47 protein-coding genes and 1 pseudogene (1 of these 48 only partly in view) are annotated in these 55367 nt (G+C 72.4%); 15 read left to right on the forward strand and 33 right to left on the reverse strand.

Features of this window, described 5'->3' with window-relative positions:
* Both ABZ860_RS32820 and ABZ860_RS32825 read left to right on the forward strand, forming a co-directional pair.
* Positions 1 to 2103, forward strand: the 3' portion of a protein-coding gene (locus tag ABZ860_RS32820) for a glycoside hydrolase family 3 C-terminal domain-containing protein (RefSeq protein WP_357227637.1). It extends 117 nt beyond the left edge of the window; the window shows 2103 of its 2220 coding nt (coding positions 118–2220); the start codon falls outside the window, past its left edge; the stop codon is at positions 2101 to 2103.
* Positions 2104 to 2259: 156 nt separating this feature from the next.
* Complete coding sequence (locus ABZ860_RS32825; protein ID WP_357227640.1) at positions 2260 to 2814, forward strand: dihydrofolate reductase family protein; 555 nt, start codon at positions 2260 to 2262, stop codon at positions 2812 to 2814.
* A 46-nt stretch (positions 2815 to 2860) separates the two neighbouring features.
* On the opposite strand, the gene ABZ860_RS32830 is transcribed toward ABZ860_RS32825, so the two are convergent.
* Positions 2861 to 4213 carry a family 43 glycosylhydrolase gene (locus ABZ860_RS32830; RefSeq protein WP_357227643.1) on the reverse strand — a complete coding sequence of 451 codons (1353 nt, stop codon included), beginning with the start codon at positions 4211 to 4213 and terminating at the stop codon, positions 2861 to 2863.
* A gap of 401 nt (positions 4214 to 4614) precedes the next feature.
* On the opposite strand from ABZ860_RS32830, the gene ABZ860_RS32835 reads away from it, so the two are divergent.
* Entirely contained in the window at positions 4615 to 5511 is an 897-nt protein-coding gene (locus ABZ860_RS32835; RefSeq protein ID WP_357227754.1) for an aminoglycoside phosphotransferase family protein, read from the forward strand.
* 53 nt (positions 5512 to 5564) lie between these two features.
* Here the strand turns inward: ABZ860_RS32835 and ABZ860_RS32840 are convergent, their stop codons facing one another.
* The 17 genes from ABZ860_RS32840 to ABZ860_RS32920 all read right to left on the reverse strand — a co-directional run bounded on the left by ABZ860_RS32840 (position 5565) and on the right by ABZ860_RS32920 (position 26308).
* The gene (locus ABZ860_RS32840) at positions 5565 to 5915 is read right to left on the reverse strand and encodes a hypothetical protein (protein ID WP_357227645.1); all 351 of its coding nucleotides are present in this window, start codon (positions 5913 to 5915) and stop codon (positions 5565 to 5567) included.
* A 90-nt stretch (positions 5916 to 6005) separates the two neighbouring features.
* Positions 6006 to 7244 carry a GNAT family N-acetyltransferase gene (locus tag ABZ860_RS32845; RefSeq protein ID WP_357227647.1) on the reverse strand — a complete coding sequence of 413 codons (1239 nt, stop codon included), beginning with the start codon at positions 7242 to 7244 and terminating at the stop codon, positions 6006 to 6008.
* A 19-nt stretch (positions 7245 to 7263) separates the two neighbouring features.
* On the reverse strand, positions 7264 to 8253 hold the full coding sequence (locus tag ABZ860_RS32850; RefSeq protein WP_357227650.1) for an ABC transporter permease: 990 nt from the start codon (positions 8251 to 8253) through the stop codon (positions 7264 to 7266).
* A gap of 6 nt (positions 8254 to 8259) precedes the next feature.
* A complete protein-coding gene (locus tag ABZ860_RS32855; protein WP_357227653.1) occupies positions 8260 to 9183 on the reverse strand; it encodes an ABC transporter permease in 924 nt (307 codons plus the stop codon).
* A 16-nt stretch (positions 9184 to 9199) separates the two neighbouring features.
* A complete protein-coding gene (locus tag ABZ860_RS32860; protein ID WP_357227654.1) occupies positions 9200 to 10807 on the reverse strand; it encodes an ABC transporter ATP-binding protein in 1608 nt (535 codons plus the stop codon).
* A gap of 9 nt (positions 10808 to 10816) precedes the next feature.
* On the reverse strand, positions 10817 to 12637 hold the full coding sequence (locus tag ABZ860_RS32865) for an ABC transporter substrate-binding protein (RefSeq protein ID WP_357227657.1): 1821 nt from the start codon (positions 12635 to 12637) through the stop codon (positions 10817 to 10819).
* A gap of 25 nt (positions 12638 to 12662) precedes the next feature.
* The gene (locus ABZ860_RS32870; RefSeq protein ID WP_357227660.1) at positions 12663 to 13808 is read right to left on the reverse strand and encodes an LLM class flavin-dependent oxidoreductase; all 1146 of its coding nucleotides are present in this window, start codon (positions 13806 to 13808) and stop codon (positions 12663 to 12665) included.
* Positions 13805 to 15193: an LLM class flavin-dependent oxidoreductase gene (locus ABZ860_RS32875; RefSeq protein WP_357227663.1), complete on the reverse strand. Its 1389-nt coding sequence runs from the start codon at positions 15191 to 15193 to the stop codon at positions 13805 to 13807. Before ABZ860_RS32875 ends, ABZ860_RS32870 begins: the two co-directional genes overlap by 4 nt.
* Before the next feature lie 25 nt (positions 15194 to 15218).
* Positions 15219 to 16457, reverse strand: a complete 1239-nt coding sequence (locus tag ABZ860_RS32880) for an acyl-CoA dehydrogenase family protein (protein ID WP_357227665.1) — start codon at positions 16455 to 16457, stop codon at positions 15219 to 15221.
* 430 nt (positions 16458 to 16887) lie between these two features.
* Positions 16888 to 17394, reverse strand: coding sequence for a flavin reductase family protein (locus ABZ860_RS32885; protein WP_357227667.1), 507 nt, complete (start codon positions 17392 to 17394; stop codon positions 16888 to 16890).
* The gene (locus ABZ860_RS32890) at positions 17391 to 19145 is read right to left on the reverse strand and encodes an ABC transporter ATP-binding protein (RefSeq protein ID WP_357227670.1); all 1755 of its coding nucleotides are present in this window, start codon (positions 19143 to 19145) and stop codon (positions 17391 to 17393) included. The genes ABZ860_RS32885 and ABZ860_RS32890 overlap by 4 nt, the downstream gene beginning before the upstream one ends.
* Entirely contained in the window at positions 19142 to 20044 is a 903-nt protein-coding gene (locus tag ABZ860_RS32895) for an ABC transporter permease (RefSeq protein ID WP_357227672.1), read from the reverse strand. The genes ABZ860_RS32890 and ABZ860_RS32895 overlap by 4 nt, the downstream gene beginning before the upstream one ends.
* Positions 20045 to 20051: 7 nt before the next feature.
* Positions 20052 to 21002: an ABC transporter permease gene (locus tag ABZ860_RS32900; RefSeq protein WP_357227675.1), complete on the reverse strand. Its 951-nt coding sequence runs from the start codon at positions 21000 to 21002 to the stop codon at positions 20052 to 20054.
* Positions 21003 to 21016: 14 nt separating this feature from the next.
* On the reverse strand, positions 21017 to 22633 hold the full coding sequence (locus ABZ860_RS32905; RefSeq protein ID WP_357227678.1) for an ABC transporter substrate-binding protein: 1617 nt from the start codon (positions 22631 to 22633) through the stop codon (positions 21017 to 21019).
* Positions 22634 to 22654: 21 nt separating this feature from the next.
* Positions 22655 to 23737, reverse strand: a complete 1083-nt coding sequence (locus ABZ860_RS32910; RefSeq protein WP_357227680.1) for an LLM class flavin-dependent oxidoreductase — start codon at positions 23735 to 23737, stop codon at positions 22655 to 22657.
* A 48-nt stretch (positions 23738 to 23785) separates the two neighbouring features.
* On the reverse strand, positions 23786 to 25063 hold the full coding sequence (locus tag ABZ860_RS32915) for an NtaA/DmoA family FMN-dependent monooxygenase (protein ID WP_357227683.1): 1278 nt from the start codon (positions 25061 to 25063) through the stop codon (positions 23786 to 23788).
* A gap of 15 nt (positions 25064 to 25078) precedes the next feature.
* A complete protein-coding gene (locus tag ABZ860_RS32920) occupies positions 25079 to 26308 on the reverse strand; it encodes an acyl-CoA dehydrogenase family protein (RefSeq protein WP_357227686.1) in 1230 nt (409 codons plus the stop codon).
* A 555-nt stretch (positions 26309 to 26863) separates the two neighbouring features.
* On the opposite strand from ABZ860_RS32920, the gene ABZ860_RS32925 reads away from it, so the two are divergent.
* The 9 genes from ABZ860_RS32925 (at position 26864) to ABZ860_RS32965 (ending at position 36597) form a co-directional block, all read left to right on the forward strand.
* Positions 26864 to 27451, forward strand: a complete 588-nt coding sequence (locus ABZ860_RS32925; protein WP_357227688.1) for a hypothetical protein — start codon at positions 26864 to 26866, stop codon at positions 27449 to 27451.
* Between the two features lie 12 nt (positions 27452 to 27463).
* The gene (locus ABZ860_RS32930; protein WP_357227690.1) at positions 27464 to 29362 is read left to right on the forward strand and encodes a RiPP maturation radical SAM C-methyltransferase; all 1899 of its coding nucleotides are present in this window, start codon (positions 27464 to 27466) and stop codon (positions 29360 to 29362) included.
* Between the two features lie 4 nt (positions 29363 to 29366).
* The gene (locus ABZ860_RS32935; RefSeq protein WP_357227693.1) at positions 29367 to 30989 is read left to right on the forward strand and encodes a radical SAM protein; all 1623 of its coding nucleotides are present in this window, start codon (positions 29367 to 29369) and stop codon (positions 30987 to 30989) included.
* A complete protein-coding gene (locus ABZ860_RS32940; protein ID WP_357227696.1) occupies positions 30986 to 32587 on the forward strand; it encodes a YcaO-like family protein in 1602 nt (533 codons plus the stop codon). Before ABZ860_RS32935 ends, ABZ860_RS32940 begins: the two co-directional genes overlap by 4 nt.
* Before the next feature lie 17 nt (positions 32588 to 32604).
* The gene (locus ABZ860_RS32945) at positions 32605 to 33144 is read left to right on the forward strand and encodes an HD domain-containing protein (protein WP_357227699.1); all 540 of its coding nucleotides are present in this window, start codon (positions 32605 to 32607) and stop codon (positions 33142 to 33144) included.
* Entirely contained in the window at positions 33141 to 34415 is a 1275-nt protein-coding gene (locus tag ABZ860_RS32950) for a cupin domain-containing protein (protein WP_357227702.1), read from the forward strand. Before ABZ860_RS32945 ends, ABZ860_RS32950 begins: the two co-directional genes overlap by 4 nt.
* A gap of 52 nt (positions 34416 to 34467) precedes the next feature.
* Positions 34468 to 35496 carry a serine protease gene (locus tag ABZ860_RS32955; RefSeq protein WP_357227705.1) on the forward strand — a complete coding sequence of 343 codons (1029 nt, stop codon included), beginning with the start codon at positions 34468 to 34470 and terminating at the stop codon, positions 35494 to 35496.
* A gap of 52 nt (positions 35497 to 35548) precedes the next feature.
* The gene (locus ABZ860_RS32960) at positions 35549 to 35758 is read left to right on the forward strand and encodes a hypothetical protein (protein WP_357227707.1); all 210 of its coding nucleotides are present in this window, start codon (positions 35549 to 35551) and stop codon (positions 35756 to 35758) included.
* Positions 35759 to 35829: 71 nt separating this feature from the next.
* Positions 35830 to 36597 (forward strand): BTAD domain-containing putative transcriptional regulator, encoded by a 768-nt coding sequence (locus ABZ860_RS32965; RefSeq protein ID WP_357227710.1) that lies wholly within the window; start codon positions 35830 to 35832, stop codon positions 36595 to 36597.
* A gap of 187 nt (positions 36598 to 36784) precedes the next feature.
* Here ABZ860_RS32965 and ABZ860_RS32970 read toward each other — a convergent pair whose 3' ends face one another.
* From ABZ860_RS32970 to ABZ860_RS32985, 4 genes and pseudogenes are all read right to left on the reverse strand, one after another.
* On the reverse strand, positions 36785 to 37204 hold the full coding sequence (locus ABZ860_RS32970) for a hypothetical protein (protein ID WP_357227713.1): 420 nt from the start codon (positions 37202 to 37204) through the stop codon (positions 36785 to 36787).
* Positions 37201 to 38079: an ABC transporter permease gene (locus ABZ860_RS32975; protein WP_357227716.1), complete on the reverse strand. Its 879-nt coding sequence runs from the start codon at positions 38077 to 38079 to the stop codon at positions 37201 to 37203. The genes ABZ860_RS32970 and ABZ860_RS32975 overlap by 4 nt, the downstream gene beginning before the upstream one ends.
* 41 nt (positions 38080 to 38120) lie before the next feature.
* Positions 38121 to 38270, reverse strand: a pseudogene (locus tag ABZ860_RS32980) (transposase domain-containing protein); the annotation flags it as partial.
* A gap of 178 nt (positions 38271 to 38448) precedes the next feature.
* Complete coding sequence (locus ABZ860_RS32985) at positions 38449 to 38574, reverse strand: hypothetical protein (protein WP_357227719.1); 126 nt, start codon at positions 38572 to 38574, stop codon at positions 38449 to 38451.
* Between the two features lie 119 nt (positions 38575 to 38693).
* Between ABZ860_RS32985 and ABZ860_RS32990 the strand changes: the two genes are divergently transcribed.
* A complete protein-coding gene (locus tag ABZ860_RS32990; RefSeq protein ID WP_357227757.1) occupies positions 38694 to 39086 on the forward strand; it encodes a hypothetical protein in 393 nt (130 codons plus the stop codon).
* 187 nt (positions 39087 to 39273) lie between these two features.
* Here the strand turns inward: ABZ860_RS32990 and ABZ860_RS32995 are convergent, their stop codons facing one another.
* The 9 genes from ABZ860_RS32995 to ABZ860_RS33035 form a co-directional block, all read right to left on the reverse strand.
* A complete protein-coding gene (locus ABZ860_RS32995) occupies positions 39274 to 40200 on the reverse strand; it encodes an LLM class flavin-dependent oxidoreductase (protein ID WP_357227722.1) in 927 nt (308 codons plus the stop codon).
* Positions 40197 to 41069, reverse strand: a complete 873-nt coding sequence (locus tag ABZ860_RS33000) for a sulfurtransferase (protein WP_357227759.1) — start codon at positions 41067 to 41069, stop codon at positions 40197 to 40199. Before ABZ860_RS33000 ends, ABZ860_RS32995 begins: the two co-directional genes overlap by 4 nt.
* A gap of 3 nt (positions 41070 to 41072) precedes the next feature.
* The gene (locus tag ABZ860_RS33005; protein ID WP_357227725.1) at positions 41073 to 41459 is read right to left on the reverse strand and encodes a TIGR03618 family F420-dependent PPOX class oxidoreductase; all 387 of its coding nucleotides are present in this window, start codon (positions 41457 to 41459) and stop codon (positions 41073 to 41075) included.
* Positions 41452 to 42480 (reverse strand): LLM class flavin-dependent oxidoreductase, encoded by a 1029-nt coding sequence (locus ABZ860_RS33010; RefSeq protein WP_357227728.1) that lies wholly within the window; start codon positions 42478 to 42480, stop codon positions 41452 to 41454. The genes ABZ860_RS33005 and ABZ860_RS33010 overlap by 8 nt, the downstream gene beginning before the upstream one ends.
* Positions 42471 to 44117, reverse strand: coding sequence for an ABC transporter ATP-binding protein (locus tag ABZ860_RS33015; RefSeq protein ID WP_357227730.1), 1647 nt, complete (start codon positions 44115 to 44117; stop codon positions 42471 to 42473). Before ABZ860_RS33015 ends, ABZ860_RS33010 begins: the two co-directional genes overlap by 10 nt.
* A complete protein-coding gene (locus tag ABZ860_RS33020) occupies positions 44114 to 44935 on the reverse strand; it encodes an ABC transporter permease (protein ID WP_357227733.1) in 822 nt (273 codons plus the stop codon). The genes ABZ860_RS33015 and ABZ860_RS33020 overlap by 4 nt, the downstream gene beginning before the upstream one ends.
* Positions 44932 to 45885, reverse strand: a complete 954-nt coding sequence (locus ABZ860_RS33025; protein WP_357227737.1) for an ABC transporter permease — start codon at positions 45883 to 45885, stop codon at positions 44932 to 44934. The genes ABZ860_RS33020 and ABZ860_RS33025 overlap by 4 nt, the downstream gene beginning before the upstream one ends.
* A gap of 34 nt (positions 45886 to 45919) precedes the next feature.
* Positions 45920 to 47491 carry an ABC transporter substrate-binding protein gene (locus ABZ860_RS33030; protein ID WP_357227739.1) on the reverse strand — a complete coding sequence of 524 codons (1572 nt, stop codon included), beginning with the start codon at positions 47489 to 47491 and terminating at the stop codon, positions 45920 to 45922.
* A gap of 117 nt (positions 47492 to 47608) precedes the next feature.
* Positions 47609 to 49027, reverse strand: a complete 1419-nt coding sequence (locus ABZ860_RS33035; protein ID WP_357227742.1) for an MFS transporter — start codon at positions 49025 to 49027, stop codon at positions 47609 to 47611.
* A gap of 97 nt (positions 49028 to 49124) precedes the next feature.
* On the opposite strand from ABZ860_RS33035, the gene ABZ860_RS33040 reads away from it, so the two are divergent.
* Positions 49125 to 49568: a MarR family transcriptional regulator gene (locus tag ABZ860_RS33040; RefSeq protein ID WP_357227744.1), complete on the forward strand. Its 444-nt coding sequence runs from the start codon at positions 49125 to 49127 to the stop codon at positions 49566 to 49568.
* A 6-nt stretch (positions 49569 to 49574) separates the two neighbouring features.
* Here the strand turns inward: ABZ860_RS33040 and ABZ860_RS33045 are convergent, their stop codons facing one another.
* Together ABZ860_RS33045 and ABZ860_RS33050 are read right to left on the reverse strand one after the other, a co-directional pair.
* Positions 49575 to 50657, reverse strand: coding sequence for a hypothetical protein (locus ABZ860_RS33045; protein ID WP_357227745.1), 1083 nt, complete (start codon positions 50655 to 50657; stop codon positions 49575 to 49577).
* Positions 50654 to 54220, reverse strand: a complete 3567-nt coding sequence (locus ABZ860_RS33050; RefSeq protein ID WP_357227748.1) for a protein kinase — start codon at positions 54218 to 54220, stop codon at positions 50654 to 50656. Before ABZ860_RS33050 ends, ABZ860_RS33045 begins: the two co-directional genes overlap by 4 nt.
* Positions 54221 to 54679: 459 nt before the next feature.
* Between ABZ860_RS33050 and ABZ860_RS33055 the strand changes: the two genes are divergently transcribed.
* A complete protein-coding gene (locus ABZ860_RS33055; protein WP_357227751.1) occupies positions 54680 to 55291 on the forward strand; it encodes a hypothetical protein in 612 nt (203 codons plus the stop codon).
* Positions 55292 to 55367: the final 76 nt, after the last annotated feature.

Below are 55367 nucleotides of genomic sequence, written 5' to 3' on the forward strand. Positions count from 1 at the left end.
CGGGAAGAACGCCTGTGGCTGCTGGACGGAGACCTGCCGTTCTGGCCGGGCATGGCCGACATGATGACCAACGGGTACAACCTCACCCCCCTCCCGATGGGCCGCGTCGAGCGGCTGGGCATTCCCGGCCTGTTGTTCTCGGACGGCCCGCGCGGCGTGGTGATGGGTAAGTCGACCGCGTTCCCGGTCTCCATGGCTCGCGGCGCCACCTGGGACGTGGCGCTCGAGGAGCGTGTCGGCACCGCCATCGGGCGTGAGATGCGCGCCCAGGGCGCCAACTTCTTCGGCGGCGTGTGCGTCAACCTGCCCCGCCACCCCGCCTGGGGGCGGGCCCAGGAGACGTACGGCGAGGACCCGATCCTGCTCGGCGAGTTCGGCGCGGCGCTGACCCGCGGCGTGCAGCGCAACGCCATGGCCGTCGTCAAGCACTACGCGCTCAACAGCATGGAGAACGCCCGCTTCACGGTCGACGTCACCGCCGACGACGCCGCCCTGCACGAGGTCTACCTGGCGCACTTCCGCCGGATCGTCGAAGAGGGCGTGTCGGGCGTCATGACCGCCTACAACTCCGTCAACGGCGAGTGGGCCGGGCAGAACGAGCACCTGATGGAAGGCGTGCTCCGCGGCATGTGGGGCTTCGAAGGCGTCACCGTCTCCGACTTCATCTGGGGGCTGCGCGACGCCGCCGCCTCGCTGCGCGCCGGGCTGGACGTGGAGGAGCCGTTCCGCCAGCAGCGCGCCGAGCACCTGCCCGCCGACCTGGAGGCGGGCCGGGCGAGCTGGGACGACGTCGACCGGGCGGCCCGCCGCGTCCTCGCCACCCAGCTGCGCCACTACGCCGCGCTCACCGAGCCCGAGCCTCCGCTCGGCGTGGTGTTCAGCGCCGAGCACCGCGCGCTGGCGCGCGAGGTCGCCGCCCGCGGCATGGTGCTGCTCAAGAACGAGCCGGTCGGCGACGCGCCCCTGCTCCCCCTGCAGCGGGACGCCCTCACCTCCCTGGCGGTCGTCGGGCGCCTGGCGGACGTGGCCAACACCGGCGACAACGGGTCCTCCGACGTGCGCGCCCCGGAGGTGATCACCGCGCTGCGGGGCCTGACCGAGGCGCTCCCGCAGACCCGGATCACCCACGTGGCCGACGACGACCCTGCGGCGGCCGCCGCCGCGGCGGCACAGGCCGACGTCGCCGTCGTCGTCGCCGGCTACACCGCCGCCGACGAGGGCGAGTGGGTCGGCGGGGACGTGCTGTCCGACGCCGAGCTGCTGGCGTTGTTCCCGCCCCCCGGCGACGACCCCGCCGGGCAGGCGTTCGCGGCCTTCCTGGCCGAGCCCGGCGCGGTGGACTCCATCAGCGGGGGAAGCGCCGGCGGCGACCGCGCGAGTCTGCGGCTCCGGCCCGTCGACGCCGACATCATCCGGGCCGTGGCGGCGGCGAACCCCCGCACCGTCGTGGTGATCGTCACCGCCGGGGCCGTCATCACCGAGGAGTGGCGCGACGCCGTACCCGCCATGCTGGTCTCCTGGTACTCCGGCTGCGAGGGCGGCCGGGCCCTGGCCGACGTGCTGCTCGGCGACGTCGACGCCGCCGGACGCCTGCCGTACTCGACCCCGGCGGCCGAGGAGCACCTGCCGTACTTCGACCGCGACGCCACCGCCATCACCTACGACAAGTGGTTCGGCCAGCGGCTGCTGGACCGGGACGGCCACACCCCGGCCTTCCCGCTGGGGTTCGGGCTGTCCTACACCAGCTTCGCCCTCGCCGACCTCACCGTCGGCACTCCCGAGGGTGACTCCTTCACGGGTGCGGTGACCGTGACCAACACCGGCTCCCGCGCCGGCCGCCACGTCGTGCAGCTCTACGGACGGCCCACCGGCGTCGACGCGGCCGCCGACGACTTCCCCACCCGGGTCCTGCTCGGCTTCGCCACCGTCGACCTGCCGGCCGGAGCGTCGGCCCGGGTCACCGTGCCCGCCTCGATCCGGCCCCTGCAGAGGTGGACGCCGACCGGATTCGTCCCCACCTCCCCGACGGCCGTGATCGAAGCGGCGTCCTACGCGGGCGACCCCGACGCCGTCACCGCACCCGCCGAGCTCGCGCTCGTCTGACATCGACGACCGGAGCCGCCGCCCCGGCCGTCGACGGCGGACCGGGGCCGGCCGGCCCTCGCACCACCGGCCGCCGAACTGATTGCGGCCCGCAACCGGATGGCCTAGCGTTGGTTCACCGATTGCAATTCGCAATCAGTTGGCGGGAGGCGACGAATGAACGACACCGAGCCGCAGACCGCGACCGGGAAGGTGCTCTGGCACTTCACCATGTCGCTGGACGGTTTCGTGGCGGGGCCCGACCACGAGATGGACTGGATGACCGGGATCTCGGCCCGCCCGGGCCTGATCGAGGAGTACGTCCGGACCACGGGCGCCGTGCTGGGCGGCAGGGACGGCTGGGACGCGGCCGGTGGCCACCGCCCGTACGGCGGCCTCTGGGACGGTCCGGTTTTCGTCCTCACCCATCACCCCGAGGACGCGACGCCCGCCGACGGCGTCACGTTCCTGGACTGCGACGTGGCCGAGGCGGTGCGGATCGGGCTGGAGGCGGCCGGCGGCAGGAACCTCGAAGTCTTCTCGCCCACCATCGGGCGGCAGCTTCTCGATCGGGGGCTGATCGACGAGATCGACCTGCACATCGCGCCGGTCCTGCTCGGCGAGGGCATCCGGCTGTACGACAACCCCGGCGGTGAGCCGGTCCGCCTCCACCGGCTCGGCGGAGGCGACCCCGCGCCGGTCGTGAACGTGCGCTACCGGCCGGCCGCGTGACCGACCGGCGCCCTCCATCCGGTGGTGCGGGTCCGCGCCGGGCCGGTCAATCCTTGCCGTGCCCCGGGTTGCGGCGCGCGACGTACAGGCGGTCGCCCTCGGGGCCGGTCCACTCCAGCCGTACGACCCCGGGCACGGCGGCGTCGCCGATGCGCGACGGGTCGGCCCAGTAGCCGAAGTTGGGGTTGCGGAAGAAGGTCGCCCACAGCCGGCCGCTGCTGTCCACGAAGATGTTGTTGTGGCCGGCGCCGACGCCCAGGGTCCAGCGCTTGGAGTAGGGGCCCTCGAACGTGTCCGCGACGGCGATGATCGCGTCGTACTGGTACTGCACGCGGCCGGGGGCGGCCGTGTCGTAGGCGTACCGCGTGCTGCCGTCGGGGTTGGTCGACGCCCGGTCCCATGCGGCGTGGACGAGGTAGTACTTGCCGCCGTACTTGAACACGTACGCGCCTTCGAGATACGGCTCGGGCGTGTAGGGCGTCTGCTGGAACTTCGGCAGGTTCGTCGCCGGGATGATGTCCTCCATGTCATCCCGGAACTTCGCGTAGAGGTTGTTGTGCAGCACGAGCCACGCCTCGTCGCCCTCGCTGTAGAGGCCGCCGTCGATGTGGTGGTAGGCGCCGGGCTTGATGAAGGCGGGTCCGCCGATGAAGGAGTCGCCGAAGGGCTTGTCGTAGTTGCCCTGGACGAGCCGGTAGGGGCCCTCCACCCCGCCCTCGCTCACGAGCATGAACGAGCCGACCTTCTGGGAGTGGTCGCCCATGCACGCGACGATGTACCACTTGCCGCGGAAGTAGTGCACCTCGGGCGCCCAGGCGTTGCCGCGCTTGCCGAACTGGTCGTCGTACCAGTACTCCTGCCAGGGAGCGACGACCGTGCGGCCGGGCCGGTTCTCGCCGGCGAACTCGGGCGACCACACCTTGCCCTTCTCGGCGTCCGGCCGGATGGCTGTGGTGTCGGCCAGCCTCCACGGCCCGTGCAGGGACGGGGCCGTCCACACGAAGATGCCGTCGTTCCACGGAGCGGCCGCCTGGAGCCCGGGCACCCGGGTGGTGCCGGTGGCGACGTAGACCGGACGACCGCCGACGTCGAAGCAGTTGACGTAGGTGTCCCGCATCCAGACCCGGCCGAGCTCCTCGTCGCGGGGGCGCAGCTCCAGCGGGAGGATGAAGGAGTTGTCGTCACGCGGCCACAGATCCTCCCGCGTGTCCGCCAGGCCGTAGGGCGCGAGCTCGGGCCAGTTCGCCGGGTACCGCCCCTGCGGCGCGCCCCCGTTCGGCAACTCCTTCGGCTCCGCGTGCGCGGCGGCCGCGGGCAGCGCCGCCGCTCCCAGCAAGCCCGCCACACCGGCCAGCACGGACCGCCGGCCCACGTACAACCCGTTGTCGGAACCAGTCATCAGTAGCGTCCTCCTTTGTCCGGCAGGACGCGGGCGCCCTGCCGGGAGGACACGGTAGTGAGACCTATTTCGACAGTGAACAGACGACAGAAAGGTTCTCCACACGCCCGCATCGGCCGGGACATCGCCGGGGATTCTCCCGTCTTCCCACCGGGATTGCCCGTCGCCGGGGATTCCCCTCGTTTTCCCCGGACCCGGACGCAGCCCGACGCACAGCCAGATCGCACAAAAGAAAAGCCGGGAAAGCGAAAAGCCGACAGGATACAACCAGCGAATCGCCTTTCTCGGCGATTCGTTTTTCCTGACGGCGGCCTGCCGGACGGGGCGGCCGAAGCCGTCCCTCAGGGGCCGAAAACGGGTTGCGGAAGAGGACCGGAACGCGGAACGCTCCCGGCGTGAAGATGCACGCCGACCAGCTCACGGTGTCACAGGAGACAGTGCGCGCCCTGGTGGACGAGCAGTTCCCGCAGTGGCGGGACCTGCCCGTCACCGGCCTCGCCTCCCATGGGACGGTCAACGCCATCTTCCGCGTCGGCGACCGTCTCACGGCCCGGTTCCCCCTGCAGCCCGGGCCGGTCGACGCGATCCGGCGCCGGCTGGAGTCCGAAGCGGAGGCGGCCCGCGAACTGGCGGGCAGCACCCGCTTTCCCGCGCCCGAGCCGGTCGCGCTCGGCGAGCCCGGCGCGGGATATCCGCTTCCGTGGTCGGTGCAGACGTGGCTGCCCGGAGCCGTGGCGACCGACGAGGACCCGGGCGAGTCGGTCGCGTTCGCCCACGACCTCGCCGATCTCATCACCGACCTGCGCGCGGTCGCCACGCGTGGCCGCACGTTCTCCGGCACGGGCCGGGGAGGCGACCTGCGGGCCCACGACGCGTGGATGGAGACCTGCTTCGCACGCAGTGAAGGACTGCTGGACGTTCCCCGGCTGCGCCGGATGTGGGAGAGGCTCCGGGTCCTGCCGCGCGAAGCGGCCGACGCGATGACCCACGGTGATCTCATCCCCGGCAACGTGCTCGTGTCCGCGGGCCGCCTCGCCGGGATTCTCGACGGCGGCGGCTTCGGGCCGGCCGATCCCGCTCTCGATCTCGTGAGCGCCTGGCATCTGCTGGAGCCGGGGCCGCGCCAGGTGCTCCGCCTCGGCCTGGGGTGCGACGACCTCGAGTGGGAGCGAGGCAAGGCGTGGGCCTTCGCGCAGGCGATGGGGGCCGTCTGGTACTACGTCGAGACCAATCCGGTCATGAGCCGGATGGGCCGGCGCACCCTGGAACGCATCCTGGCGGACGGCGGCCCCGCCTGAGCCTGGGAGCCAGAGCCTGAGCCCCGCGGCCGGACCCCCGACCGGCACGGGGCTCAGCCGCGGGTGACGTCGACGCCGCCGAACACGCCGTAGTTGCGGACGCGGACGACCCGGCCGGAAGGGCCCGGCGTTCCCGGCTCCACGTGGCGGCCGCCGAACAGGCTGAAACCCTCGACCTCCACCGTGACGTCGGCGGGCACCCGCAGCCGCACGCCGCCCGCGATCGAGATCTTCGTCACCGAGGTCCCCGGCGCGATCTCGGCGTCACTGAGGTCGAGGTCGGCTCCGCCGACGGGGGTGAGGACGACCGTGTCCGCGGGCATCCGCCCGGGTCCCCTGCGCTTCAGTCCGCCGAGGAGGGAGATGTGCCAGTCCGTACGCTGCGATGATGAGGTGTTCGTCATGACCTTCACGGTACGGATCGGCCGATGGGGCGATAAGTGCCGCGCGTCGTGTCCTGACCCGTGACACCCGTCATATCCGCAGCTCGGCCCTCAGAAGAGCGTTCCGGAAAAGGGCGACGCGTCCGTGTGGAACAGCTCCTCGGCCGTCTCCAGGGCGCCGTCGCTGTGGACGGTCACCCGTCCGGCTCTGGCGTGCTGCCACCAGCGGGACCCGCCCAGGTAGACAGCGGCCAGGGTCGCGACGTCCACGGAGAGATCAGCCGCAGGGAGACCGGCCACAGGGAGATCGGCCTGTCCCTTCGTCCTGACGGCCCCGCCGGCGCTGATCAGGTAGGTCCCGGTGTTGCCGGGCAGCAGGTCGTCGGTGACGGCCAGGGCTATCGAGCCGGATCCCCGGTAGACGCGCCGCGCCAGTGCGGCGGGCACGTCGACGAGGCGCAGCCACGTCTCGTCGCGGACGGAGACCGTGCGCACGGCGCGGTCGTCGGTCAGCAGCAGCGGCAGCGGGTCGTCAGGGGCGGTGAGCGGCAGGATGATCCGGTCGACGAGGTCGAGGCCGAGCAGCCACCGGATCAGCCCGGCGTACGCGTCCGGTGTGGCGGCGACGAGGTCGTCGACGACGATCGCCCGGTCGCGGCTGGTGAACCACTCCGCCGTGTCGGCGGGGTGATAACGGACGAACCCGTCCTCCGAGCCGTCCCGTCCGTGCAGAGCGACGTAGGCGGGGCCGGGATCCGCGGCCTGCCTCTGCTCCTGCTGCCGCCACCAGGAGGCGGGCCGGCCGATCGCCCCGGTCCAGGCCGCGGCGGACTCGTAGATCTGCGCGAGCCTCTTCCAGGAGGACGCGGCGTCGGCCAGCCGGACGCGTCCCCCGGGCGGCACGGTCGCGCGGAGCACGGCCTGCCTGCGCGACACCTCCCGGCGGGCGGCCGAGCCCGCGATGCCGTACCCGAAGCGCTCGTAGATGACCGCCTCGGAGGCCCGCAACGTGGCTGCGATCTCACCCCTCGCGGCGGCGTCCGCGAGCTGACGGCGCATCAGCGCCGTCACGACGCCCCTGCGGGTGTGGGTGGGCAGCACGCCCACGTGCGTGACCGCGGCGTGCGGGACCCGCGCGCCACCCGGCACGACCAGCGTGCTCGCGTAGGAGTCCGCGGTGCCGACGAGCTCGGTCCCGTCGAAGGCGCCGAGGGTGCGGCCGGGTTCGAAGAACTGGGTGACGTCGGTTCCCGCCGGAAGGGGCGGCAGGCCGAGTAGGGCGGTGCGGAACGTCGCCGACGCCGCGAGCAGGTCGTCCTCCCCGCTCAGCACGCGCACGTCGAAAGTCATGTCTTCTCCTTACACAGGGTCAGCGGGCGGCGGGGTCGCGCAGGCGGGTGACGACGTCGACGGTGAACGTCGAGACCACGAAGATCGCCGCGGCGAGGATCGTGGTGCCGATGACGACGGGGAAGTCCCCGCCGACCGCCGCCTCGACGGCGAGCCGTCCGACCCCGTCGAGGCCGAAGATCTGCTCCGTCACGATGGCCCCGCCCATCAGCGCGGCCAGCTCCAGCCCGCCGAGCGTGATGATCGGGTTCAGCGCCGCGCTCAGCGCGTGGCCGAAATGCACCCTTCGCTCGGTGACGCCCTTGGCCCGCGCCGTACGGATGTAATCGGAGCCGAGCACGTCGAGCATGTTCGCCCGCACGACGCGCTGGAAAATGCCGATCTCGGCGACGGCGATCGTCAGCCAGGGCAGCGCGAGATGCCTGGCCCACTCGAAGGGATTCTCGGTGATGCCGACATAACCACTGCTCGGGAACCACCTGATGCCGTACGTCGAGAGCGTGAAGTACAGGAAGTAGGACAGCAGGATCCCGGTCAGGAACGTCGGGACGGACAGGCCAGCGTAGGACAACGCGGACAGGATCCGGTCGACCCAGGAGTCCGGCCTCCTGGCCGCGGCCACACCGAAGAGGATCGACAGCGTCATCCAGATGACGAGCGCGCCCAGCGCCAGCGACAGCGTCACCGGGATCTTCGACAGGATCAGCTCGGTGACCGGCCGCTGCTGCCGGAACGAGTATCCGAGGGCGGGCGGCCAGTTGAACAGGCCCATCGGCGCGCCCTGGACGTCCGGCCCCCGATAGAGGTAGTGCCAGAGCTGCAGATACCACGGCTCGTCGAGGCGCAGCGCCCGGGTGATGCCGTCCAGGGTCTCCTGGGTGGCGTTGCGGGGCGCGAGCACCGCGGCGGGGTTGCGGTAGGCGACCCGGGTCATCGCGAACGTGATGACCAGCACGGCCAGCAGGGTCGCGAGAGCGCGGGCCGCGTGGCCCGCGATGTGCCTTCTCATCGCCGGCTACCCCTGGGGATCGAGGACGTTGCGGATGCCGGAGCCGATCGCGTTGAAGCCCAGCACGGTGACGAACATGGCGATGCCGGGCCCGAGCAGGAACCACGGCTGCACCTGATAGAGGGACGACCGCTGCGCCTCCGCGATCATGTTGCCCCAGCTCGCCGTGGGCGCCTGGACGCCGACCCCGAGGAACGACAGCGTCGCCTCGGCGAGGATGTTCACGGGCAACTGGACGGCCCAGTAGACCGCGACCACCGGCAGCACGTTGGGCAGGATCTCCCGCACGATCAGGCGGCGGCGGCTCACGCCGATCGACAGCGCGGCCTCCACGAACGGCCGGCTGCGCAGCACGACGACGAGCCCGCGGGTGAGCCGGGCGAAATAGGTCCAGGCGAACAGCGAGATCACCATCACGACGAGCAGCACCGGGTTGACGACGGGCTCTCCGTCGCCGCCCCGGTTGAGCGCGACCAGGCTGAGCGCGGTCACGACGAACGGGAACGACAGCGCGACGTCGGTGCCCAGGGACAGCAGCCGGTCGGTCCTGCCCGGGAAGAACCCGGCGACCAGGCCGACCGCCGTGCCGGTGACGAGGGCGAGGGTGGTCGCCGGGATCCCCACCAGCAGGGAGATGCGCGCGCCGTACAGCGTCCGGATCAGTACGTCGCGGCCGTTGCCGTCCGCGCCGAGCAGGAAACGGGCGTTCGGGCCGATCGGCAGCCCGTTCTCGGCCAGGGCCTCCGACCGGAACTGCTGGTCCGGGCCGTGCCCGGTGAGCGCCGCCGCGACCGGGGCGAGCAGCGCCGCCAGCACGACCACGCCGACCAGGATCAGCCCGGTCCTGGCGGAGCGCTCGGCGAGGATCGCCCGCAGCGCCGGGAACCGGCGTACGGCCTCTTCCTCGGCGTACGCCTCCGCGGTGAGCACGTCAGACCCGGGTCCCCTAAGCATGCGCCACCCGCCCCGGGATCGAGTCGAGCAGCTCCCGCGTGTACGGATCGCGGGGGTCGTCGAAGACCCGGTGCACCGGACCCTGCTCCACCACCCGGCCCTGGTGGAGCACGACGACCCGCTCGCACAGGTCGGCGACCACCCCCAGGTCGTGGGAGATGAACAGGAACGACGTCCCGAGCTCCGCGCGCAGCCGTCGGATGAGGGCGACGATCTGCGTCTGCGTGGTGATGTCGAGCGCGGAGACCGGCTCGTCGGCCACGATAACCGAGGGCTCCAGTGCGACGGCGCGGGCGATGGCCACGCGCTGCCGCTGCCCGCCGGACAGCTGCGCCGGGAGCCGGTGCAGCACGGACCGGGGCAGTTCCACCCGCGCCACCAGCGCCTCGACTCTGGCGCGGATCTCGGCGGCCGGCAGATCGGTGTTGACGACGAAGGGCTCGGCGAGCGTCGCGGCGACGGTGCGTCGTGGGTTGAGGCTCCCGTAGGGGTCCTGGAACACGACCTGGACGGCCGGGCGCAGGCTCTTCGGGAGCCGCACGTCGCCGGGCGCGTTGTAGACCTCGCCGCGCAGCGACACCGATCCGGCGGTCGGCCGGGCCAGGCCCGCAACGATCCTGCCGATCGTGGACTTCCCCGACCCCGACTCCCCCACCAGCCCGACGATCTCGCCTTGCCGCAGGTCGAACGACACGTCGGTGAGCGCCGTGAACGACTCCTTGCGGCCGGGCCTGCGGTAGCTCATGTGCAGCGCGCTCGCCCGCAGCAGCGGAGCGCTCTGCACCTCACGTCCGGACGGCTCGGGAGCCCGTATGAGCGCCCGCCCGTGCCGGGCCGCGCCGAGCAGCGCGCGCGTGTACGCGTGGCGGGGGGCGGCGTAGAGCTCGGCCGCCGGCGCCGCCTCGACCACTTCGCCGTCCCGCATGACGACGACGTCGTCGGCGATGTCGGACACCACGGCCAGGTCGTGACTGACGAAGATGAGCGCGGTGCCGTGCGCCTCCTGGAGCCGCCGCAGCAGTCTCAGGATCGACGCCTGCACGGTGACGTCGAGCGCCGTGGTCGGCTCGTCGGCGATGATCAGCTCCGGGTTCAGCGCGATCGCCATGGCGATCATGGCGCGCTGGCGCATGCCTCCGGAGAACTGGTGGGGGTGGTCGTCGATCCGGCGTTCCGGGTCCTTGATGCCCACCTCGCCGAGCAGGTCGAGCACGCGCCGGCGCAGCGCCGCCCGCCCCACCCGCTCGTGGGCCGTGACGGCCTCGCCGATCTGGGCGCCGATGGTCTTGAGCGGGTGCAGGTTGCTCAGCGGGTCCTGGAAGACGAACCCGATGTGCCTGCCTCTGATCGCCCGCAACCGGGCCGGGGCCAGCCGGGTGAGGTCCGCGCCGCGGAACAGGGCGCTTCCCCGCACCTCGGCCCGGCTCGGCAGCAGCCCGGTCGCGCCCAGCAGCGAGACGCTCTTGCCGGAGCCCGACTCGCCGACCAGCGCCAGCGTCCTGCCGGGCTCAACGGCGAACGACACGCCGCGGACCGCGGTGGTCGTCCGCCCGCGCCGCCCGAACGTGACGCGCAGATCCTCCACGGAGAACAGGGCCATGACGGCTCCCTAACGTGCCGGGCCGACGGCGATGTTGGTGATGTCGGCCTGGGTCGCCAGCGACGACCAGGTCCAGTTGCGCACCCGGTCGGAGGTGATCGCGACCTTGCGCTTCTCGAACAGCGGAATCCACGGGAGGTCGGCGGAGACCAGCTTGTCGGCCTCGGCCCAGATCGGCCCCGGGTCGTCGGAGGGGAACGCCTTCGCCGCCAGTTTGTTCAGCTCAGGATTGTCGTAGCAGATGGCGTGGACGTTGCCGGTGCCGCAGGGCGCGGCGTCGGAGTCGAGCCAGCCCCCGAGCAGCATCCGCGTGCTCGGCCCCTGCCAGTCGGGGGCGAAGGACGCGCTCAGGAACACGTCCCAGCGGCTCTTCGGGTCCTGCAGGTACGCGCTGGACTGGGCGGGCGGGACGGGGATGAGGTTCAGCTCGATCCCGGCCTTCGCGAGGTCGGCCTTGAGCGTGACGGCGATCGTCTCGAACTGCGCGTTGACGCGGTAGACGGCATCGAGCTTGAGCCCGTTCGGATACCCGGCCTCGGCGAGCAGTCGCTTGGCCTTCGCGGGATCGCCGATGCCGCCCGGCGTCGGGTACGGATCGAAGTCCTCGTGGCCGAGGATCGTCGAGGTGATGATCTGGCCCAGGGGCCTGGCCGCGATCTTGCCGCCCTGCGCCTGCACGAGGTTGGCCTTGTTCACGGCGTAGGCCAGGGCCTGCCGCACCTTGAGCTTGCGCAGCGCCTCGGCGCCCGGGGAGGCCGCCTCCGGGCGGGCGTTGATCGTGATGAAGTTGGCCGCCCCGCTGTCGGAGGAGTGCAGGTAGGGGCTGCTTTGCGCCTGGTACTGCTGGATCGTGGACAGCGGCGGCACATCGAGGTAGAGCGACAGGTCGGCGTCGCCGGACTGGATCTTCTGCACCACCGCGTCCTCGCTGTTGGTGGTGAAGTCCACGACGATCTCGTCGACGTACGCCTTGCGCGCCGGGTCGCCCGCGTGGTCGTAGCCGGGGACCTTCTTCAGCACCAGGCTGCGCCCCGGCTCGTACGAGGCGATCTGGTAGGGCCCGCTGGAGGGGTAGTTCTTGCGGAACTCCAGCGAGTCGCCGACGTACTTGGCGGCGACCTCCTCCGGCAGCGGCGACACGAAGTTCATCGACAGGATGCTGAGGAAGTCGTAGTTCTTCGTGTCCGAGCGCAGCACCAGCGTCTTGTCGTCGGCCGCGGAGACACCCGGGATGTCGTGGCTGTCGATGAACGCCTTCGATTTGGCCGGATCTCCCGGGGGCACCTTGGCGAACTTCTCGCAGTAGTCGCGGAAGCCGGAGAAGGCGAGCTGGAAATAGTTGATCGCGGCCACCTGCTTGTTCGGATCACAGAACCGCTTGATCGCGTAGACGAAGTCGCCGGCCACGATCTCGCGCGTGGACGAGCCCGAATATCTGATGCCGTCGCGCAGGTGGAAGGTGTAGATCTTGCCGTCCTTGCTCACGTCCCACGACTTCGCCAGGTCGGGCACGAGTGTGGTGTCGTCCTTGATGTCCTTGGCGCTGCCCGGGTAGGTGACGAGCTGACGGGTGAGCGCGCGGATGATCTCCCAGGAGTCGGTGCTGTAACCGGTGAGGGGGTCGAGCGCGTCGAGGTCGGACTGCAGCGACGCGATGCGCAGCGTGCCGCCGGCGGCGGGGGCCCCGCCGCCCGCCGTGTCACTCGCGCCGCCGTTGGTGCCAGGGTTTTCCGGTGGAACCGGGCCCGCGCAGGCGGCCAGCAGAGCGGCGCACGCGGACGCGGCGAGCAGGGAGCGGAGCGGCCGGCGTTCGCGGGGCGTCTTCTTCACGATGGTTCTCTTTCGCACGGAGTTCTCACACAGTCGGGCCGGCGGGGCCGTCCGCCGTCGGGGACGACAGCAGTCCCCGGGTTCGGAGCACGGCGCCGGCGCCCTCGGCGAACCAGTAGGCCTCCTCCAGGTGGGGCTGGCCGGAGAGGATGAAGTGGTCCAGGCCGAGCGCGTGGTACTCCTCGATGCGGTCGGCGACCTCCTCGTGACTGCCGACGAGGGCGGTGCCCGCGCCTCCGCGCACCAGGCCGTAGCCGGCCCACAGGTTCGGGTAGACCTCGAGCCTGCCCGGGTCGCCGCCGTGGAGTTCGAACATGCGCCGCTGGCCCACCGACTCGCTGGTGGCGAAGTCCTTGCGCAGCGCGGCGATCCGCTCGGGGCTGATCCTGGACAGCAGCCGGTCCGCCTCCGCCCACGCCTGCGCGGAGGTGTCCCTGCTGATGACGTGCAACCGGATGCCGAAACGCAGCTCACGCCCCTCGGCGGCGGCGAGTTTGCGCATCCGCTCGAGACGCTCGGCGATCTGGTCGGGCCGTTCGCCCCAGGCGAGGTAGACGTCGGCCTGCCGGGCCGCCACCCGCTCCGCGGCCGGGCTCGCGCCACCGAAGAAGATCTCCGGGCGTCCGAAGGGGCCGGCGTCGACGCGCGCGTCCTCGATCCGGAAGTGCTCGCCCGCGAAGCTGAACGTCTCACCCGGCGGCAGGCCGGTGACTCCGCGCAGCACCGCGAGGAACTCGTCGGTCCGGGCGTAGCGCTGGTCGTGGTCCAGGTGGTCGCCGAAACGCCGCTGCTCGGCGGAGTCCCCGCCGGTCACGATGTTGAGCAGCAGACGGCCGCCGGAGAGGCGCTGGAACGTGGCGGCCTGGTGCGCGGCGAGGGTGGGCGAGACCAGCCCGGGCCGGAACGCGACCAGGAACTTCAGCCGTCTCGTCACCTGGGTCAGCGCGGCCGTGGTGATCCACGCGTCCTCGCACCACAGGCCGGTGGGGGTGAGCACGGCCTCGTAGCCGAGCTGCTCCGCCGACCGGGCGATCTGGCCGAGGTAGTCGACGCTCGGCGCCCGGAAGCCGTCGGCGACGGCGCCGATCGTCTTCTCCGAGCGGTCGCCCGAGCCGACGATGTCGCGGTTGTCGCCGTTGGTAGGCAGATACCAATGGATCCGGAGAGTCATGCCGGCACCCCCACGCGTCGGAAGGCGGCGCCGGGGTGGTCGTCGCCGAGCCTGCGCCTGCCGGCGCCCTGAAGTTTCTCCCGGAAGACCCCGGGCGGGTACGCCTCCCGCACCAGGCCCCTGCGGCGCAGCTCGGGGACGACGTACTCGATGAAGTCCTCGAACGTGCCGGGGCTGACGGCGTAGCCGAGGTTGTACCCGTCGACGCCGGCCTCGTCGGCGAACGACTCGAGCCGGTCGGCCACCGTGCGCGGTCCGCCCACGATCTTGGGGTGGATGCCGCCGACGCCGATGTATTCGGCGATGTCCCTCAGCGTCCACCGGCGGTCGGCGTCGATGCCGGTGAGCGTGGCCAGGGCCGAGCGCCCGGCGTCGGTCTCGATGTACTCCAGCGGATGGTCCAGGTCGTAGCGCGACCAGTCGACCCCGGTCCAGGCGGAGAACAGGGCCAGCGCGGCCTCGACGCTGGTGTAGGAGAGGTAGTCCTCGTACTTGCGCCGCGCCGACTCGTCGTCCGGGCCGGTGACGACGGTCACCGAAGTGATGAACTTGACGGACTCGGGGCGGCGCCCGAGCGCGGCGGCGCGCTCCTTGATGTCGGTGACCGCCCTGCGGATCGACGCCGCGTTCGTCCCGCCGAGGAAGACCACCTCGGCGTTGCGCGCGGCGAACTCCCGCCCGCGCGGGGACGTGCCGGCCTGGAAGATGACCGGGGTCCGTTGCGGGGACGGCTCGGACAGGTGCGGGCCGGGCACGGTGTAGTAGCGCCCCTTGTGCCCGATGGGATGCACCTTGGCCGGGTCGGTGTAGACACCGCGTTCGCGGTCGCGGACGACCGCGTCGTCCTCCCACGACCCCTCCCACAGCTTGTAGGTGACGTCGAGGAACTTCTGCGCACGGTCGTATCGCTCGTCGTGCGCGATCTGCCGGTCGAGGCCGAGGTTGCGCGCGGCGCTGTCCAGCACCGAGGTGACCACGTTCCAGGCGATGCGTCCCTCGGTGATGTGGTCGAGGGTGGTGAACTTGCGCGCCAGCAGGTACGGCTGCTCGTACGTCGTCGAGACGGTGATGCCGAAGCCGAGGTGCCGGGTCGCCGCCGCCATCGCCGACACCAGCAGCAGCGGGTCGTTCACCGGCGACTGCGCCGCGTTGCGCAGTGAGGCGTCCGGCGTGCCCCCGAAGATGTCGAGGTGGCCGAGGGCGTCGGCGAGGAACAGCGCGTCGAACCCGCCCGACTCCAGAAGCCTGGCGAGGTCGGTCCAGTACGACAGCGTGGTGTAGAGGCTCGCCCGGTCGCTCGGATGCCGCCACAGCCCGGCGGATACGTGGCCCACCACGGTCATGGCGAATCCGTTGAGGATGAGGCGCTTGGGGTCTTGGCTCATTTCTCCGTCGTTCCGTTCCGCGCCGTCACGAGTAGTAGGTCGGCTCGGGTGACCGGCCGTTGAGGGCGAAGTGACCGATTTCCAGCAGCTTGTAGTGAGCGGGGTCGTGCAGCGTGTGTGTCCGGACGTTGCGCCAGTGGCGGTCGAGCCCGTACGCGCGGGCGGTCGAGCGGGCCCCGGTCAGCTCGAAGATCCGCGAGGTGACCTCGAGCGCCACCTCGGTCGAGTGGACCTTGGACTGGTAGGCGGCCACGGCCGCCCGGCCGCGCTCCTCCTCGGTGAGGTCGCCGCCCCGGTCGATCGCCGCCTGGAGCAGCTCCCCCGCCTTGTCGGCGAGCGCCACCGCCGACTCGGCCAGGACCCACAGCCGGCCGTACCGCTCGACGATGAGAGGATCCTCGCTCGCCGCCGCGGCGGCGGAGGTGAGCCACGGCCGGGACCTGGTCCGGGTGTAGTCCAGCGCCTCCTGCAGGGCGCCGAGGGCCGCGCCCAGGTAGAGGTTGCCGTAGGCGAGCTGGCCCTGCGGGACCTGGAGCGTCTCCTGGGGCGTCGGAGGGGTGTCCGGGTGCGCGTAGCCGAGCAGGTCGTCGGCCGTCACGCGGACGTCGCGGAGCGTCGTGCCGCCGCTGACCGTCAGCCGCTGGCCGAAGTTGTCCCAGTCGCCGTGGAACTCGATGCCGTCGGCCGGCGAGCGGACCGCGAACTGGCCGACGAGGCCCGACACGTCCACGCCGCCGACCACCGCGCCCGCGCCGAAGCGCACCCACACGATCAGTGTGTCCGCCACCGCCGCGCCGCTGGTGAACGGCTTGGAACCGGTCAGCAGGAAGCCGTCGCCGTCCGGCGTCGCCACGACCAGCGGCTCGTACGCGGCCTGGGCGACGGCCGCCACGAACCAGCCCTCCTCGACGATCCCCTTCGCCCAGCGCTCGGCGAGCACGCGCCCGCCGCCGAGCCCGGCCCGGCTGCCCAGGAAGTGGAAGGCCGCGAGCTGGGCGATCGAGGTGTCCGCCGCGGCCAGGACACGCACGATCCTGAGCACCTCCTCGTAGGTCGCCCCGCCCCCGCCCAGCTCCTCGGGGATGTGGACGGCGAGCAGGCCGGACCTCCGCAGCAGGTCGACCTCGTCGACGGGGTCGGCGCCGGCGATGTCGCGTTCGGCGGCGTCGGCGCGCAGCCGGTCGGCCGCCTTGAGGGCCGCCTCGCGCCATTCGTCGAAGCGGCCGGAGCCGGAACGCGGGCGTATCTGGTCGATGAGACTCATGGGGTTCCTTGCGGTCGTGCGTGGGGAGGTGAGAGCGGCCGTGCCGCACGCCAAGTGCCGGCGCGCTTCGGGACGCGCGGCCCGGCGCGCATCTCGGGGCGCATCTCGGGGCGCATGTCAGGGTGCGGTCCGGGTGCCGGTCACGGCGCTCGCGAGGGGACGAGCGGCCCGGCGGGAACGCTCTTTCAGGGAGAGATGCGGGCAGCCGCCGGGGACGGGCGACGCTGCGAGGGAACGGCGCTGTGAGGGAAGTAGGGAAAGCGCAGCGCCGGGCACCGTCGCCCGGCGGGGGCAGGGAAAGGTCAGGACTGGCGACAGAGGCTGGCGGCGAGCCGAGCGAGGTCGACGTACCGCCGCACAATTAGGACTTTCCCTACAGACATAGTAGGAAATTAGCAGAATCCGGCATTCGGCGCAAGAGCGCTTGCGGTCAGTCGTGCGGGACGAAACCGCCGAACCGGCCCTGGTGATACAGCAGCGGACCGTCGGCGCCGTGCACGGTCGCCTCGATAACCAGGCCCACCACCAGCACATGGTCGCCGATGCCGGTCGCCGAGTGGGGCCGGCAGATCAGGTGCGCCGACGCGTCCTCGAGCAGCGGCGCCCCGAACGCTCCGGGACGCCACCGGGTGGGCGGGGCGAACCGGTCGGCGCCCTTGCGCGCGAATCTGGCCGCCAGCTCGCCCTGGTCGCCGGCCAGCACGTTCACCGCGAAGTGGTCGGCCGGCCGCATCGACGGCCAGGTGCTGGAGCCCTGGTCCACATAGAAGGAGACCAGCGGCGGCGCGAGGCTGACCGAGGAGAACGACGTCGCCGTCAGCCCCGCCGGGACCCCCTCGTTCTGCGCGGTGACGACCACCACCCCGGCCGCGTGCGCCGCCAGCGCCCGCCGGAACAGCCCGCCGTCCACCGCCGGGCCCCGCATCGTCTCGGTCATGGGTCTGCCTTTCCCGCGACCGTCTGGCCGCGTGTGCTGTGAATCTCGCGAAGGATCTCGTCATTGATCGGGAGCACCGCGTCGAGCAGCGCCCTTGTCACCGGATGACGACCGGCGGCGGACAACTCCTCTGCGCGGAAGGTCTCGAGGAGGACCCCCCGCTCCAGGACCCCGACTCGGTCGCACAGGAACTCGACGATCGCGAGGTTGTGGCCGATGAACAGGTAGGTGAGATCGAGCTCCTCCCTCAAGTCCAGCAGGAGGTTGAGGATGTTCGCCTGCGTGGACACGTCCAGCGCCGACGTCGGCTCGTCGAGGATCAGCAGGTCCGGCTCCAGCGCCAGCGCTCGGGCGATGCCGATCCGCTGCCGCTGCCCGCCGGACAGCTCGTGCGGATACCGGTGCAGGTAGGAGGACGGGAGCCCGACGAGGTCGAGCACCTCGGCGGTCCTGGCCCTCCCCGCGGCGCGTGAGGCGGCCTTGCCGAAACGCAGGAGCGGACGGCTGATCTGTTCCCCGACGGGCACCCGGGGGTTCAGGGAACTCGTCGCGTCCTGGAACACGAACTGGAACCGTGGCCGCAGCCGCCGCAGCTCCGCCTTCGGCAGCCGCGCGATGTCCCGGCCGTCGAAGACGATCTCCCCCGCGTCCGCCGGCAGCAGGCCGCCGATCAGCCGCGACAGCGTCGACTTGCCGGAGCCGGACTCCCCGATGAGACCGAAGACCTCGCCCCGCTCGATGTGCAGCGACACGTCGCCGACGGCCCTGAAGCGCCGCTTGCGCTGCACTGTCCCCAGCCCGCCGACCACGAACTCCCTGCTCACGTTACGCAGGGTCACCAGCGGGGGCCGGGCGGCCCGGCCGTCGTCTCGGGGCCCGGCAGCCGTGGCCGCGGCGCCGTCTCCGCCTGCCGGGCCGAGGCGGCGGGGCAGGCCGCGCTCGGCCAGCCGGAACCGTGCCCCGACCTCCGGCACCGCCTGGATCAGCGACCGGGTGTAGGCGTCGGCCGGCGCGCAGAGCACGCGGTCGCGCCGGTCCTGCTCGACGATCCGGCCGTCCTTCATCACGGCGACCCGGTCGGCGGCGTACGAGACCACCCCGAAGTCGTGGGTGATGAGCAGCAGCGAGCCCCCCGTCCCTGCGGTCACGCTCGTGAGCAGGTCGAGGATCTGCTTCTGCACGACCGCGTCGAGCGCGGTGGTCGGCTCGTCCGCGATCAGCAGGGCCGGGCCGGACAGGCTCGCGAGCGCGATCATCACCCGCTGCCGCATTCCCCCGCTGAGCTCGTGGGGGTAGGCGGACAGCACCCGGGCCGCATCGTCGATCCCCACGTTGCGCAGCCATGTCTCGGCGATCTCGTGCCGCTCCCGCTTCCCCGCGGCCGGGCGGTGCAGCCCGATGATCTCCTTGAGCTGGTTGCCGATCCGGAACGACGGGTCGAGGGAGGCGAGGGGGTTCTGGAAGATCATGCCGATCTTCGAACCGCGGAACCTGGTGACCGACGACCGGGCGGCGGTGAGCACCTCCTCCCCGTTCAGGGAGATCGAGCCCGACGTCACCATCGCGTCGTCCGGCAGCAGGCCCAGGATCGCCGAGGCCGTCAGGCTCTTCCCCGCGCCCGACTCTCCGACGATCGCGAACGTCTCGCCGGGCCGGACGTCGAAGGTGACGTCGTCCACCACACGCTCGGCCGCGGGTTCGCGGCCGAACCGGACCGACAGCTCCCGCACGCTCAGCAGCGCGCCGGTCATCGTCCTTCCCTCCTTCGGTGGGGGTCGAAGACGTCGCGCAGGCCGTCTCCGAGCCAGTTGAAGGCCAGGGCCACGACGAGGACCACGAGCCCCGGCAGCAGCGCGGGGTACACGTTCCCGCTGATGATGACCTTGGCGCCTTCGGAGATCATCCGGCCCCAGTCCGCCGTCGGCGGCTGCACGCCGATACCCAGCGCGCTGAGGCTGGAGGAGAACACGATCATCCCGCCGACGAGGCCGGTGCCGTACACCACGATCTGGGCGCGCACGTTCGGCAGCACCTCGCGGAACAGGATCGAGAAGAACCCCGCGCCGAGCGACCTCGCCGCCTCGACGTACTCGCGGCCACGCTGGAGCTTCACCTCCGCGAAGACCACCCGGGTGACGTACGGGACGGCGGAGAACACGATCGACAGGACGACCACGGGCGTGCCCGGGCCGAGGATCACCGCGAGGACCAGCGCGATGATGATCACCGGGAAGGCGAACATGACGTCCACCGTCCGCATGATCAGGCCGGCGGTGCGGTCGCCCGAGAAGCCGGCGACGAGCGCGAGCACGCCGCCCGCGACGGTCGACGACAGCGACGCCGCGAGCGCGACGACCAGCGAGGTGCGCCCTCCCCAGATCAGCCGGCTGAGGATGTCGCGCCCCAGCTCGTCGGTGCCCAGGAGATGCCCCGGCGCGCCGATTCCCAGGTATTTGACGCCGCCGTCCGCCAGGTCGGGGTCGTACGGCGCCAGCACGGGGGCGAGCAGGCTGACGAGGACGAAGCCGGCGATGACGAGCAGTGCGAGCGCCACCTGCGCGTTCACACGCAGCCGGGAGCGACGCCGGCGCGGCGCCGTCCCCTTGAGCGGGTTCGGCGACCGGGTGCCGGGAATTGCCGTGAGAACCACTGCCGGCCTACCTCCTCAGCCGTGGGTTGAGAGCGTCCACCGCGATGTCGGTGAGCAGGTTGACCAGGAGATAGCAGAGCGCCACGAGGATCACGCCGCCCTGGATGAGCGGGTAGTCCTTCCCGTTGACCGCGTTCACGAGCTGCGTGCCGATGCCGGGCCAGTTGAACACGCTCTCCACGAAGATCACCCCCGTGATCAGGGTGCCGATCTCCAGGCCGATGATGTTCACCACGGCCGGGAGGATGTTGCGCCCGATGTGCTTGCCGACGAGCCGCCGGCGCGGCACCCCCTGAGAGGTGAACGTGCGGACGTAGTCGCTGTGCGACTCCTGGACGATGCCGAGCCGGGTGAACCTGGCGAGCACGAGTGTCGAGATCAACGCGGCCGACAGGCCCGGCAGCGCCAGATGGGCCAGCAGGTCGCCGAAGCCGCCGCCGTTCCTCGACTCCATGCCGCTCGCCGGGAGCCAGCCCAGCCGTAGGGAGAAGATCCAGATGAGGATCAGCCCGAACCAGTAGACCGACAGGTTGCTGCCGGTCTGGACGAACAGCATCGCGAAGCGGTCCAGGAACCCGCGGTGGCTGGTCCCGGCGACCACGCCGATGACGACGCCTAGGACGGCGCAGATCACGACGCCCGCCGCGGTCAGGATCAGGGTGTTGGCGAAGTTCGGCAGGAGGATGTCGAAGACCGGCTGGTTCTGCACGATCGACATCCCGCCGCCCGCCGTGAGCAGGTCCTTCACCCACCTCACGTACTGCTGCCACAGAGGGAGGGTGAGGCCGTACGACGCGCGGATGGCCTCGACCTGCTCCGGCGTGTGGTCCCGTGCGAACTGCGCCTCGATGGGGTCCCCGGGGGTCAGCCGGCCGACCAGGAAGGTCAGGGCAGACACCACGAGGAGCACCGGGACGATGTTGAGCACTCGCCACAGGATGTGCTTGACGGTTCCCATCGCCGTGATCGGCCTCAGCCCGCCAGCCAGACCTTGGTCAGGTCATACCAGTTGGTGGCCGCGTAGACGAAGCCGCGCACGTTCGGTCCCAGGGCGTAATACCGGGTCAGCGACACCGCCGGAATGGCGATCGCGCCTTCGCGGGCCTTCTTGTCGGCCTCCTTCCACAGCTCGATCCGCTTGTCCTGGTCCGTGGCGTACCGCGCCTCGTCCAGAGCCTTGGTGATCTCGGGGAAGTCCGCCGGGACGAGGCCCTTGACCGCGATGTTCGTGTAGTAGACCTGGTAGAGCCATTCGGCGTAGCTGCCACCGTACTCGTCGATGCTCAGGCCGTCGTCCGGCTCCGGCTTGCCGAAGGCGCGGGCCACGTAGCTCGGGCGGTCGAGGGTGACGACCTTGACGTTCACCCCGATGCCCTTGAGCCGGCTCTGCAGCCACTCGGCCAGGTTCTGGTTGGCGACGTCGGCGACGATGGTGAAGCTCAGCCCGCCCTCGCCGTAGCCGGCCTCCTTCAGCAGGGCCTTGGCCGCCTCGGGGTCGTAGTCGAAGTCGCGGGCGTCCGGGTCGTAGGCCTCGTTGCCCGGCGGCTCCAGGGAGTGCAGCGGGATCGCGTTGCCGTTGTAGACCTCCTTCGCGAGCCTGTCGCGGTCGATGCCCTGGATGACCGCCTGCCGTACGCGCTTGTCCTGGAAGGCCTTGTTCTTGAAGTTGAACGTGAAGTAGAGGAAGGCCGCGCCGTGCCCCTCCGGCACCTGGAATCCCCGGGACTCCAGCGTGCTCACGTCCTCGGGCTGGACGTAGCTGATGATGTCGGCCTCTCCGCTGAGCAGCGTCGCCAGCCGCGTCTGGTTGTTCGGGATGACGCGGAAGACGAGCTCGTCCAGGTAGGGCTTGGGGCCCCAGTAGTTCGGGTTCCTCTTCAGCACGATCCGGTCCCCGATCGTCCGGGAGACGAACGTGTACGGCCCGGTGCCGCTGGGGTGGTCGGCGAATCCGTCGTTGCCGTACTTCTCCCAGGTCGCCGGATTGCCGATGGTGAGGGTGCTCATCGACTGGGCGAGGATCCTCGGGAACCCGAGGAAGGGCTTGGCGAACTCGAACTCGTAGGTGTGGTCGTCGACCACCCGGCCCTTCACGAGGTCGCCGAACCAGGCCGCGAGCCTGGCCGCGCTCGTCTTGTCGTAGAACTCGTACGCGGGGTCGGAGATCCGGCGCACGTTCTTGTCCACGGACTCCGCGGTGAAGTCGGAGCCGTCGTGGAACTTCACGCCGCCGCGCAGGGTGAAGGTCCACTTCTTGCCGCCGTCGGACGCCTTCCAGTCCGTGGCGAGGGCCGGGAGGAGCTTCGTCGGCCCCTTCGAGTCGGACAGGTCCTCCTTGACCAGTCCCTCGAAGATGTTGCTCGACACCCGGTAGGTCTCCCAGTAGCCCTGCCGGTGCGGATCGAGGGCGAGAGGTTCGAGATACAGGCCGCTCACGAGCGTGCCGCCCGCCTTGGGCGTCCCGCTCCCCTGCGGCCCTCCGGCGGCGGTTCCGCCGTTCGCGCCGCCGCCGCAGGCGGCCAGAGCCAGGGCGGTCAGGAGTGCGACCGCGCCCACGACCGCCGACCGGGCGTGCTTGACGAATTTCATGACGTTCCTTTCGAGCACCGCCTAGAGCGCGGGCTGAGGCTCCGGAGCCGGGAAGACCGGGCGGGCGCCGGCGAGAAGACGGGCGGGTTTGGGCAGGGCCAAGCGGTCGCGCAGCGTCCGCCCCTCCGCCGTGCGCACGACCCCGAGGTCGGCGAGGCGCGGGACGAGGCCGTCGACGACCTCGGCGATGTCCGCGTCCGGACCCGGCCGCAGGAGGATGCCGTCCACGCCCTCTCGGGCGGCCGCCGACTCCACCGCCGCCACGAGCGCGGCGGCGGCGTGGCCGCCGGGGACGGTCACCTGGACGAACAGCAGCGGACGGCGGCCGTCCTCGGCGAACCGGGACGACGGAGCCGCGTCGAGCGCGCCGACGGCCTGAGCGATCAGGTCCGGGCCGGGCAGGTCCTGGCCGGACGGCTCGGGGTCGCCGCTCCCGAGCACGACCAGGTCGGCCACCTCCCCCGCCGCCGCCACCGCGGGTACGGAGTCCGCGTACCACGCCAGGACGGGAGAGCCCTGCGCGGTCGACGGCACGGTCAGCGGCCCGGCGATGTCGAACGCCCCTCGGTGGTCGACGTGCACGATCTGCTCGGCCCGCGCGAAGATCCGGCTCTCGCGGTCGGCGACGATCGACTCCTGCGGCCAGCTCTGCCAGAGCTTCTGTACGGCGACGGCCACGTCGCGGGTGGTGCCGACGCCCAGGGGCGCGCCCTCGGTGAGCCCGGCGCCTCCCCACGCCGTGTCCCCCGGCGCGTACCCGTCGCGGACCCCGAGGATCAGGCCGGACCTGCCCCCGGACAGGTGGTCGAGGGAGGCGACCCGGCGCGCCAGGTTGTACGGGTGGTCCCGGTGCGGGGCGGCCGCCGCCAGGAACGCCGTCCCCGGGGCGTGCGTGGCGAGGAACGCGGCGGCGACCGTGGGCTCCACGGTCGCGCCGGCGGGCGCCGAGCCGTCGATCCTGTCGATGCCGGCGACGACGAACGCCGCCCCCGTGCCGTCGAGCCGGGAGGCCGGCCGGGGATCCGCGATCAACGCGGCCAGGTGGTCTCCCCCGAGCCCGATGGCCAGGTAGGTGGATGTTTCGATGGTGGTGCTGTCACCCATGTGCGGGTCTCTCTGGTGATGTGCCGATGGGGTCGAGTGCCGGCGGGGTCAGGCCGAGGCGGCCCGGAAGTGCCCGCGGAGAGTGTCGGTCGTGTATTCGTGCCGGAAGAGGCCGCGCTTGCGCAGGAGCGGGACGACCTCGTCGGCGATCACTTCGAGGCCGTCGGCGAGGACGTCGGGCTGGAGGTTGAACCCGTCGACCGCGCCGGACCGATACCAGTCCTCGATGTGGTCCACGAGCTGCTCGGGCGTGCCGACGAACCCGCTGTGCCCCGATCCCGTGTACCTGGTCTGCCGCAGGTACTCGCGTACGGTGGGATCGGTCGCCCGGATCTGCTCGTGGATGGACTGCCGGAAGCCGATGCTGCCCCCGGAGGAGGCCGGATCGACGATCGCGGCGAGGACCTCTTCGGGGAACTTCGCGTCGAGGTCGAGCTGCGAGACGTCGTATCCGATCGCCTGCGAGAGCCACTGGACCGAGTAGGACGCCGGGCCGAGGTCGTGGAGCTCGTCGCTGCGGCGCCGGGCCTCCTCCTCCGTGCTGCCCAGGCTGAGCAGGAGCCCGGGCAGGATCTTGACGGAGTCCGGCGAGCGGCCCGCGTCGGCGGCGTGCCGCTTCACCTCGCGGTAGTGTTTGACCGCCCCCTCCTTGGTGAGCTCGGCGGCGAACACCCCCTCGGCCCGCCTGCCGGCGAGCGCCCGCCCCTTGGGCGAGCCGCCGGCCTGGAGCAGCACCGGATGCCCCTGCTTCGACGGGGGGACGCGCAGCCTCCCGTCGAGGTCGAAGAACTCGCCGTGGTGGTGCACCTCCTCACCGGTCCGCGCCGACTCCCAGAGCGCGAGGACGAGCTCGACGAACTCCGCCGCCCGGTCGTACCTGTCGTCCCGGGCGGGGATCTCCGGAAGGCCGAAGTTGCGGGCGGCCGACGCGTCGCGCGTCGTGACGATGTTCCATCCGGCCCGCCCGCCGGACAGGTGGTCGAGGGACAGCAGCCGCTGGGCCAGGTCGAAGGGATCGTTCAGGGTCGTCGAGGCTGTGGCGATCAGGCCGACGCGCTCGGTCGCCGCGGCGACGTGACTCCAGTTGACGGTCGGCTCCAGACGGCCCGCGTTGGCGTCGTAGGACGGGTTCCCCAGCGCCGGCGCGTCGGCCAGGAAGACGGCGTCCAGAGTGGCCCGCTCGGCCACCCGGCCGATCGTCTTCCAGTAGTCGCCGTCGACGAAGGAGTCCTTGTGGAGGAGGTCTGACTGCCACGCGGCCGGCAGATAGCCCAGCACCAGGACGTTGACCCCGAGGATGACGTGACCCGTGCGTACGTCGGACATCGATGAACCTCTCCTCTACTCGCTCTGACCGGCGGAGATCGCGTAGACCTTGGCCGGGTCGGCGTCGTTCACGTGCCAGTCGCCCAGGATGCGTTCCTTGTAGACGCGCGGGTTGTGCGAGGCGAGGGTGCGGGCGTTGCGCCAGTGCCGGTCGAGCAGCAGGTCCTCGGAGACGCCGGAGGAGCCCAGGGCGTCGAACACGACGGTCGTGGCCCGCAGCGCCGCCTCTATGATCACCAGTTGGGCGCGCGTGGTGGCGACGTGCCCGTCGAGAAGCGCCCGCTTCGCCGCCTCCTCGTCACCGCCGACGCGGGCGTGCGCGATCTCGTCCAGCGTCCCGGTGGAGGCCGACAGCGCGGCCTGCGCGCCGAAAGCGTCGGCCGACACCTTGCCGATGACCTGCAGCAACTGGGGGTCGTCAGTGGCGCTCTGGGCGAGGCCGTGCCCGTAGTTGCGCTTACGGGCCCTCAGTGCCGCGATACCGTCGCGCAGCGTCGCCTGCGTGATGCCGGCGAGGATCGCCAGCAGCGCGGTCTGGTAGAAGAGGCCCTGGTAGGCGAAGCGGTCGGTGGCGGGGAAGAGGTGGTCGCTCTCCACTCGGGCCCGGGAGTAGTTCGCGCTGCCGCTCGCCGTGGTCTTCTGGCCGAATCCCCTCCAGTCGTCCACCAGGCTCACGCCGGGCTGGTCCGCCTTCACCAGCGCCGTGGTGGGCACCCCGTCGGGGTTGACCGCGAGCACGTCCAGCCAGTCGGCGTACAGGCTGCCGGTGGCGTAGTACTTCGCCCCGGTCAGGAGCCAGTGGTCGCCCTCGGGAACGAGCTTCGTCTGGATGTTGGCGTACGTCCCGTTGTTGGCCTCGGTCCACCCGCCGCCGACGAACTCGCCGTCGAGGAACCTCTCGATCCAGGCGTCCGTCGCCGCCGTACGCGGGGCGTTCAGACGGTCCTCCACGAACGCCAGGTGGTTGCGCCACACATGGGCGACGTTCGGATCGGCGGCGCCGAGCTCACGCAGGAGGTCGAAGGTCTGCTGCAGCGACGCACCGAACCCGCCGAGCTCGCGGGGGATGCGGACGGCGCCGAAGCGCGCATCGATCAGCCATTTGACCTGCTCGTAGGGGAAGACCCGCCCCTTCTCGCGCTCCAGGTTGCCCTCGGCGATCTTCTCGAAGACCGGGCGGAACCGCTCGCGCAGTTCCTCGATGTCCGCGGTCGCATGCCGAAGCGAAGACGTAGAACCAGACATGTGCCATCTTTCGTGTCGGAGGCCGGGCAGCCGTGTACGGCGCGGGCCTCTCCGGTGTCACGGAGTAGTGGTCGCCCCGGGCAGCTCGAAGCCGCGGAACGCAGCAGGGCAGGGGAAATCGGCCGAGGACGGCCCGGCGGCGTCCGGACGTCGTCGTCCGGACGTGTCAGCGGGCGAGAGCCTCGTGTGGGGTGGGGAAGGGTGCCGGGAGCCGGGTGCGACCGGCCCGGTGACGTGCGGCCGCCGGGCGCCGCGGTGGTGCGACGGCCGTCAGCGACAGCGGTTGCTGGTCACGCGCATGTAGTCGACCACGCGGCGGACAGTCAGAGCGACGGATCCGGACATATCCTTAATTTCCTACATGCATTGTCGGTTTAGCAACCATGTCTCGCGTATCGAGACGATCTCGACGACGGGGACGACGGCGCCGCCGGCGGTGATCGCCTCGCACAGCGCATCCAGCGGTGACGCGACGGTGACTGCCCGGCGATGCCCGGTGTGAACGATGGGAGAGGTCGCTTCGGCCCGACCGGGAACCGGCGAGAGGGGAATGCCATGACCGATTCCTTCGAGGAGCGTCTCAGGCGTCTGGAGCAGGTGGTCCAACGCCTGGTGGAGACCGTCGGAGGCGCCTCCGACGACACGGACACGGTGAGCCATCGGCTCGACCAGCAGGCGCTGGAGCACCTGGCCGGCAAGCTCGACCAGTTCAGCGAGCAGCTCAGCCATGCGGAGAAGGCGACGCTGCTCAGCGTCCTCGGCGCCGCGGCCGTGAAGTTCGAGGAGGCGGCCGCGGACGGAGCGGAGAGCATCGCCATACCGGAGGGCATCGAGGTGTTCACCCGAGGGCCGCTGGACCAGGTGAGCCTGGGCGACGCCCTGATCGGGCTCGGCAACATCGACCGCGGTCCCGCCGCGAGGCTCCCCGGCAGCGGGATCGATCCCGTGGCCGACGCGGTCAACGTCGGCGGCGACGTCACCTGTGTCCACGGCGACTGGACGAAGGACCTGGCCGCCGACGCGCTGACGGATCGCGCGAGGTGGGTCACCGGGCCCGACCTGGGAGGGCTGGGCTCTCCGGGGAAGATCGTCCCAGGGCGAACCGGAGGCTTCGAGAGCAAACCCCGCCCGCGGGATCGATGACCGCGCGCCGCCATGACGGCTACGGAACCGATGGCCGGGCCGGGCGGGGCGCGGGCCTCCTGCGCCGCCGGTGGCCTGCGGGTCGCTCTCGTCACCATGCCGTTCGCATCGCATCGGCGCCCCTCACTGCAGCTGGGGCTGCTCGCCGCGATCGCGAGGGAGTATGGACACACCGTCTCCACGTTCCATTTCAACCTCGACTTCGCCGCGCTGATCGAGCCCCGGCTCTACAACCTGCTCTGCGAGCACCGCGGAACGGCGCTCGGCGACTGGCTGTTCGCGGAGGCGGCCTTCGGCCGGAGGGCGCCGGACGCCGGCAGGCGGATGCCCTCGTTCGACGACGCCGACCTCGCCGCGGCGCTCGCCGCGACCGGCGGCGACACCGCCGCGCTGCGCAGGCTCCGGGGCGAGACCGCCGGGTCGTTCATCGAGGAGCTGGCCGGCGGCGTGGCCTGGGACGAATTCGACGTCGTGGGCTTCACCACGACGTTCCAGCAGAACGTCGCCTCCCTGGCCCTGGCCGCCCGGCTCAAGCGGGCGCATCCGCGCCTCGTCACGCTGTTCGGCGGAGCGAACGTCGACGGAGCCATGGGCGTCGAGATGGTCAGGGCCTTCGACTGCGTGGACTACGCCCTGTCGGGCGAGGCGGATCGGTCCTTCCCCATGCTGCTGCGGCGGCTGGCGGACGGCGCCTCGCCCGATGACGTCCCGGGCCTGCTCCGCCGTGGACGGGACGGCGTCGTCGCCGGGGCGCCTTCCGCTCCCACGGCGGCACTGGATGACCTGCCGGTGCCCGACTACGACGAGTATTTCGAGCGCGCGGAGAGGCTCGGCCTCATCCGTGCCGCAGCCCGCCGCGACATCGACCTGCCCTTCGAGAGCGCTCGCGGCTGCTGGTGGGGACAGCGGCGGCACTGCACCTTCTGCGGACTCAACGGACAGACGATGAAGTTTCGCTCTAAATCCCCGCAACGTGTGATAGACGAGCTCACCCTTCAGGCCAGACGCTACCGCTCCTACCGGTTCGAGGCCGTCGACAACATCCTGGATCCCGCCTATCTGGAGGAGATGCTGCCGAAGCTGGTCGAAGCCGGCGTCACGTACGACATCTTCTACGAGGTGAAGGCCAACCTGAGCCGGGACCAGCTCGCGCTGTTGCGCCGGGCCGGCGTCCGGCGCATCCAGCCGGGGATCGAATCGCTGAGCTCGCACGTGCTCCGGTTGATGCGCAAGGGAGTTCGCGCGTCGGACAACGTGAACCTGCTGAGGTGGGCCTCCTACTACGGACTGTCGGTGTCCTGGAACCTCATCTGGGGGTTCCCGGGTGAGACGGAAGAGGATTACCGCGAGCAGGCGAGCCTTGTCCCGCACCTCCTCCACCTGGAGCCTCCCGGCGGCGCAGGACGCGTGTGGCTGGAGCGCTTCAGCCCCATGTTCACCGACCGCGCCGCCTTCCCCATGGCGACGGTGCGCCCGGAGAGCAGCCTCGACTTCGTCTATCCGGACTTCGTCGACAAGGACCGGCTCGCCTACTTCTTCGACTACCGCCTTGAGGAAGCGCTTCCCGAGGTCTCGTACGGCTCCATGGCCCTCGCGGTGAAGGCATGGCAGGCGGCGCGTAAGGACCACGACCCACAGCTCAGGTTCTTCTACACCCCGGGACTGCTCGAGGTCGTGGACACCCGGCATTCGGCGGACGAGACCACCTACACCCTCCGCGCGCCTCTCGACACGCTCTACATCGCCTGCAGCGACCGCCCTCGAAGCGTACGTTCCCTCGTCACCGAGGGGGACAGCCCTCTGAACGCCTCGGACACCCGCATCGCCCTCGATCGCCTGTGCGATGCGGGGCTGGCGATGCGGGACCGCGACCGTTACCTCGCCCTGGCACTGCCGGCCACGGGGAGGTGACGCCGTGGCCTCCTTCGACGCGCACCCGCCGTCCGGCATCGCGACGCTCCTTCCCCCGGCCGTCTACGAGGAGACAAGGGCCCGCCTCGCGGCCCTCGCCGACGACGGCGGTGCGGGCGCGCGGCTGAGACACGCGCTCCTGCGGCAGAGCGCGATCACGGAAGCAGTCATGCCGCCGTCGGAGCAGGTGTGCCTCGACCGCGTCGTCGCGCTGCGCTCCCCCGAGACGCTCGCCGCCGCTCTGGGCTCTCCCGGGGAACTGGCCGCCGCGCTCGGCCTGCCGCCCGGCGACGGCGACCCCGAGGGGCAGGCCGGATCGGCCGTCCGGGAACTGTGGGAGTTCGCCGCCTCCCTGGACACGCCGGGGAGGCAGGCCCTGGAGGTGCTCGTCCGGCGCGCCGTGGACCCCCTGCGCGCCCTGGCGACGGTGCCGATGAGCGTGTTCTTCTCGCCCGCGGAGAGCCGGCGGCTCGTCGAGCTCCTGCGTGCGCGGGGCCGGCGGGCCCCCGGCCTGCTCGGGGTGACCGTCATCATGAAGCTCACCCGCCTGTGCAACCTCCGCTGCTCCTACTGCCACGACTGGCGGGCGGAGCAGGATCAGCGGATGTCGTTCGACGCCCTCGCGGTCGTCCTGGACCGGCTGTTCACCGGGCACCACTTCGTCCGGATCATCTGGCACGGCGGCGAGCCGCTCCTCCTCGGGGCCGGGGGAATCCTCAAGGTCCTCGCCGCGCAGGCATGGCTGCTGCCCCCTGCCGTGGAGGTGAGCAACTCGGTGCAGACCAACGGCACCGTGCTGTCCTCCGACCTGATCCGCGTGCTCGCGCGCTACCGCGTCGCGGTCTCTGTGAGCATGGACGGACCTCCCGACGTGCACGATCAGACCCGCAGGACGGCCGGCGGCCGCGGCACCGCCGACCGTGTCCGCCGGAGCATCCGGGAGCTGCGGGGGCACGGGCTGCTCTCCGGCGTGCTGGTCGTGGTGACACCGGCCGTCATCCGGGCCGGCGCCGAACGCCTCCTCACGTTCCTGCGGGAGGAGGAGATAGGCGCTGTCGGGCTGCTGCCCGCGCGCCCGGAGTCCCGCGCCGACGGCTCGGTCCGCGGACCGTGTCTGCCGGTGGACGAGTACTGCCGGTTCCTCCTCCGGGTGCAGCGGATCCGGGATCGCATGGGCGACCCCCGGCCCCGCGTCCGCGAGCTCGACGCGGTGCTCGGGCTGCTCGACGGCAGGCCCGCGGGCTTCTGCGAGCTGCAGGGCGACTGCCTGGGCCGATACTTCTCGGTGGAGCCTAACGGCGACGTCGCGCACTGTGACAAGTTCGTGGGAGACCCGGATTACACGCTGGGCAACCTCGCCGTGGACGACCTGACCGCCGTACGCGGGTCCGCCCGGCTGAGCGCGCTGCGCACGGCCGACACCAGGCGACGGGCCGAGATGGAGCAGTGCCCGTGGTACGGGCTGTGCCGGGGATGGTGCCCGCACGAGGCCTACGTCTCCGCGGCGACCGCCCGGGCGGACGGCCGGGACGCCCCGCGTGACTGCTGCGGCCTGTCCCCCCTGTTCTCGGCGCTCGCCGCCGGCAGGACGCCGCCCGCCGGCCTCGCGAGGCAGGCGACGCCATGAGAGCCCTGGGCGCGGCTCCGCGATCGGCCGGGCCACAGGTGACGGCGGTGATCGGGCGCGGGGCGATCGCCCGGGAGCTGGCCGAGCGGCTGCGGTGTTCCGCCCGTCCCCGTCCGCACACGACGGACGGCCTGCACCTCGTCGCCTCGTGGTCCGGCCCCGCGCATCTGGCGCTGCTGCGGCAGGGCCTGCGCGGCCGTGCCTGGATCCTCGTGGAGGAGACGGAACGAGGGCTGGCCGTCGGGCCGGTCTTCGACAAGGAGAGCCCCTGCTTCGAGTGCTACCTGCGCCGGCTGGCGAGCCATGGCCGGCCGCACCCCGTCCCGCCGCGGTCGAACCGGCTCCTTCCCGCGGTCGAGACCGTCCTGGCCTGGGTGGCCGCGGGCGGCGTCGGCGCCCAGATGGAGATCCTCCGCACCGGCGGGGTCCGGGAGCATCGCCTGCTGCCCGTACCCGGGTGCGCGTGCGCGTGCATGAGCGTGTCCCCGCCGGTTCGCCGCCTCGGGCCGGCCGACGCCGTCAGCGATCGGATCGGCATCGTGCGGCACGTGGAGGTCCACGTCGAGGAACGATGGGGCGTCGCGCTGGCGCACGCGCGCGGGTGCCGGACGGAGGCGCTGCACGGTGGGCCGGGCTTCAGCGACGGGGGCGGGTGCGACCCGGATCCCGCCCGCGCCCGGCGTGCGGCGGTCTGCGAGGCTCTGGAGCGGTACAGCGGCGGGTTCTGCCCGCCCGGCCTCGTCGTGGCCGCACGCGACGACCTTCCGGCCCCCAGCATCGCCCCGGACGCCCATCACTACGGCGGCATACCCGTGTCGAGCGCCACCCTGCTGCGCTGGGTGCGCGGGAGGAGCCTGCTCGACGGCTCCCGGGTGTGGGTGCCCGCAGCGGCCGTCTTCGTCCCCTACCGCTGCGCGGAAACCGAGCCGCCGGCGAGCAGGACGAGCTCGGAGGGGCTCGCCGCCGGGCCGGATCTGCGATTCGCCGTCCAGCGCGCCGCGCTCGAAACGGTCGAACGAGACGCCTTCATGCGCGCCTGGCGGTACGGCAGGCCGGTGCGCGGAGTGCCCACGGGCGCGATGGAGGTGCCGGGTCTGCACCTCGCCCAGATCCCGGCGCCGACGGGCGCCGCCGTCGTCGCGGCGTTCATCGAGGACGCGTCTCCGCCCTTCACGGCGGTGGGCCTGGCAGGCCGGCTCAGGCTGCCGGAAGCGGCTCGGGCCGCCACGCTCGAAGCGCTGGCGGGCAGGGTCTTCGCCGAACGGATGCTCGACGCCGAGTCCGCCGGGGGCGCCGGGGCCGTCCCCGCCCCCCACAGCGCCCGCTACCACCGCTACCTCCACGCGACCGACGCCCGTCTGCGTGCGGCGCGGCACCGATGGCTGCACCCCGCGCGCCTGGCCCAGCGAGTGGAGACGTCGTGGACTGGGCTGGTGCGGCGGCTGCCCGCCAACGCGTACGTCGATCTGACGCCTCCGGACGTCGGGGCTCTGGGCGTCCGCGTGGCCCGCGTGGTGGTGGACGGTTACGTCGGGCTCGACGCCGACGCGCACCGGCCGCGCCTGAGCGGAGATCCGACTCCTCATCCGATCGCCTAGTGAAAGGGCTTGCCGCCATGGCGACCGTAGTGGCCGAATCCCTGCGTTCCGGTGGGGACAGCACGGCCGATCGCGTGCTCTGCCTGCTGGACTCCCTGCGCCACGTGCGTCTGGGACTGCCGGTGAACCAACTGGATCACGCCCTTCAGACGGCGGCCCGCGCGGAGGCCGCGGGCGCGCCGGACGAGATGATCGTCGCGGCCCTCTGCCACGACGTCGGCAAGGCGATCTCCGGGCACAACCACGGCGCCATCGCTGCCGAGATCCTGCGGCCGTTCGTCTCGGCCGGCGCCTACGCGATCCTGCGCCATCACGAGGAGTTCCGCTACGCGGACTACCCGCGCTGGACCGGCGTCGATCCGCGGGCCCGCCTGCGCTTCCGAGACGAGCCGTGGTACCGGGCCGCGGTCGTCTTCGCCGACGAATGGGATCGCGGGGCGCTCGACCCGGACGTCCGTACGCCGCCGCTGGACCACTACTCACCGCTGGTGAGGACGGTTCTGGGCCGGCCCGGAAGCGGCATCGGCTCCGGTCATCACCTCCGGGAGGCGCGATGAGCACCAGCGCCCTGTACACCGGCGCCGCACGTGCCCGGGGACGCAGCGCCCTGGCGCGCTGCGTCGGCGACGTCGACGAGTTCCTCGCGACCGTCTGGACACGGCGCCACCGGCACCGGGTCGCCGCCGAGCCCGCCGCCTTCGCCGACCTGTTCGGCGAAGACAGCCTGCGGCATGTCCTGGCCCATCGCGAACTGCGTGTCGGCCGCCACGACCTGCGGCTGATGCAAACGGTCGACGGCCGGTTCTCCGTCCTCGACCCGGCGCAGTACACCGTCGGAAGCGAAGCGGGCGACGACCGGGTCGACGGCGCGGCCGTGAACCGCCTGCTGCGGTCGGGTGCCAGCCTGGCCCTCCAACTGGTGGACCGGTACTGGCGGCCCCTCGAACGCTTCTGCCGCGATCTGGAGCTGTTCCTCGGCCACCCCTGCCAGGCCACCGCCTACGTCACCCCGCCGGCCGCCCAGGGCCTCGACGTCCACCACGACCTGCACGACGTCCTCGTCCTGATGCTCGCCGGAGAGAAGGAGTTCACGCTCTACGAACCGGTGATCGAAGATCCCGTGCGCGGGCAGATGCTCTCCTCCCTGTCCCCTCCGCCGCACCTGCAGGAAATCGCGACGATGACCCTGCGTCCGGGAGACGTCCTCTACATCCCGCGTGGCATGCCTCACGTCGCCCTGACCGGCGCGCACCGTTCCATGCACCTGACCATCGGCGTGCGGGCGGCCACCTGGCACGCCCTCGCCGCCGAGGTCACCGGCAAACTCGCCGACGAGTGCGCGGCGGACCGGGAGATGCGCAGATCGATTCCGGTGGGCGCCCTGTACGGCGGGCACGAGTACGAGTCGCTGGCCGACGAGCAGGCGGAACGGCTGGCCGGGATCGTCCGTGAGCTGGCGCGGCGGGCGTTCCGCGAGGGCCTCACACGGACCATGCTGGCAGCGCGGCCGACGGACTACGGCGACGGAAGCGACTGGCTCGACCGCGTCGCCGCTCCGCTGACGGCGGAGCGGGCCGCTGTCCGGCTGCGCCCCGGAGCGCTCGTCCACATCACCAGGCGCGGCGACGAGGCCGAGGTGCGGCTGTCCGGCGGGCGGATCCTGCGGACCGGGCTCGCGGAGGCGGACGCTCTCGCCGAGATCCTCTCCGCTCCCGGCGGCGGTACGGCGATGGCGTACGTCAGCCCTGCCGGCCCCACCTCGCCCCTGATCCGGCTCGTCCGGGTGCTCCTGCAGGAAGGCGTACTGGAAATGGCGACGACACGGTGACCTGGGTGACCACATGACTTCCGAGAACTCGTCCCGCTCCCTCATCAGCCTGGTGCGACGTCTGGTGCCCGATCTGGAGCACGCCTCCGCGCTCCTGGAGAATCCCGGGGACGTGCTGGCCGCACGGCCCGAGCGCGATCGGCGGGTCCGGTCGCGCCGCGCGCCCGGCCCCGGCGCCGCCGCCGGCCGTCCGATCCCGACGAGCCTGGACGCCTTGCACGCCGGTCGCCGCGCCCTGCGGAAGGTGTTGCGGACAGGCGAGAACGCGCAGCTCGATGAGGCGGAGCTGATCGGCCTCGAGGCGGTGGTCGTGACGCTCGGCCGGCCCGCCATCCTCGTCCAGGACGACCACTTCTTTCCCGCGCCGCATCCCTGGGAGGTTCTCGAGGACCACCGCGCCGCCATCGAAGGCATACTGCCCAGCGTGGGCCGCATCGAGGTCAGCGGCCACCCCGCTCTCGACTGGATCGGCACGGGTTTCCTCGTCGACACCGACGCCGTCCTCACCAACAAGCATGTGGTGCGGGAATTCGTGGACTGGAGATCCGGCGGTACATGGACCATCGATCCGAGCATGCGGGTGCGAATCGACTTCGCCGAAGAGATCGGCACGCCGTACCCCAGGGAGTTTCCCGTCACCTCCATCATCGGAATCCACTCGCACCTGGACCTCGCCCTCCTGCGAGTCGGCGCGAACGGCACGGCTGGCCGCCTGCCGCCCCCCTTGCCCCTGGCCCGCTCGTCCGCGAAGCTCACCGCCGGCCGGCAGGTCTATGTGGTGGGTTACCCGGCGGCGGATTCGAGACGCAACGACGAAGGCGACATACAGCGCATCTTCAGCGACATCTTCAACGTCAAACGCCTCCAGCCCGGGGAGCTCAGGTCCGTCGCCCCGAACCGTGACGAGGTGGCGCACGACTGTTCCACCCTCGGCGGCAACTCCGGCTCCTGCCTGGTGGACCTCGAAAGCCAGGAGGTGATCGGAGTCCATTACCGCGGCCGCTATCTCGAGGCCAACTGGGCCGTGGCGATGCATCTCGTGATCGAGCAGATCTTCGCCGCGACCCGGGGACGACGATGAGAAGCACACCGGCGGCTACGGCGGCGTGACGGCCGCGCCGCACGCTGGTCTCATGGCTGACGGTACCCTGCCCGCGACTGTCGTCATCCGCGTGATCCGCCATGGAGACCGCCTGATCGTGCGTGGCGTCTTCGTCGCCGCCCGCGGGGCGCCCCGTGTCCGGATTTGGACAACCGCCTCCTCGATGCACGGCGAACTGGATGAATGGCTGGAAAGGCTCGCCCGAGAAATTCAGACGGGCGATGACGTGCCGCCGGAGTAACGCTATCGTGACGTTCCGGAGACGCCGGGGAGTTGCCATGGTGGGGAACGGTCCACGTTCTGGGAGGCGTGATGCCCGCCGGCGAATATCACCTGTATATGCTCGGCGAGTTCGGTGTGTTCCGGAGTGGCAGACGGATTGATCTGGCTTCCGGATCGGCTCGGCTGATCGCTTTTCTCGGCTGCCGGGGAAGAAGCAGCCGAGAGACCGTCGGCGAACTACTCTGGCCCGCTCTGCCCGACGGCCGTGCCCGGGCGAACCTGCGCTCCGCGATGTGGCGGCTCCAGCGCGCCTGCCCCGGCCTCCTCGCGTCGGACAACCGGCTGCTGGCGCTGGCCGAGCCCGTGAGGATCGACCTCCTCGAAGCGTCCGCCCTGGGCAGGGGCCTGATCGAGTCGAGGGCCGGAGCCGCGAAGGCGGCGACCATCGGTTACGAGGAGTGGTCCCTCCTCGCCCACGACGTTCTCCCGGAATGGGCCGAGGAATGGGTGCTCGTGGAACGCGAGCGCTTCCGCCAGCTGCGTCTGCACGGTCTGGAGCAGATCGCCCTCGCCTTCATTTCCCAGTGCAGGTTCCCCGAGGCCATCGAGGTGGCGGAAACCGCCATTCAAGCCGAACCGCTGCGAGAAAGCGCGTACCGATTGCTGATCATGGCACACCAGGGGGAGGGCAACCACGGGGAGGCGATGAGGGCGTACAAACGCTGCAGTCAGCTGATATACGAGGAGCTCGGACTCGCACCCACTCCGTTGATGGAGAAGGTGGTCGTCCCGTCGAAGGCCCAGGCACACACCAGTTCCGCGATGCATGGGCGCCTGAGGCTCGACCACATGATGTAGGCCCCGCCCTGGCCGAGCCGCACGGGGAAGCCGTCCCGCTCAATGTCACGGCGCAGCGCCGCGGCGGTCTGCCCCAGGAACGGCGGGCCCGGCCCGCACTCGCCCCGCTCCCACCCGGGACACCACGGGCTCTCGCGTCTCATCCACTCCTTGGCCAACCGGCCCTCGGTCCGCATCGTTGCCGTCATCAAATAGGACCACGGTCCGGAAAGGACTGGATCATGAGTGGACTGCTGTACGTCTCCGCCAGGGTCGGCAACGCGATCAGGGCGTCGATCGCGTGCGCCACGACGGCGCCGAGCCTGCGGGAGGTGGCCGCGGCCGCCAGCGCCGTCCCGGCCAGCGCGGCGACGGCGGTGGCCGCGACGCTGACGTACAGGGTCGTGCCGGCACCGGCCAGGATCAGGCTGAGCAGATCGCGGCCGAGCCGGTCGGCGCCGAACCAGTGCTGCCAGGAGACCGGAGCCCAGCTCGACCGCGGGTCGATCCGGCCCGGGTCGTGCGGCGTCCACACGGACGACAGCAGGGCCGCCGCGACCACCACGCCCGACAGGAGCAGGCCGGCGCGCCCGCTGCGCCAGACGCGGCCGAGCGTCCGGCGGCTCACCGGGCGCCCCGCAGCCGGGGGTCGATCAGCCGGTGCACGACGTCGATCAGCGCGCCGACCACGAGGACCAGCGCCGACAGCAGCAGCACCGTGCCCTGCACCTTGACGAGGTCGCGGTTGCCCACGTCCGCGAGGAGCATGCGGCCGACCCCCGGCAGGGCGAAGGCGTTCTCCACGACCACCGCGCCCACCAGGAGGGACGCGAACTGGATGCCGAGGACCGACACCACGGGAAGGGCTGCGTTGCGCAGGCCGTGCCGGATCACGGCCCCCAGCGTGGTCAGGCCCTTGGCCCGGGCGGTGCGCACGTAGTCGGCGTGGAGCACCTCCAGGGTCGCCGACCTGACGAAGCGCAGCAGCACGGCCCCCTGGGCCAGGGCCAGCGTGAGGACGGGCAGGACGAGGCTGCGGACGGCCGCCCCGGGGTCAGCCCAGCCCTCGACCGGGAACCCCTGCGCGGGGAGCACGCGCAGCCGGACCGCGAAGACCACCGCCAGCATGATGCCCATCCAGAAGGTGGGCACCGCGATGCCGAGCTGGCCCACGGCGGACACGGCCGCGCCGTCCCGGGAGCGGTGCCGCAGAGCGGCGTACGTCCCCGCCGGTACGGCGAGCACGACGGCCAGCACGCTGGACGCCAGCGTCAGCGGCAGGGTGACGACGAGCTTGCGGCGCAGCTCGCCGGTGACCGAGACCCCGCTCAGCGCGGAGGTGCCGAGGTCGCCGATGAGCACGCCGGCCGCCCAGTGCCCGTACTGCGCGAGCAGCGGCCGGTCGGTGCCGAGCCGGACGCGCAGGCGGACGAGCTGGTCCGGCGTGGCCTGCACGCCGCCGATGATCGAGGCGAGGTCGCCGGGGAGCAGCCGGAGCAGCACGAAGACGAGGAGAAGGTGTCGATCAGACGCCCGGCGACGTCCTCGTAGTCGCCGTCGGGGAACAGCGCCATTCCCATCGCGAAGTAGACCATGAGGTACGGCGGCAGCTTGCCGTCCGACCGCCGGACCTGCCGCCCCGTCTCCAGCAGGGCCCGGTCGACCGCCTCCCGGGGAATGGACGCCGCCACCACCCCGATGGAGATTCAGTCAGGGGAGCCGCCCGTCCGCGCCGCGCACCATACGCGGACTGTAGAACACGTCGCGCCGCCGCTCACCAACGGGAGGGCGCGGGCGCCGGCCCTTCCTTCTGCTTCCGGTGACGAAGAGCCGGGAGGCGACGTCGCGCAGGCTAAGCCCTTGCTCAGGCGATCAGGCGAAGTAGTGGCCCTCCTTCAGGTCCGCGATCAGGCCCGGCCGGGTGGGCTGCCAACCGAGCAGGTCGCGGGTGATCTGGGCCGATGCGGGGCGCGGCGTGCCGTACGGCTCCTGCGGCACAACCGGCGATGGCGGTTTCTTTGAGGTGCCGAAGAGAGAGAACACCAAAGGGGCCGGTCATGGCCATCACCCAAGGGCGCAACCAGAGGAACCACCGCCTCCACGCCGCCACCCCCGCCATGGTCACCGTCCCCGTCCCCGCCCGCTACGCCTGGGCCGCCGCCCGCGTCGCCGTCGGATGGGTGTTCCTGTGGGCCTTCCTGGACAAGCTGTTCGGCTGGGGCTTCGCCACCTCCGCCGCCAAGGCGTGGATCAACGGCGGCAGCCCGACCACCGGCTTCCTCGAGGGCACCGCCGGCCATGCCTTCGGCGGCCTGTTCACCACCCTCGCCGGCCGGCCCTGGGTCGACTGGCTGTTGATGACCGGCCTGGCCGGCATCGGCACCGCCCTGCTCCTCGGCGTGGGCATGCGCATCGCCGCCGGGGCGGGCGGGCTGCTCCTCCTCATGATGTGGGCCGCCACCCCCTGGTCCGCCGCTTCCCGATCCTCAAGTAGACCGACCGTCAAGTAGACCGATCCTCACGCGGGCCGGTCCTCACCCCGCGGACTCCGAAGCCCACCCCCGGCCCCCGGGGGTGGGCGCCGGCGTGGCCGGGCCGCCCCGCGTGCCTGCGGCGTCTCGGGGTGACGCCACCGAGGCCGCCTCGGTGAGCGGAACCGGCCACAGCGGCAGCCACCTGTGCGGCACACGCCCGTTCCTACCTCGTCGGGTCCCCCTCCGGCGCCGTCCCGGAGCCGGCGAGTCCCCGTTCCACGACCCGCTCACGCACCTGCGGGATGATCTCCCGGGCGAAGAACTCCTGCTCACGTACGGTCGGCAGGGCGAGCAGCAGGGAGGTGAAGCCCGCCGCGACGATGCCGGTGAGCTGGTCCACCACCGCGGAGACACCGCCGGTGACGAACTCCGGGGTCGGCGGCCTGGAGGGATCGACGAGGACCCGGACGTTGCAGGCGCACGTGATCGAGTCGGGGTCGCGCCCGGCGTCCCGCGCCGCCCGGCGTACGACGCGGCGCATGGCGGCGGCCTGGGTCAAAGAGATCCGCCCGAGCGAGGGCAGCCATCCGTCGGCCAGCTCCCCGGTGAGCGCCAGCGAGCGCGGGCCGTAGGAGCCGAGCCAGATGGGGATGGGCCGCCGGGGAGCCGGGGCGATGACCGCCTCCCGGACGGTGTAGTGGTCGCCGTGGAACGACACCGGCTCCCCCGTCCACAGCCCGCGGATGATCTCGATCGCCTCCCGCAACGCCGCGACCTTCTGTCCCGGGCTGCGCCCGGCGAGCCCGAACGCGGCGAACTCGTGGTCGAAGCCGCCGCCTCCGAGGCCGAGGATCAAGCGCCCGCCCGACAACCGGTCGACCGTCTCGGCGGTCTTGGCCACCACGGGGGGCTCGCGGTAGGGCAGCCCGAGCACGTTGGTGCCGACCTCGATGGTCCTGGTGCGGGCGGCGATCCACGACAGCGCGGTCAGCGGCTCCAGGCTGGGCCGGTCGCCGTGCAGGTGGTCGCTCAAGGTGAACAGGTCATAGCCCAGCTCGTCCGCGCTCTGCGCGAGGTCGAGCGTCTCGCCGGCCGACAGTCCGCCGACGGCCCCTCCCGCACCGAAGCGCAGCCGGTTGTGCGCCGTCATGCCCGTGCCTCCTCCTGGTCGTGCGGCCACGGCCGGTCCCCCCGTACGACGGGCCGCCGCGGGTCCGCCGACCAGGCGGACCAGGAGCCCGGGTAAAGCGCTGCCGCGCCGGCGCCGATGAGCTCGAGCGCCAGCAGGTCATGGCAGGCGGTCACGCCGCTGCCGCAGTAGACGGCCACCTCGGTGTCGCCGTCCACGCCGAGCTCCCGGTAGCGCAGCCGAAGGCGCTCCGGCGGCAGGAAGACGCCGTCCGCCGTCAGGTTCCCCGCCCAGGGAGCGCTGACCGCGCCGGGGATGTGGCCCGCGCGGGGCTCGCCGGGCAGCACGTCGGCGCCCGCGTAGCGGCCCGGCGCGCGGGCGTCGAGCACCACCCCGGACCCCAAGGAGGCCATGCGCTCCACCTGACCTGCCGACAGGAACATCCCTTCCGGCCAGGGCACGGCCCTCCGGGTGACCGGGGGCCGGATCACCTCGCCGTTCTCCAGCGGCGTCCATGCGGTCAGGCCACCGTCGAGCAGGGCCGCCGGGAAGCCGAGGCGGCGCAGCAGCCACACCAGCCGCGCGGCGTAGGCGCCGCCGTTGTCGTCGTAGGCCACGACGACGTCGTCCTCGCCGATGCCGAGGCCGCCGAGCGCGCGGGCGAAGTCCTCGGCGGACGGAATGGGATGCCGGCCCCCGGTCCGGGTGGGCGGGGCGGACAGCACGGTGTCCACGTCGACCCAGACGGCGCCCGGGAGGTGACCCCGGAGGTAGGCGTCGCGGCCGCTGCGTCCGTCCAGGTACCAGCGCACGTCCGCCGGCACGGCCTCCGGGTGGCTCCGGACCCACGCGGCGTCGACCAGGGGCGGGAGTGAGACGGGTGTGGGCAACACTCAGTCCTTCCTGTGAATGTGGTTCGGTCGCAGCCGCAGCAGCACGCGCTCTCCTTCGGCGGCCCGTGGCGTGGGATCGCCCGTCCACTTCTCGAACGTGGTGCGCGCCAGGCGCAGGGCGCTCTCGCCGCTCTCGACGGCGACGACGACGGCGCGCACCTCGATGTAGCGGCGCGGGTTGGCGGAGTCGAGGAGCAGCAGGCCGACGCGGGGGTCCGCGACGACGTTGCGGTACTTCTGCCGCGTGGTGTTGGTGCCGATCAGCAAGTGGTCGCGGTCGGCGTGCGGCCAGACCAGGCTGCTCTGCGGCTCCCCGCCCGGCATGAGCGTGGTGAACAGCGCGAGCGTGCGGGCCATGGCCAGCTCCCGTACGTCGTCGTCAAGCACGCGCGGCCTCCGGCGCCTCCGCCACCTGCGGGAGGACCTCGGAGGCGATCAGCTCCGTGGCCCGCTGCACCTCGGCGTAGGGGATGCCGCCCAGGTCGACGGCCAGCAGGTGCAGGTCGTGCCCCCACGCATCGCGCAGCCGCCCCAGCTTGTCGACCACCTCCGCCGGGCTCCCGCACAGAGCGGGGCCGTCCTCGCCCACGTACTCGTCGAACTCCAGGCGCCGGTGTGCGTGCGGCGCGCTGAGGTAGTTGGCGATGTGGTCGCGCCACAGCGCCCGCGCCTGCTGGGACGTCCTGGCGACGAAGGCGTGGCTGGCGGCGCCGAGCCGGCCGGGCGTCTCCGTACGGCCCCGCTCGCGCCACAGTAGGCGGTAGGCGTCGAACACGGGCACGAAGTCGGCGGGCGGACGGGCGGTGGTGCCGATCACCATCGGCAGCCCGTTGTCCACCGCGAGATGCACGGACTCCAGCCCGGTCCCGCCGCTGATCCACAGTGGCGGCCGCTCCTGCAGCAGGCGGGGCTGCAGGCGGACCTCGTGCAGCGGGGGCCGGAACTCCCCCGTCCAGCTCACCCGGTCCTCGGCCCACAGCCGCAGGAGCAGCTCGACGTTCTCCCGCTTGCGCGCGGCCTTGCTCTCCGGCTCCTGCCCGAAGACCGTGTACGGCTCGGGGAAGAACGAGCCCCCGGCGATGAGTTCCAGACGGCCGTCGGAGAGCAGGTCGAGCAGGGCGTAGTCCTCGGCGACGAGCACCGGATCCCGGTTGGCCACCAGGGTGGTCCCGGTCGCGAGCCGGATGGAGGAGGTGCGCTCGGCGATCGCGGCCAGGACCACGACGGGTGAGGGTATGACGTCCCGCTCGCCGAAGTGGTGCTCCCCCACCGTGTACCAGGCGAAGCCGAGCTCCTCGGCGGCGACCGCGGCCCGTACGACGTCGCGCAGCCGATCCCGCTGGGACAGTCGTGCCCCCGTGTGCGGGTCCGGCAGCAGGCTGCCGAAGGTGATGAGACCTAACTCCATTGGGGTTCCTCCGTCTGTGTCCGGAAACCGGGAATCGCGGCGAGCAGCTCCCTGGTGTAGGGGTGCTTCGGAGTCGTGAAGACCTGTTCCGTGTCGCCCCGTTCCACGATCCGGCCGCCGCGCATGACCGCGATGCTGTGGCTGACCTGGCGCACGACGGCCAGGTCGTGGGAGATGAACAGATAGCTGAGGCCACGCTCACGCTGCAGCCTGGCCAGCAGCTCCAGGATCTGGGCCTGCACGGTCACGTCGAGGGCGGAGACCGGCTCGTCGCACACCAGCAGGTCGGGGTTCAGCGAGAGGGCGCGGGCGATGGCGACGCGCTGCCGCTGGCCTCCGGACAGCTCGCTCGCCCGGTGCCGGGCGAGCGAGGCGGGCAGGGCCACGTCGTCCAGCAGCGCGCGTACGGTCGCCGCCCGGCCGGCCGCGTCGCCCACTCCGTAATTGCGCATCGGCTCGGCCAGCAGGTCCTCGACCGTGAAGCGGGGATGCAGCGAGGTGTAGGGGTTCTGGTAGACGAGCTGGACCCGGCGCCGCAGCCGCCGCAGGGCCTCGCCCCGCACGGCGGTGACGTCCTCGCCCGCGAAGCGCACACGGCCCGCCGTGGGCCGTTCAAGGCCCAGGATCATCCTGGCCGTCGTCGTCTTGCCCGACCCCGATTCGCCGACCAGGCCGAGCGTGGTCCCCACGGGAATGTCGAAGTCCACGCCGTCCACCGCGTTCCTGGTGCCTCGACGCCGGAGCGGGCCGGTGCGTACCGGGAAGCTCTTGCCGAGCCCGCGGACGCTGAGCAGCACGGCCGCCCCCGGCGGGGCGGGCGCGGGGCGCCTGCCCGTCAGCGCGGGAACGTCGGCGAGCAACCGCCTGGTGTAGGGATCGCGGGGATCGGTCCTGATCCGCCTGGCGGGACCGGCCTCGACCGTCCTGCCCCCCGACATCACCACGACGTGCTGGGCGCGGTCGGCGACGACTCCCAGGTCGTGGGTGATGAGCAGCATCGCGGCTCCCGTCGCGGCGACGACGTGGTCGAGGTGGTCGAGGATGCGCCGCTGGACCGTGACGTCGAGGGCGGAGGTCGGCTCGTCGGCGATCAGCAGGCGCGGCCGCGCCGCCATGGCCATCGCGATGAGCACCCGCTGCCGCATGCCGCCCGACAGCTCGTGCGGATACTGGCGGGCCGTGGTCGCGGCGTCGCGCAGCCCGGCCTCGGCGAGCAGCTCCACCGCCCGCGCCCGCGCCTGCGCCCGGGTCGCCAGCCGGTGCACCCGCAGGACCGCCGCCACCTGCCGGCCCACGGGCTGGACGGGATCGAGCGCGGTGGCCGGATCCTGCGGGATGAGCGCGATCCGGCGGCCCCTGACGTCCCGCCAGCCCTTCTCCGGGAGCACGGTCAGCTCCTCGCCCTGGAAGCGGACGCTGCCCGACTCGATCGCGCCGCCTTCCGGCAGCAGCCCGACGAGCGCGTGCGCGGCGGTGGTCTTGCCCGAGCCCGACTCTCCGACCACGGCGGTGATCTGGCCGGGGCGGACCTCCAGGTCGAGTCCGTCGAGCGCCATGGCACGCCCCGCGGGCGTACGGTAGGACACGCGCAGGTCCCTGACCACCAGCAACGGGTCCTGACGGGGCGGTTCTGTCATGGCGTACTCCTGTCGGTCTCCAGGAGGCGGGACAGCCGGTTGGCGGCCAGCACGACCACGGCGACGGTGAGGCCGGGCAGCATGGTCAGCCACCACGCGGACGCGAGGTAGTCGCGCCCGGCCGCGATCAGCGCCCCCCACTCCGGAGCGGGCGGCGGCTGGCCGTAGCCGAGGAAGCTCAGGGATGAGACGGCGAGCACGACCAGCCCGAAGTCCAGCGCGGCCAGCGCGAGCACCGGCCCGGCGGCCGGCGGCAGCACGTAGCGCAGCAGGATCCGCCACCAGCGGGCGCCGCACAGCACGGCCGCCTCCACGTAGGCGGCCGTACGCACGCGCAGGACCTCGGCGCGCATCACCCGCGCGAAGCCCGCGACACTCACCGCTCCGACCGCGATCGCGATGTTGAGCGTGCCGAACCCCAGCGCGCTGATGATCAGCAGGGACAGCAGCACGGGCGGGATGGACAGCGCCACCTCCACCACGCGCATGATCGCGGTCTCCGCCCAGCCGCCGAAGAACCCGGCGAGCAGGCCGAGGGCGCCTCCCGCCAGCAGGGCGACGCCGATCGCGGCGACCGCCGCGCGCAGCGACGCGGACGCGCCGTGGACGACCCGCGCGTACACGTCACGGCCGAGCTGGTCGGTGCCGAAGAGGTGGTCGGCGCTCGGCGGCAGCAGCCGCTGCGTGGTGATCCCTTCGATGGGGCTGCGCCCGGTGAACAGGCCTGGCACCAGCGTCCACCCGAGCACGACCAGCAGCACCAGGATCGACAGCGCCGCTCCCGGATGCGCCGCGAAGTAACGGGCCACACGGGTCATGCCGCCGCCCGCCTGCCCGTGATGCGGATCCGCGGGTCGAGTGCCGGGTAGAGGAGGTCGACCGCCAGGTTGACGGCGGCGAACGCGACCGAGGCGACCACCACGACGCCCTGCACCACGGGGAGATCCTGGGTCGCGACCGCGAACTGGGTGACCCGCCCGACGCCCGGGCGGGAGAAAACGGTCTCGACCACGACCGCGCCGCCGATCAGGTTGCCGGCGAGCAGGCCGACCACCGTCACCGCGGGGAGGGCGGCGTTGCGCAGCCCGTGGCCGAGCAGCAGCCTGGTGCGGCCCGCGCCGGTGGCCCGGATCGTGTCCGCGTAGGGCTCGCGCAGCGTGGCGTGCAGGCTCTTGCCCAGCATCTGGGCCACCATCGCAGTGCCGGGGACGGCCAAGGTGCAGGCGGGCAGCACGGCGGAGGCGAGGCCGGAGCCGCCGAGCGACGGGAACACCGGCCAGCGCAGGGACAGCAGCTGGATCAGCGCCAGGCCGACCCAGAACGACGGCAGCGAGATGCTCAAGGAGGGCACCGAGCGCAGCACCTGCCGTGCGAAGCGCGACCCGGGGAGGTTGCCGAGGACGCCGATCGCCGTCCCCGCCGAGAGCGACAGGGCCAGCGCGATCGTGCCGATCTGCAGAGTGGGGGGAAGCGCCTCGGCGATCATCTCGGAGACCGGGCGGCCCGTCTGGATCGACCTGCCGAAGTCGCCGCGCAGGGCGGCGCCCAGCGCGGACAGATACTGCACCACGGCGGGGCGGTCGAGCCCGAGCTCGGCCCGCACTCGGGCGACCTCCTCGGCGGAGACGGCCTCGAATCCGTTGCGCCCGCTCAGCATCAGCGCGACCGGATCTCCGGGGAGCAGCCGCAGCACGACGAAGGCGACGGTGAACGCGGCCCAGACGACCAGCAGCGCCTGCAGCAGCCGCCCGGCCAGGTAGCGGACCATCACGGGCCGCCTTGCGGCGTGGCGAACGCGCCGGTCACGACGCGAGCCGGGCGTCGTGCAGGTCGAGCCGGGTCGACGCGTCGGTCTCCAGGTCCTTCACCGCGTCCGAGACGCCGTGGACCAGGGCGTTCTCATACAGCGGGACGGTGTCGGCGTGGTCGAGGATCCACTCGGCCGCCTTGGTGACGGCCTCGCGGCGCTTCCCTTCGTCCGTGGCCGCCGCCTGCCGCTCCAGGTAGTCGTCCAGCTTGCTCGGCGGCAGGTGCCAGAGGTTGGAGCCTTTGGAGTAGAAGATGTTGCGCAGCACGTCGGGGTCGGCGCGGGTGACGGCGACCGCGGTGATGTCGAACTTCCCGGCCTGCTGCTGCTCGACGTATCTGGTGGGCGGCACCGCGTTCAGCTTCACGTCCACGCCGACCTTGCGCAGTTGCTGCTGGACGTACTCGTCCACCGGCGGCATCGGCGCCGGGATGAGCCAGTTCAGGGTCAGCGGCTTGCCGTCCTTCACCCTGATCCCGTCCGGGCCCGGCCTCCAGCCGGCCTCGTCGAGCAACTCGGCCGCCCGTACCGGGTCGTGGCGCAGCTTGTCGCTCTGGTCGACGTACAGGGGCGTGGTCCCGGCCAGGACCCCGGTGGCCGGTGTGAACCTCGGGCCCAGCACGGTGCCGACGAGGTCGGCGCGGTCGACGGCGAGCAGCAGCGCCTGCCGTACCCGCTGGTCGGCCAGGACTCCGGCGTGGTTGAGCGACAACGGCGGCACCAGACCGGGAACCCGCGTGACGAGCAGGTGGAATCCGTCCTTGGTGAAGGAGTCCTGGTCGGAGGGCTGCACGTTCTCGGCGATCTGGACCTGCCCGGAGCGCAGGGCGGTGGTCCTGGCGCCGGCCTCGGGGACGAACACGAACCTGACCTCGGCGAGACTCGCCTCGCCCCGGACCGTGGCGAGCGAGGACGGCCACGAGTAGCCGGCACGCCGTTTGAGCACGACCTCCTGGTTGGAGGTGTAGTGGTCCAGAACGTAGGGCCCGGAGCCGACGAAGCGGCCGCGGCAGCGGTCGGCGAGCGGCGTCCCTGCGGTCGCCGGGGACAGGATGCCGAGTCCCGCCCCTGACGTCGCCTGCAGGAACTGCGCGTTGGGCGCGTCGAAGTCCACGTGCAGGCGATGGGCGTCGACAACCGTGGTGCCCTGGTAGCCGCGCAGGTAGCTCGCGGCGCCGTTGGCGGGCAGCGCGGCCAGGCGATCGAAGCTGGCCTTGACCGCCTGGGCGTCCAGTGGGGTGCCGTCGCTGAAGGTGACACCGTCGCGCAGGGTGAAGGTGAAGCGGCGGGCGTCGTCGGAGACCGAGAACTCCGAGGCCAGCCAGGGCACGATCTTGCCGGTGCGCGGGTCCTGGTCGGTCAGTGTGTCGACGAGCGACCTGCTGATGTCGAGCGCGGCGAGCTGGCCGGTCTGCTGCGGATCCAGGCAGGAGGGGTCGGCCGGCATCGCCACGGCCAGCGTGGCGCCCGTGCTGGAGGTGTTCGTTCCGGTTTCCGCCGCGCAGGCGGCGAGTAGCCCGTTCAGGGCGAGAAGGGCGAGGGCGAGGGGTTTGCGACGAGGGGACATCCGGTGGCTCTTTCCGCAAGAAGCGGGACGGCCGCGACGGCGGCGGCGACTCCCGAGAAAGTTCGCAGTACGTATAGTTCGCACTACGATCAAATTAGCAAGTCGCACCAATAACCGTCAAACGGACTCGGGAATAGGGGAAACGGTCCGCCGGACGGCCAGGGGCGCCACCGCGGCCCCGGCAACCGCCGCGACCGCACCCAGCCAGAACAGCAGGGAGAAGGCGGAGTCGGGCACGGCGGCGGCGCGGCCGGAGGAGGTGGACGCGATCACCGCGGCGGCGAGCTGGCTGCCGATGACACTGCCCACGGTGCGGGCGATGTTGTTGATTCCGTTGGCGGTGCCGGTCCGGGCGAGCGGCACGATGTCGGCGATCAGCTTGGGCAGCGCCCCCATCACGAGCCCGGAGCCCGCCCCCACGACCGCGTAGAACACCAGGTGCTGCCAGTACGAGGCGTGGCCGAGCGCCATCAGTGCCGCTCCCACGGCGAACAGCGCGAACCCGCACGCCAGTGGCCCCCGCGGACCGAGAGACGCCGAGATGCGGCCGACGGCCGCACCGGCCGGGACGATGGCCAGCATGCCTGGGAGCATCAGGAGACCGGCCACGGTGACCGAGGCGCCGAAGCCTGCGCCGTCCGTTCCTGGCCGCTGCTGGGCGAACAGGGGCATCCCCAGGTAGAAGAAGTACGACCCGGCTCCGAACAGCAACGCGGCGGCGTGCGTGGCCAGCATCGGCCGGTCGGTCAGCTCGCCGACGTCGATGAGCGCGTGGGCCCTGCCGCGTTCGACCGCGACGAGCACGGCCGCCAGCAGCACGCCGAGGACGAACAGGCCGAGCACCCGCGCCGACGTCCAGCCCCACGAGGGGCCCTGCGTGAGCGCGAGCAGCACCGCGACGAGACCGAGGCCCAGCAGCGCGGCGCCGAGCAGGTCGAGCCTGCCGGAGGTGCCGTGGCGGCGGGCGGGCACGTACCGCCAGACCATCGCGAGACTGAGCAGCGCCAGCAGCGCGCCGAGGACGAACAGATACCGCCAGGACAGGTGGTCGGCCAGCAGCCCGCCGACGACCAGGCCGGCCCCGCCGCCCGCTCCGACGATGCCGGAGACCAGCCCCATCGCGAACGGCAGGCGTTCCCGCGGCAGCGCCTCACGGAGGATCGCCATGGACAGCGGGACCACCGCGAGCGCCGCGCCCTGGACGACACGGGCGGCGATGAGCTGGCCGATGTCCTGGGCCGCCGCCGCGCCGGCCATGCCCGCCGCGTACGCGACGAGCACGCCCACCATCACCCGTCGTCTGCCGTGCATGTCCCCCAGCCGGCCCAGCAGCGGGGTCAGCACCGCGCTGGAGAGCAGGAAGGCGCTGAGGATCCAGGCCGACCAGGCGGGGGTCGTCCGCAGTTCCCTGGCGAGCAGCCCCAGGGCGGGGACCACCACCGTCTGCATCAGGGCGTAGCCGAACACCGCGGTGCCGAGCGCGACCAGCAGACCGGTGTCTCTCGCGGCGGGACTCGTCGTGTCATCCGTGCTCACGGCGCCTCCTTAGTTCGTAGTACAAACAGTTCGTAGTACGCACAAATTAGTTGGCAATACGAACCGATGTCAACTACGCTCGGACCAGGAGGTACGGGTGACCAGGACCACGACCGCAGAGGCCGGCACGGAATTGACGTTCGCCACCGCGCTGGTGCGCATGTCCCACGTGGTGCAGTACGTCTTCGCCGATGTGAGCCGGGAGCACGGCGTCACCCCGCAGCAGGCGCAGTTGCTGTGCATGCTGACCGGCGGCCCCGTCGGCATGACCGAACTCAGCCGCCTCCTCCACCTGGAGAAGTCCAGCCTCACCGGACTCGTGGACCGGGTGGAGCGACGCGGGCTCGTCACCCGGGTCAGCCATCCTCGCGACCGCCGCGCCTGCCAGATCTCCCTCACGCCCGAGGGCACACTGCTCGGCGAGAAGGTGCACGGGGAGATCTGCGCGCGGCTGGACGTCCTGGGCGAGGCGATGCCGGAGGCCGACCGGCGCCGGATCGCCACGGCCCTCACGGGCGTGGTCGCACGCTACGCCGTTTAGGGCGGCTCAGGTCGCGGTGAGCCTGCGGACCGGCGACTTGCACGACCGGCGCTGCGCCGGGGCCTGCGAGTCGAAGCGGACCTGCCAGTCGCCCGTCGACGGCACCTTCTCGCGCAACCGGAAGCGGCCGTCGGAGCCCGTCGTCGCCGACCCCCGCACCGCGTCGGCGCCCGTCCCCGACGGGTCGAACCAGAGCCGGACGCGCTGCTGGGGCAGCGGATCCCAGCGCGGAGGCTGCCCTGCGGGCTGCACCCGGACGAACAACGTGCCGATGTGGGTCGCCTTCCTGTTCCGCTTGCCGCTCTTGGGGCTCGCCGAATAGGCGATCCTGGTCTGCGCCCCGGCGGAGTTCACGGCCGAACGAACCTCCGCGCTCCGCGCCGCGGTGAGGCGCCCGTCGTCCTCGGCGTCCCCGCGGAACTCCGCCGACCAGAACCCGGACTCGGTCGCCGTGACCGTCGCGTCGAACCGGCCCGACCTGCCGGTGACGACGCGCGCCACCTCCGTGCGGGACAGCAGGCCGTCGGCCCGGAACAGCAGGGCGACCGCCCGGCCGGGAAGACCGCCCCAATCCTGCTTGCCGGTGGCCGCCTCCAGGCGGCCGGAGAAGGTCAGCTCACTTCCCTCGTCGACCGGGTCGGGAGACAGCGCGAAGCCCTCGATCCTCGACCGCCGCAGCCTCTCCTCGGCCTGGACCTCGAACCTCCGTTCCTCGGTGACGCCGCCGGCGCCGACCACGACGCGCCAGGTCCCCGCCACAGCGTCCCGGCCGAACGCGTGCCGGGCCCGCCACCGCTCCTCGAAGGGCGTGCGCTCCTCGCGCTCGAAGCCCAGGCGCGTACGGGACCCGTCCGGGGCCACCAGGTCGCCCTTCACCTCGGCGCACGCCCCGCTGGTGACCACCTCGAAGGTCGCCGCGACCTGGTCCTCGCCGCCGATCGGGACGGGGTCGGGATCGACCTCGACCGACTCGATCTCCACCGGCTCGATCTCCACCGGCTGGATCTCCACCGGCTCGGTCTCCATGGCGGCGCCGTCGCCGCGGGGCCGTCGCAGGAGCCGTGCGAGCAGGTGGCGGATGATCGTCATGTCGTTCGACACACCTTCCGGTAGGGCGCCTCCGGCACGAGGCGCCGCCAATCGTCGTCTCCCAGTGCGCCGCCGGCCCGCGCGCACACCTCGGCCGCGGCCCGTTCCGGGTCGATCGGGTAGCGCCGCAGCGTCCCGTCCGCCCCGGCGCTGTAGAGGTACCGCCCGTCCGCGTCGAAGGCGAGCGCGAGCACCCGGCCGGTGTGGACGGCGTACGGCAGGCCCAGCGGCGACCGGGTGCCGGCGTCCCACAGGCGGACCTCCCCGCTCGTGCCGCCGGTGGCGATCAGCCGCCCGTCGGGCGAGTAGGCGAGCGCCACGACGTCGTCGAACCGTCCCTCCTCGGGTGCGAGCGTCCCCGTACGCCGCAACGTGCGGGCGTCCCACAGGCCCACGCCGGCCTCGTGGAAGCCGGTGGCGATCGCCGAGCCGCCGGGGCTGAACGCGATCGACCGCACCCCGTCGAGGACGGGCCCGAAGGGACGCCCGGTGACCGTTCCGGTCGCCAGGTCGACCAGGGCGGCGTCCCGCCCGCCGATGGCGAGGACCCGGCCGTCCGGGCTGACCGCCATGACGTCCCACCCGCTGCGGCGCGGGACGGGGATCTCCGCGCCGCGGGCGAGGTCCCACACCCGGACCGGCTGGTAGTCCTCGGCGACGGGTGCCACGGCGAGGACTCCGCCTCCGACCGCCAGCCCGCCCACCGAGCCGGCGCCCGCGACCGGGACGCGACGGAGCGGACGGCCGTCCGGCACGCTCCAGAGGCGCACCGCCGCGGCCTGGCCCGTCGCATCACCCGCGGGAACGGAGGCGAGCGTGTGAACGTCGGGGAAGGCGAGCGCCCCGGCCGGTGCGCTCCCGAGCGGCGGCCCGAGGCGGACGCCCCTGGCCGGATCCCACAGGAGCGGCCCTTCGCCGGCCGCCGAGACGGCGAGCGTCCGTGCGCCCGGGGCGAAGGCGGCGGCGACCGCCGACGGGGACACCGTCGTGGAGCGGGCCCCTGCCCCGGCGTCCACCGTGGCGACCCTGCCGCCGCTCAGCAGGTAGCGCAGCACCGGGCCGCCCGCCGCGCCGGTGGCGACCCTGATGTCCGGCATGCCGGTGGTGTCCCCCGGCGTGGAGTAGGCCAGCAGGCCGCCGCCGTCCGCGCTCCACACGCCGGCGCCGGTGCGGTCGAAGGTCAGGACGAGCCTGCCGCCGTCGCCGTACGCGAGCCAGACGGCGGAGGCGCCCTCCAGGACGGTGCCGCGGCGGCGGCCGGTGGTCAGGTCCCAGAAGCCGACGTCGTCGCCGCGGCCGACCGCGATCGTGCGACCGTCCGGGCTGAAGGCGACGGCGTCCCCCCGGCCGCCGGCGGGGGCGGCAAGGCGCCGCGGGTCGTGCGGACGCCCCGCGACCGGCTCGTACAGCCGGTACCGGCCGTCGTCGAGCAGCACGGCGGCGTGCCGCGCGGAGACCACGACCCCCTCCGCCCGCGTGTCGTGCACGTCGAGGAGCTCGACACCGCGAAGGGCGTCCCAGACCTGGCCCCGATGGCCGGGCGCGAGCACGGCGAGGCGCCGGCCGTCCGGGCCGAACGTCATCTCCAGCGCGCCGTTCCCGAACGCCGGGCCGAGCGGACGGCCCGTGGACAGGTCCCACACGCGCAGCCGGCCGCCGCCGGAGACCGCGAGGCGGCGGCCGTCGGGGCTGAGCGCGACCGCGTCGGGGGCCGGTCCGATGCCCTGGGCGCCCCCCGCCACGCGGTGGGCGGCCACCTCCCACAGGACCGCACGGCCGGCGTCGGCGACGGCGAGCAGCCGCCCGTCCCCGCTCAGGTCGAACCGGGCTCCGGCGGTGACGGGCGGGGGCGGGTCGATCCGCCGCAGCGGCTGGGCGAGCGAGCTGTAGAGGGCCGCCCGCGCCTCGGGCACCCCGGCCAGCCGCCAGGCGGCCACGCTCAGCGCCATCGCCCGGGTGGGATCGGACGAGCGCGAGGTCTCGGCCAAGGCGGCGAGCCGCCGGGCCACGGCCACGTCCCGCTGCCGCTCGGCGGACGCCTTCTGGTCGAGGGCCAGCCCGGCCGAGGCCGCCGCGACGGCCACGAGCACGGCGAGCACGGCGGTGAGGCGGCGGCGCCGCCGGGCGCGCACCCGGGCGAGGGCCCGGGACGCGTCGAGGAACGCCTTCTCCAGCGTGTTCAGCGTGACATGGTGGCGCGCGGTCGCCGCCCAGCCGACCGCCGTGTCCAGCGCCGTCCCCTGGTAGAGGTCGCCGGGACGCCGCCCGTGCAGGTCCCACATCCGGGCGGCCTCGGTCAGCGGCCGCTGCACCCGCAGACCCGCCCGATCCGCGTCGACCCACCCGCGCAGCCGGGGCCAGGCGCGCAGCAGGGCGGCCGCGGCGAGGGCGACCGTCTCGCCCTCGCGGACGACGAGGTCGGCGCGGGCGAAGCCCGACAGCACCCGGCGGGCCGTCTCCCGGTCGACCACGCCGTCGAGGAGCTCGTCCTCGGGCACCGGCCGGGGAAGGTCGTCGCCTCCCTCCCCCGGCGCGACCATGCGCAGCAGGATCCGCGGCACCAGCGCCTGGTCGGCCGGGACGAGCGCGCCGTACGCCTCCTCGGCCACGGCCGCGAGAGGGGGCGGCGCGACGGCCCTGGACGGCCCGAGGCCCTCGGCCGTACGGGTGCCCTCCGCGAGCAGCGCCTCGCCTCGCGGCGACGGGTGCCCGAGCAGCGCCGCGAGGAGGGTGTCCGCGTCCGGCCTGGCCTCCGGGTTCTTGTCGAGGGCGCGGGCCACCAGGCCGCGCAGCGGCTCCCCCAGCGCCGTCAGGTCCGGCTCGGCCGCCAGGATGCGGTGGAGCAGGGCCGCCACCCCGGTCAGCGCCTGCCCCGCCGCGTCCGGACCGCCGCCGGGCACGGGCAGGCGCGCGGACCCCTCGGCGAACGGCTCGCGGCCGGTGGCGGCGAACAGCGTCACGGCTCCCCAGGCCCAGACGTCGACGGCCGGGCCCGCCCGTGCTCCCAGCACGCTTTCCGGGGCCATGAAGGCCGGGGTGCCGGCGACGTGCCCGGTCGTCGTCAGCGACATGTCGGCGGTCCGGGCGATGCCGAAGTCGATGACCCGCGGCCCGTCGGGGCCGATCAGCACGTTGTCCGGTTTGAGGTCGCGGTGGACCACCGACGCCCCGTGGATGGCGGCCAGCGCCGTCGCGATGCCCGTGGCGAGACGGTGCAGCTCCCCCGGCCCGTACGGCCCGTCCCGCGCGACCGCCGCGCGCAGGCTCGGCCCGGCGACGAACTCGCTCACGATGTACGGCTGGGGGCCCTCCAGGTCGGCGGCGATGACCCTCGCCGTGCAGAACGGCGCGACCCGCCGCGCGGCGGCGACCTCCTTGGCGAACCGCGCCCGCGCCTGCGCGTCCCCCGCCCCGCCCGCCGAGCGCAGGACCTTGACGGCGACCCGGTGACCGGTCTCGTCGTAGGCCTCGTACACGACGCCCTGCCCGCCCTCGCCCAGGCGGCCGGCCAGCCAGTAGCCGCCGAGCCTGCGCGGATCGCCGGGGAGCAGGACGGTCGCCATCCAGACCTCCCGCCAGCCGGAGACCGCGTGCCCCGATCGTGCTACGGGGATCCGGCGCCGCCAAGGCCCTGCTGTACGCGATCAACGCCGGGGGACGAGACGACCGGCGAGCAGATCGGCCCGGTCTACCCGCCGCTGACCGGCGACGTGCTCGACCGCGCCCAGGGCTGCAGCCCGCTTCGGCGCCAGCGCATTCCGGACGGCCTTCAGGAAGAGGTGCCGCGGGCCGGCTATCCGATGGTGCGTGCGACCGCCCGGCTGATGCGGCGACGTTCGGGCCACGAGCCCGGGAGGACTCGACCCTCGAAAGTCCGGTCTGACGGACTTGGACCGAAAGTCCCACGATCAGGGGACTTCGAGACGGCCGGAGCGTGCCGTACGGCTCCTGCGGCACCACCGCTGATCGCGGTTTTCTAGAGGTGTCGCAAACGAGAGAAAAGACGCTGAAAGGGGCCGGTCATGGCCACCATCGAAGGGCGCAACCAAAGGCACCGCCCCCACACCGCCACTCCCCCCGCCGAGGCCACCGTCCCCGCCCCCCGCACCAACGGCGAGACGATCCCCACCACCGCAGGCGCCGCAGGCGCCGGACCGGCCCGCTACGCCTGGGCCGCCGCCCGCATCGCCATCGGCTGGGTCTTCCTGTGGGCCTTCCTGGACAAACTGGTCGGCTTCGGCTTCGCCACCCCTGCCGCCAAGGCCTGGATCAACGGCGGCAGCCCCACCACCGGCTTCCTCAAGGGCACCGCCGACCACACCCTCGGCGGCCTGTTCACCACCCTCGCCGGCCAGCCCTGGGTCGACTGGCTGTTCATGACCGGCCTGCTCGGCATCGGCACCGCCCTCACCCTCGGCGTGGGCATGCGCATCGCCGCCGCCACCGGCACCCTGCTCCTGCTGATGATGTGGGCCGCCGAACTGCCCCTGACCACCAACCCCTTCATGGACGAGCACATCGTCTACGCCATCGTCCTGACCGGCCTCGCCTTCACCGGCGCCGGCACCACCCTCGGACTCGGCACCCAGTGGGCCGCCACTCCCCTGGTCCGCCGCTTCCCGATCCTCAAGTAGACCGATCCTCACCCGGCAGACTCCGGCGCCCACCCCCGGCCCCCAGGGGGTGGGCGCCGGCCTGACATATCGGAAA

It is taken from the genome of Microbispora sp. NPDC046973, from assembly GCF_040644495.1.
Classification (GTDB): Bacteria; Actinomycetota; Actinomycetes; order Streptosporangiales; family Streptosporangiaceae; genus Microbispora.

Excerpts from the sequence above, each read along its gene's own strand:
- ABZ860_RS32825 (WP_357227640.1), top strand. The coding sequence starts at position 2,260 with ATGAACGACACCGAGCCGCAGACCGCGACCGGGAAGGTGCTCTGGCAC.
- ABZ860_RS32830 (WP_357227643.1), bottom strand. The coding sequence starts at position 4,213 with ATGACTGGTTCCGACAACGGGTTGTACGTGGGCCGGCGGTCCGTGCTG.
- ABZ860_RS32835 (WP_357227754.1), top strand. The coding sequence starts at position 4,615 with ATGCACGCCGACCAGCTCACGGTGTCACAGGAGACAGTGCGCGCCCTG.
- ABZ860_RS32840 (WP_357227645.1), bottom strand. The coding sequence starts at position 5,915 with ATGACGAACACCTCATCATCGCAGCGTACGGACTGGCACATCTCCCTC.
- ABZ860_RS32845 (WP_357227647.1), bottom strand. The coding sequence starts at position 7,244 with ATGACTTTCGACGTGCGCGTGCTGAGCGGGGAGGACGACCTGCTCGCG.
- ABZ860_RS32850 (WP_357227650.1), bottom strand. The coding sequence starts at position 8,253 with ATGAGAAGGCACATCGCGGGCCACGCGGCCCGCGCTCTCGCGACCCTG.
- ABZ860_RS32860 (WP_357227654.1), bottom strand. The coding sequence starts at position 10,807 with ATGGCCCTGTTCTCCGTGGAGGATCTGCGCGTCACGTTCGGGCGGCGC.
- ABZ860_RS32870 (WP_357227660.1), bottom strand. The coding sequence starts at position 13,808 with ATGACTCTCCGGATCCATTGGTATCTGCCTACCAACGGCGACAACCGC.
- ABZ860_RS32875 (WP_357227663.1), bottom strand. The coding sequence starts at position 15,193 with ATGAGCCAAGACCCCAAGCGCCTCATCCTCAACGGATTCGCCATGACC.
- ABZ860_RS32880 (WP_357227665.1), bottom strand. The coding sequence starts at position 16,457 with ATGAGTCTCATCGACCAGATACGCCCGCGTTCCGGCTCCGGCCGCTTC.
- ABZ860_RS32885 (WP_357227667.1), bottom strand. The coding sequence starts at position 17,394 with ATGACCGAGACGATGCGGGGCCCGGCGGTGGACGGCGGGCTGTTCCGG.
- ABZ860_RS32890 (WP_357227670.1), bottom strand. The coding sequence starts at position 19,145 with ATGACCGGCGCGCTGCTGAGCGTGCGGGAGCTGTCGGTCCGGTTCGGC.
- ABZ860_RS32900 (WP_357227675.1), bottom strand. The coding sequence starts at position 21,002 with ATGGGAACCGTCAAGCACATCCTGTGGCGAGTGCTCAACATCGTCCCG.
- ABZ860_RS32905 (WP_357227678.1), bottom strand. The coding sequence starts at position 22,633 with ATGAAATTCGTCAAGCACGCCCGGTCGGCGGTCGTGGGCGCGGTCGCA.
- ABZ860_RS32910 (WP_357227680.1), bottom strand. The coding sequence starts at position 23,737 with ATGGGTGACAGCACCACCATCGAAACATCCACCTACCTGGCCATCGGG.
- ABZ860_RS32915 (WP_357227683.1), bottom strand. The coding sequence starts at position 25,063 with ATGTCCGACGTACGCACGGGTCACGTCATCCTCGGGGTCAACGTCCTG.
- ABZ860_RS32920 (WP_357227686.1), bottom strand. The coding sequence starts at position 26,308 with ATGTCTGGTTCTACGTCTTCGCTTCGGCATGCGACCGCGGACATCGAG.
- ABZ860_RS32925 (WP_357227688.1), top strand. The coding sequence starts at position 26,864 with ATGACCGATTCCTTCGAGGAGCGTCTCAGGCGTCTGGAGCAGGTGGTC.
- ABZ860_RS32930 (WP_357227690.1), top strand. The coding sequence starts at position 27,464 with ATGACGGCTACGGAACCGATGGCCGGGCCGGGCGGGGCGCGGGCCTCC.
- ABZ860_RS32940 (WP_357227696.1), top strand. The coding sequence starts at position 30,986 with ATGAGAGCCCTGGGCGCGGCTCCGCGATCGGCCGGGCCACAGGTGACG.
- ABZ860_RS32945 (WP_357227699.1), top strand. The coding sequence starts at position 32,605 with ATGGCGACCGTAGTGGCCGAATCCCTGCGTTCCGGTGGGGACAGCACG.
- ABZ860_RS32950 (WP_357227702.1), top strand. The coding sequence starts at position 33,141 with ATGAGCACCAGCGCCCTGTACACCGGCGCCGCACGTGCCCGGGGACGC.
- ABZ860_RS32960 (WP_357227707.1), top strand. The coding sequence starts at position 35,549 with ATGGCTGACGGTACCCTGCCCGCGACTGTCGTCATCCGCGTGATCCGC.
- ABZ860_RS32965 (WP_357227710.1), top strand. The coding sequence starts at position 35,830 with ATGCCCGCCGGCGAATATCACCTGTATATGCTCGGCGAGTTCGGTGTG.
- ABZ860_RS32990 (WP_357227757.1), top strand. The coding sequence starts at position 38,694 with ATGGTCACCGTCCCCGTCCCCGCCCGCTACGCCTGGGCCGCCGCCCGC.
- ABZ860_RS32995 (WP_357227722.1), bottom strand. The coding sequence starts at position 40,200 with ATGACGGCGCACAACCGGCTGCGCTTCGGTGCGGGAGGGGCCGTCGGC.
- ABZ860_RS33010 (WP_357227728.1), bottom strand. The coding sequence starts at position 42,480 with ATGGAGTTAGGTCTCATCACCTTCGGCAGCCTGCTGCCGGACCCGCAC.
- ABZ860_RS33015 (WP_357227730.1), bottom strand. The coding sequence starts at position 44,117 with ATGACAGAACCGCCCCGTCAGGACCCGTTGCTGGTGGTCAGGGACCTG.
- ABZ860_RS33020 (WP_357227733.1), bottom strand. The coding sequence starts at position 44,935 with ATGACCCGTGTGGCCCGTTACTTCGCGGCGCATCCGGGAGCGGCGCTG.
- ABZ860_RS33025 (WP_357227737.1), bottom strand. The coding sequence starts at position 45,885 with ATGGTCCGCTACCTGGCCGGGCGGCTGCTGCAGGCGCTGCTGGTCGTC.
- ABZ860_RS33030 (WP_357227739.1), bottom strand. The coding sequence starts at position 47,491 with ATGTCCCCTCGTCGCAAACCCCTCGCCCTCGCCCTTCTCGCCCTGAAC.
- ABZ860_RS33045 (WP_357227745.1), bottom strand. The coding sequence starts at position 50,657 with ATGACGATCATCCGCCACCTGCTCGCACGGCTCCTGCGACGGCCCCGC.
- ABZ860_RS33050 (WP_357227748.1), bottom strand. The coding sequence starts at position 54,220 with ATGGCGACCGTCCTGCTCCCCGGCGATCCGCGCAGGCTCGGCGGCTAC.
- ABZ860_RS33055 (WP_357227751.1), top strand. The coding sequence starts at position 54,680 with ATGGCCACCATCGAAGGGCGCAACCAAAGGCACCGCCCCCACACCGCC.